This is a genomic window from Lelliottia nimipressuralis, from assembly GCF_004115925.1.
Lineage (GTDB): Bacteria > Pseudomonadota > Gammaproteobacteria > Enterobacterales > Enterobacteriaceae > Enterobacter > Enterobacter nimipressuralis.
Map to the genome: position 1 here is coordinate 1 of NZ_SDDX01000004.1, position 57,671 is coordinate 57,671.

38 protein-coding genes and 2 pseudogenes (1 of these 40 running past the window's edge) are annotated in these 57,671 nt (G+C 56.8%); 27 read left to right on the forward strand and 13 right to left on the reverse strand.

The annotated features are described in order from the left end of the window. Positions 1 to 151: 151 nt before the first annotated feature. The 9 genes and pseudogenes from murB (at position 152) to ETG88_RS03930 (ending at position 13,851) form a co-directional block, all read left to right on the forward strand. The gene (murB, locus tag ETG88_RS03890; RefSeq protein WP_129034730.1) at positions 152 to 1,180 is read left to right on the forward strand and encodes a UDP-N-acetylmuramate dehydrogenase; all 1,029 of its coding nucleotides are present in this window, start codon (positions 152 to 154) and stop codon (positions 1,178 to 1,180) included. Continuing rightward, the gene (gene birA / locus ETG88_RS03895) at positions 1,177 to 2,139 is read left to right on the forward strand and encodes a bifunctional biotin--[acetyl-CoA-carboxylase] ligase/biotin operon repressor BirA (RefSeq protein ID WP_100778477.1); all 963 of its coding nucleotides are present in this window, start codon (positions 1,177 to 1,179) and stop codon (positions 2,137 to 2,139) included. The genes murB and birA overlap by 4 nt, the downstream gene beginning before the upstream one ends. 530 nt (positions 2,140 to 2,669) lie before the next feature. Beyond that, the gene (gene bcsO / locus ETG88_RS03900; protein WP_129034732.1) at positions 2,670 to 3,161 is read left to right on the forward strand and encodes a cellulose biosynthesis protein BcsO; all 492 of its coding nucleotides are present in this window, start codon (positions 2,670 to 2,672) and stop codon (positions 3,159 to 3,161) included. After that, complete coding sequence (gene bcsQ, locus ETG88_RS03905; protein WP_129034734.1) at positions 3,152 to 3,955, forward strand: cellulose biosynthesis protein BcsQ; 804 nt, start codon at positions 3,152 to 3,154, stop codon at positions 3,953 to 3,955. Before bcsO ends, bcsQ (ETG88_RS03905) begins: the two co-directional genes overlap by 10 nt. A gap of 18 nt (positions 3,956 to 3,973) precedes the next feature. Further along, positions 3,974 to 6,072, forward strand: a pseudogene (bcsA, locus tag ETG88_RS03910) (UDP-forming cellulose synthase catalytic subunit). Continuing rightward, a complete protein-coding gene (bcsB, locus tag ETG88_RS03915; RefSeq protein WP_129034736.1) occupies positions 6,069 to 8,351 on the forward strand; it encodes a cellulose biosynthesis cyclic di-GMP-binding regulatory protein BcsB in 2,283 nt (760 codons plus the stop codon). Before bcsA (ETG88_RS03910) ends, bcsB (ETG88_RS03915) begins: the two are co-directional and overlap by 4 nt. Then, positions 8,348 to 12,372, forward strand: a pseudogene (locus ETG88_RS03920) (cellulose biosynthesis protein BcsC). Before bcsB (ETG88_RS03915) ends, ETG88_RS03920 begins: the two are co-directional and overlap by 4 nt. Next, complete coding sequence (bcsD, locus tag ETG88_RS03925) at positions 12,372 to 12,851, forward strand: cellulose biosynthesis protein BcsD (RefSeq protein ID WP_129034738.1); 480 nt, start codon at positions 12,372 to 12,374, stop codon at positions 12,849 to 12,851. Before ETG88_RS03920 ends, bcsD begins: the two are co-directional and overlap by 1 nt. A 7-nt stretch (positions 12,852 to 12,858) precedes the next feature. Beyond that, the gene (locus ETG88_RS03930; RefSeq protein WP_129034810.1) at positions 12,859 to 13,851 is read left to right on the forward strand and encodes a family 8 glycosyl hydrolase; all 993 of its coding nucleotides are present in this window, start codon (positions 12,859 to 12,861) and stop codon (positions 13,849 to 13,851) included. A gap of 67 nt (positions 13,852 to 13,918) precedes the next feature. Here the strand turns inward: ETG88_RS03930 and bcsG are convergent, their stop codons facing one another. From bcsG to bcsE, 3 genes are read right to left on the reverse strand one after another with little or no spacing between them, the layout of a single operon-like run. Continuing rightward, positions 13,919 to 15,598: a cellulose biosynthesis protein BcsG gene (bcsG, locus tag ETG88_RS03935; RefSeq protein WP_100778485.1), complete on the reverse strand. Its 1,680-nt coding sequence runs from the start codon at positions 15,596 to 15,598 to the stop codon at positions 13,919 to 13,921. Beyond that, positions 15,591 to 15,785 (reverse strand): cellulose biosynthesis protein BcsF, encoded by a 195-nt coding sequence (gene bcsF / locus ETG88_RS03940; RefSeq protein ID WP_100778486.1) that lies wholly within the window; start codon positions 15,783 to 15,785, stop codon positions 15,591 to 15,593. Before bcsF ends, bcsG begins: the two co-directional genes overlap by 8 nt. Then, on the reverse strand, positions 15,782 to 17,344 hold the full coding sequence (bcsE, locus tag ETG88_RS03945; RefSeq protein WP_102105270.1) for a cellulose biosynthesis c-di-GMP-binding protein BcsE: 1,563 nt from the start codon (positions 17,342 to 17,344) through the stop codon (positions 15,782 to 15,784). Before bcsE ends, bcsF begins: the two co-directional genes overlap by 4 nt. A gap of 178 nt (positions 17,345 to 17,522) precedes the next feature. On the opposite strand from bcsE, the gene bcsR reads away from it, so the two are divergent. The 9 genes from bcsR (at position 17,523) to ETG88_RS03990 (ending at position 33,412) form a co-directional block, all read left to right on the forward strand. Continuing rightward, a complete protein-coding gene (bcsR, locus tag ETG88_RS03950) occupies positions 17,523 to 17,711 on the forward strand; it encodes a cellulose biosynthesis protein BcsR (RefSeq protein WP_100778488.1) in 189 nt (62 codons plus the stop codon). An 11-nt stretch (positions 17,712 to 17,722) separates the two neighbouring features. Continuing rightward, positions 17,723 to 18,475 (forward strand): cellulose biosynthesis protein BcsQ, encoded by a 753-nt coding sequence (gene bcsQ, locus ETG88_RS03955; protein WP_100778489.1) that lies wholly within the window; start codon positions 17,723 to 17,725, stop codon positions 18,473 to 18,475. Further along, positions 18,472 to 21,090, forward strand: a complete 2,619-nt coding sequence (gene bcsA / locus ETG88_RS03960; RefSeq protein ID WP_100778490.1) for a UDP-forming cellulose synthase catalytic subunit — start codon at positions 18,472 to 18,474, stop codon at positions 21,088 to 21,090. Before bcsQ (ETG88_RS03955) ends, bcsA (ETG88_RS03960) begins: the two co-directional genes overlap by 4 nt. Before the next feature lie 10 nt (positions 21,091 to 21,100). Continuing rightward, a complete protein-coding gene (gene bcsB / locus ETG88_RS03965; RefSeq protein ID WP_129034739.1) occupies positions 21,101 to 23,533 on the forward strand; it encodes a cellulose biosynthesis cyclic di-GMP-binding regulatory protein BcsB in 2,433 nt (810 codons plus the stop codon). A gap of 6 nt (positions 23,534 to 23,539) precedes the next feature. Next, positions 23,540 to 24,646: a cellulose synthase complex periplasmic endoglucanase BcsZ gene (gene bcsZ / locus ETG88_RS03970; RefSeq protein WP_129034811.1), complete on the forward strand. Its 1,107-nt coding sequence runs from the start codon at positions 23,540 to 23,542 to the stop codon at positions 24,644 to 24,646. After that, complete coding sequence (gene bcsC / locus ETG88_RS03975; RefSeq protein WP_129034740.1) at positions 24,628 to 28,125, forward strand: cellulose synthase complex outer membrane protein BcsC; 3,498 nt, start codon at positions 24,628 to 24,630, stop codon at positions 28,123 to 28,125. The genes bcsZ and bcsC overlap by 19 nt, the downstream gene beginning before the upstream one ends. A 119-nt stretch (positions 28,126 to 28,244) precedes the next feature. Further along, entirely contained in the window at positions 28,245 to 30,251 is a 2,007-nt protein-coding gene (gene hmsP / locus ETG88_RS03980) for a biofilm formation regulator HmsP (RefSeq protein ID WP_206732573.1), read from the forward strand. A gap of 159 nt (positions 30,252 to 30,410) precedes the next feature. After that, positions 30,411 to 31,697 carry a C4-dicarboxylate transporter DctC gene (gene dctA / locus ETG88_RS03985; RefSeq protein WP_100778496.1) on the forward strand — a complete coding sequence of 429 codons (1,287 nt, stop codon included), beginning with the start codon at positions 30,411 to 30,413 and terminating at the stop codon, positions 31,695 to 31,697. Positions 31,698 to 31,921: 224 nt separating this feature from the next. Further along, the gene (locus tag ETG88_RS03990) at positions 31,922 to 33,412 is read left to right on the forward strand and encodes a M16 family metallopeptidase (protein WP_129034742.1); all 1,491 of its coding nucleotides are present in this window, start codon (positions 31,922 to 31,924) and stop codon (positions 33,410 to 33,412) included. 74 nt (positions 33,413 to 33,486) lie between these two features. Here ETG88_RS03990 and kdgK read toward each other — a convergent pair whose 3' ends face one another. After that, the gene (kdgK, locus tag ETG88_RS03995) at positions 33,487 to 34,416 is read right to left on the reverse strand and encodes a 2-dehydro-3-deoxygluconokinase (RefSeq protein WP_123429833.1); all 930 of its coding nucleotides are present in this window, start codon (positions 34,414 to 34,416) and stop codon (positions 33,487 to 33,489) included. A gap of 231 nt (positions 34,417 to 34,647) precedes the next feature. Here kdgK and pdeH point away from each other — a divergent pair, with 231 nt between their 5' ends. Continuing rightward, positions 34,648 to 35,421 carry a cyclic-guanylate-specific phosphodiesterase gene (gene pdeH / locus ETG88_RS04000; RefSeq protein WP_100778499.1) on the forward strand — a complete coding sequence of 258 codons (774 nt, stop codon included), beginning with the start codon at positions 34,648 to 34,650 and terminating at the stop codon, positions 35,419 to 35,421. 122 nt (positions 35,422 to 35,543) lie between these two features. Beyond that, positions 35,544 to 37,604 carry an AsmA family protein gene (locus ETG88_RS04005; protein WP_129034744.1) on the forward strand — a complete coding sequence of 687 codons (2,061 nt, stop codon included), beginning with the start codon at positions 35,544 to 35,546 and terminating at the stop codon, positions 37,602 to 37,604. An 86-nt stretch (positions 37,605 to 37,690) separates the two neighbouring features. On the opposite strand, the gene ETG88_RS04010 is transcribed toward ETG88_RS04005, so the two are convergent. From ETG88_RS04010 to ETG88_RS04020, 3 genes are all read right to left on the reverse strand, one after another. Beyond that, positions 37,691 to 39,013, reverse strand: coding sequence for an MFS transporter (locus tag ETG88_RS04010; protein WP_100778501.1), 1,323 nt, complete (start codon positions 39,011 to 39,013; stop codon positions 37,691 to 37,693). A gap of 274 nt (positions 39,014 to 39,287) precedes the next feature. Continuing rightward, a complete protein-coding gene (gene yhjD, locus ETG88_RS04015; RefSeq protein WP_129034745.1) occupies positions 39,288 to 40,313 on the reverse strand; it encodes an inner membrane protein YhjD in 1,026 nt (341 codons plus the stop codon). A 52-nt stretch (positions 40,314 to 40,365) separates the two neighbouring features. Continuing rightward, on the reverse strand, positions 40,366 to 41,265 hold the full coding sequence (locus ETG88_RS04020; protein WP_100778502.1) for a LysR family transcriptional regulator: 900 nt from the start codon (positions 41,263 to 41,265) through the stop codon (positions 40,366 to 40,368). 119 nt (positions 41,266 to 41,384) lie between these two features. Here ETG88_RS04020 and ETG88_RS04025 point away from each other — a divergent pair, with 119 nt between their 5' ends. Further along, complete coding sequence (locus tag ETG88_RS04025) at positions 41,385 to 42,143, forward strand: SDR family NAD(P)-dependent oxidoreductase (protein ID WP_102105277.1); 759 nt, start codon at positions 41,385 to 41,387, stop codon at positions 42,141 to 42,143. Positions 42,144 to 42,147: 4 nt separating this feature from the next. Here the strand turns inward: ETG88_RS04025 and ETG88_RS04030 are convergent, their stop codons facing one another. After that, positions 42,148 to 42,687 (reverse strand): GNAT family N-acetyltransferase, encoded by a 540-nt coding sequence (locus ETG88_RS04030; protein WP_129034746.1) that lies wholly within the window; start codon positions 42,685 to 42,687, stop codon positions 42,148 to 42,150. A gap of 148 nt (positions 42,688 to 42,835) precedes the next feature. Between ETG88_RS04030 and ETG88_RS04035 the strand changes: the two genes are divergently transcribed. Continuing rightward, positions 42,836 to 44,431 (forward strand): STY4199 family HEPN domain-containing protein, encoded by a 1,596-nt coding sequence (locus ETG88_RS04035; RefSeq protein WP_100778505.1) that lies wholly within the window; start codon positions 42,836 to 42,838, stop codon positions 44,429 to 44,431. Positions 44,432 to 44,470: 39 nt separating this feature from the next. Here ETG88_RS04035 and ETG88_RS04040 read toward each other — a convergent pair whose 3' ends face one another. From ETG88_RS04040 to ETG88_RS04050, 3 genes are all read right to left on the reverse strand, one after another. Further along, entirely contained in the window at positions 44,471 to 46,120 is a 1,650-nt protein-coding gene (locus ETG88_RS04040) for an alpha,alpha-trehalase (RefSeq protein ID WP_100778506.1), read from the reverse strand. Between the two features lie 278 nt (positions 46,121 to 46,398). Further along, on the reverse strand, positions 46,399 to 47,751 hold the full coding sequence (gene gorA / locus ETG88_RS04045) for a glutathione-disulfide reductase (RefSeq protein WP_129034747.1): 1,353 nt from the start codon (positions 47,749 to 47,751) through the stop codon (positions 46,399 to 46,401). A gap of 71 nt (positions 47,752 to 47,822) precedes the next feature. Next, positions 47,823 to 48,665 (reverse strand): 23S rRNA (adenine(2030)-N(6))-methyltransferase RlmJ, encoded by an 843-nt coding sequence (locus tag ETG88_RS04050; protein ID WP_100778508.1) that lies wholly within the window; start codon positions 48,663 to 48,665, stop codon positions 47,823 to 47,825. A gap of 184 nt (positions 48,666 to 48,849) precedes the next feature. On the opposite strand from ETG88_RS04050, the gene prlC reads away from it, so the two are divergent. Both prlC and rsmJ read left to right on the forward strand, forming a co-directional pair. Continuing rightward, on the forward strand, positions 48,850 to 50,892 hold the full coding sequence (prlC, locus tag ETG88_RS04055) for an oligopeptidase A (RefSeq protein ID WP_100778509.1): 2,043 nt from the start codon (positions 48,850 to 48,852) through the stop codon (positions 50,890 to 50,892). An 8-nt stretch (positions 50,893 to 50,900) separates the two neighbouring features. Next, entirely contained in the window at positions 50,901 to 51,653 is a 753-nt protein-coding gene (gene rsmJ / locus ETG88_RS04060; protein WP_102105281.1) for a 16S rRNA (guanine(1516)-N(2))-methyltransferase RsmJ, read from the forward strand. An 86-nt stretch (positions 51,654 to 51,739) separates the two neighbouring features. Here the strand turns inward: rsmJ and uspA are convergent, their stop codons facing one another. Further along, positions 51,740 to 52,177: a universal stress protein UspA gene (gene uspA, locus ETG88_RS04065; protein ID WP_003861223.1), complete on the reverse strand. Its 438-nt coding sequence runs from the start codon at positions 52,175 to 52,177 to the stop codon at positions 51,740 to 51,742. A gap of 282 nt (positions 52,178 to 52,459) precedes the next feature. Between uspA and uspB the strand changes: the two genes are divergently transcribed. Continuing rightward, positions 52,460 to 52,795, forward strand: coding sequence for a universal stress protein UspB (gene uspB, locus ETG88_RS04070; RefSeq protein ID WP_095283811.1), 336 nt, complete (start codon positions 52,460 to 52,462; stop codon positions 52,793 to 52,795). 54 nt (positions 52,796 to 52,849) lie between these two features. Here uspB and pitA read toward each other — a convergent pair whose 3' ends face one another. Further along, the gene (gene pitA / locus ETG88_RS04075) at positions 52,850 to 54,349 is read right to left on the reverse strand and encodes an inorganic phosphate transporter PitA (RefSeq protein WP_100778511.1); all 1,500 of its coding nucleotides are present in this window, start codon (positions 54,347 to 54,349) and stop codon (positions 52,850 to 52,852) included. A 230-nt stretch (positions 54,350 to 54,579) separates the two neighbouring features. On the opposite strand from pitA, the gene ETG88_RS04080 reads away from it, so the two are divergent. Together ETG88_RS04080 and ETG88_RS04085 are read left to right on the forward strand one after the other, a co-directional pair. Then, entirely contained in the window at positions 54,580 to 55,770 is a 1,191-nt protein-coding gene (locus ETG88_RS04080; RefSeq protein ID WP_100778512.1) for a BaiN/RdsA family NAD(P)/FAD-dependent oxidoreductase, read from the forward strand. A 142-nt stretch (positions 55,771 to 55,912) separates the two neighbouring features. After that, positions 55,913 to 57,671, forward strand: partial view of a DUF3772 domain-containing protein gene (locus ETG88_RS04085; protein ID WP_129034748.1) — the 5' portion only. Its footprint extends 665 nt past the window's final position; the window shows 1,759 of its 2,424 coding nt (coding positions 1–1,759); its start codon is at positions 55,913 to 55,915; its stop codon lies beyond the right edge, outside the window.

Genomic DNA, 57,671 nt, shown 5'->3' on the forward strand with positions numbered 1-57,671 from the left:
CAGGCATCAAACAAGTGAAGAGGCCATCCGCAAGGATGGCCTTTTTGCGTTTTTGTCGTACATATTATCCCCTTTACTACGCTTCAAACTAATCCCCCATCCCCCCACATATACGGTAAACTATCCCTGATTTTGCATCAGGATAGCATCTATGAACCACTCCCTTAAGCCCTGGAATACCTTTGGCATTCAACGTAATGCTAACAATATCGTGCGTGCAGAGAACGCTCAGCAACTGCTCGGTGCGTGGAAAACCGCCACTGAAAATCACCAACCTGTCCTGATTCTTGGTGAGGGAAGTAACGTTCTCTTTCTTGATGATTTTGCCGGTACGGTTATTGTTAACCGCATTTCAGGCATCGATGTCACCGAGACAGACGACAGCTGGCATTTGCACGTTGGGGCAGGTGAAAACTGGCACAATCTGGTGCAATTCACCCTGGAACAAGGAATGGCTGGCCTGGAAAATCTGGCGCTCATTCCCGGCTGTGCAGGATCATCCCCCATTCAAAATATCGGTGCCTACGGCATCGAGTTAAAACACGTTTGTGAGTATGTCGATTGCATTGAGCTGGCGACGGGCAAAGCCAGCCGGTTGACCACTGAACAGTGCCGTTTTGGCTACCGCGACAGCATCTTCAAGCATGAGTATCAGGATCGTTATGTCATTGTTTCTGTAGGGCTACGCCTGGCAAAACAATGGCAACCGGTACTAACGTACGGTGATTTGACGCGCCTTGACCCGCAGACCGTAACGCCTCGCGAAGTGTTCGACGCCGTCTGCCACATGCGCATGACAAAACTGCCCGATCCAAAGGTGAATGGAAACGCCGGCAGCTTCTTCAAAAACCCGGTGATCAGCAGCGAAACAGCGCAAACGCTGCTCGCACAATGGCCAACCGCGCCACATTATCCGCAGGCTGATGGCAGTGTAAAACTGGCTGCAGGCTGGCTTATCGATCAATGTCAGTTAAAAGGTGCAGTTGAAGGGGGGGCAGCGGTGCATCGCCAGCAAGCCCTGGTGTTAATCAATGAAAATAATGCGACCAGTGAAGATGTTGTGCGTCTGGCGCACCACGTTCGCCAGTGCGTAGGCGATAAATTCAACGTCTGGCTTGAGCCGGAAGTTCGTTTTATCGGTCGTACAGGTGAGGTGAACGCCGTGGAGACAATTGCGTGAAAGATAACACCGTACCCTTAACGTTGATTAGCATCCTGTCTGATGGGGAATTTCACTCTGGTGAGCAGCTGGGTGAACATCTCGGGATGAGTCGTGCCGCCATTAACAAACATATTCAGACCCTTCGCGACTGGGGTGTGGACGTTTTCACTGTTCCGGGAAAAGGGTACAGCCTGCCCGAACCTATCCAGTTACTGGATGAATCAGTGATTTGCCGCCAGCTTGATCAGGGTAAAGTGACGGTCTTGCCGGTTATCGATTCCACCAATCAATATCTTCTCGACCGTATCAGCACCCTCAACTCCGGCGACTGCTGCGTCGCGGAATACCAGCAGGCCGGTCGCGGTCGCCGTGGCCGCAAATGGTTCTCACCCTTTGGTGCCAACCTTTACCTGTCGATGTTCTGGCGCCTTGAGCAAGGCCCGGCGGCGGCAATTGGCTTAAGTCTGGTGATCGGCATTGTGATGGCCGAAGTGTTACATGACCTCGGCGCTGATAAAGTCCGCGTAAAATGGCCGAACGATCTCTATCTGAACGATCGTAAACTTGCAGGCATCTTAGTGGAACTGACAGGTAAAACCGGCGATGCCGCGCAAATCGTAATCGGCGCAGGTCTCAATATGGTCATGCGACAAGTCCAGGCAGATATCGTTAACCAGGGCTGGATTACGCTGCAGGAAGCGGGCATCACGATGGACCGCAACACGCTCGCCGTTCGTCTGATTAAAGAGCTGCGTGAGGCGTTGACGCTCTTTGAGCAGGATGGACTTGCACCTTTCCTCTCCCGCTGGGAGAAACTGGATAACTTTATTCATCGTCCCGTAAAACTGATCATTGGCGATAAAGAAATCTTCGGGATTTCACGCGGTATTAACGCCCAGGGCGCACTCATGCTGGAGCAGGATGGCATTCTGAAGCCGTGGGTGGGCGGAGAAATCTCCCTCAGAAGCGCGGAATAATCAAAGGGAGCCACTGGCTCCCTTTTTTAATCTCCATTTAACGCGCCCTACCTAAACGGGTAGGTTTTAAAGATCAGTAATGAGAAGAAGGAGTTACTGATTTTCTCAAAATAATAACGACATAAAAGTATTTCTAAATATTTCACAGGGTAACCTTTTATTAAAATGACATTCATCCAGGTTGGTTTTTAATTCTTAGTATTTTCAAGTTAGCAATTTATCACGCTGCTTTTATTGTTATTATCCCTCTTAAATCGCCACAGTTTTGGTTAGTTTAAACCAAAAACACTTCGATATTTTTATGTGTTAAAAACAGTTAGCATGTGTCGAGTCGATGCTTAAGCTTATGCCGTAAATAAGCAAATCGGTAATAAACCCATAATTTAAACATGCCAAAAATAAGCGTTCGGTTTAAACCGAAACGTGAATGTACGCCTGCGCCTGAATAAAACACGTCTGTTGATCGTGAATGGCCACTGAAGTCAAAACGTGGTGTGTACATTATTTATTTGTAAATCATGAGTATAACTATGAATCATTATGATGATTTGCAGCGATTTAAGGATAAAACGCGCAATCAAGCGCTCGATTTCAAAGACTTTTCAGGACAAAACCAGGTGAGCGATCAAGGGAGTTGGGCCATTCTCAACCAGCTTCAGCCACAGGCTGAAAACGATACTTTCGCGCACGGGGGGCATGTGTCTCTAGCCGCGCCGCAGCCTGTCAGTGCAGAAACCTTCACCCTGGCTGAGGCAACGCCATTACCCGATGTTGCTGCTGTCGATATCATTCCATCCAACGCCTCGTCGATTTTTCAGGGCGTTACTGAGCAACTTGCTACTCAAGCAGAAAGCCTCCCGATGCCCACACCTGCTCCGGTTCGCGTCGCGGCACCCGTCCATGCCCCGACAGAGGTGAATTTTTCACGTCTGTTTGCGCCTGCCGCAAGTGCGCCAAAACCCGCGGCTGAAAAGAATCAGCCACTCAGTTCCCTGCTGGAAAGGATCGCCACATGCCGTTAGTTTGCGTTTGCTCGCCGAAGGGAGGCGTGGGGAAAACGACCATGACCGCAAACCTGGCTTATGCGCTGGCGCGCTCGGGCAGCAAAGTATTAGCGCTGGATTTTGATGTGCAAAACGCGCTGCGTCTGCACTTCGGCGTGCCGCTTGCCGACAGCCGGGGTTACGTTGCCAAAGCCGCGGAATCCTCCGACTGGAGCCAGTTTGTCCTCACGGCGGGCGGAAATCTGTTCGTGCTGCCGTACGGCGATGCCAGCGAAGATCAGCGCATGGCGTTTGAAGAGCGACTCAAGAACGATGAGCACTTCCTCACGCGCGGACTGAGTACGCTGCTCAACTATCCGGGCCTGATTATTGTTGCTGACTTTCCTCCTGGCCCGTCACCGGCGCTAAAAGCGATGTCGCGCCTTGCCGATCTGCATCTGATCACGCTGCTGGCAGACACCGCTTCACTCTCACTGCTGCCGCAAATTGATAATCAGCGCCTGACGGGCGGGGTGCTCAACCACAAAGCCGGACACTATTTCGTCCTCAACCAAAGTGACAACCGCCGTCAGATCAGCCGCGATGTCACCACTTTCGTGGAGAATAAACTCGGCGACAAGCTGCTGGGTGTGGTTCACCGCGATGAAAGCGTCGGAGAAGCCAACGCCTCTCAACAGTCCATATTCGACTTTAGCCCGGCGTCAGCCGCCGCCTTCGACATTGAGCTTATTGCCAAAAAAGTCGCAGGCATTCTTGGCGTAAAAGTGGGCGACGGCACTGTCCATACCCTTCCGCGTAAGTCAGGGTTTTAAATCCACCCAGGACGACCTATGAAAAAGTTTCTTTATATTTTGCTGACGTTAGCAATGCTTCCCGTCGCGCTGCTGATCGTCATCACGCCAATGGACAGCCAGAAACAATATATCTTTGGCTTTATTAGCATTGGCCTGCTGTTTTTAATGGGCTTCAGCAAAAGACGCAGTATCTCCGTGATTATGGTGGTGATGTCATTATTGATGTCGACCCGCTATATGTATTTCCGCCTGACGCAAACCCTGCATTTTAATTCCGAGATTGAGACCATTCTCGGGATGGGGCTTTTTCTGGCAGAGGTCTACGTCTGGGTCCTGCTCCTGTTGAATTATCTGCAAACCATCTGGCCGCTCAAGCGCGAGATCGTGCCGCTGCCGGATGACATGTCGCTCTGGCCGACGGTCGACGTCTATATCCCCACCTATAACGAATCACTGGATGTAGTGCGCGATACGGTCCTTGCCGCGCAGTGTATCGACTACCCGCGCGACAAAATGAAGATCTACCTGCTCGATGACGGCAAGCGTCGCGAGTTCGCCGTCTTTGCGGCAGATGTCGGCGTGGGATACATCACGCGTAACGACAATTCCCATGCGAAAGCGGGCAACCTCAACCATGCGATGAAACTCACCCAGGGCGAGTTGATCACCGTTTTTGACTGCGACCACGTCGCCACGCGCATTTTCCTGCAGGCCACCGTGGGCGGGTTCCTGAAAGATCCGAAGCTGGCGCTGGTGCAGACGCCGCACTACTTCTACTCACCCGATCCGTTCGAGCGTAACCTCTCCGTCGGGCGCAATATCCCGAACGAAGGAACGCTGTTCTACGGCCCGATTCAGCAGGGCAACGACAACTGGAACGCTACTTTCTTCTGCGGTTCGTGTGCCGTGATTCGTCGCAGCGCGCTGGAGGAGATCGGCGGCTTCGCGGTAGAAACGGTCACGGAAGATGCCCACACCGCGCTGAAAATGCAGCGTCTCGGCTGGAAATCCGCGTTTCTCGATATTCCACTGGCAGCAGGCCTCGCAACCGAACGTCTGGTGCTACACGTCATTCAGCGTACGCGCTGGGCGCGCGGTATGACGCAGATTTTCCGTCTGGACAACCCGCTCTTTGGCCGTGGGCTGACTATCCAGCAGCGTCTGTGCTACCTCAGCGCCATGCTTTACTACCAGTTTGCCCTGCCGCGCATCGCCTTCCTGACCGCGCCGCTGGCCTATCTGCTGTTTAACCTCAACATCATCCACTCCTCGGCGGGGCTGGTCTTTGCCTACGCGCTGCCGCATCTGTTCCTGGCGATTTACCTAAACTCGCGCATGAACGGTCGCTATCGCTACAGCTTCTGGGGCGAAATCTATGACCTGGTGCTGGCGTTCCATCTGGTACTGCCCACCGTGGTCACCATGGTTTTCCCGAAGCGCGGCAAGTTCAACGTAACGGACAAAGGGGCACTGCTTAACGTCGGTTATTTCGATTTCCGCGTCGTTCGCCCGCACCTGGTGATTGCGATCCTGCTGGGCATTGGCGTCATCGCCGGTATCATCCGCGCCTGCGCTCACGACTACTACGGCGTTGATCCGAGCGTGATCGCCCTGAACGTTGGCTGGGGACTCTACAGTCTGATCTTCCTGCTGGCGGCGATTGCCGTCGCCCGAGAAACGCGCCAGACGCGCAAAACCATCCGCATCGAGGTCAAAATCCCGGTGCTGATCCACTACGCCAGCGGGATTTCCTCCCGTAGCCAGACCGCCGACCTGTCGATGGGCGGCTGTCGCGTTGAGCTGCCGGACGATCGCCATCTGACAGATGACATCGAAGAGGTCGAGCTGCTGCTGCAATCAGGCGCAATCAGCATTCCGGTCAACGTTGTCGCGACGGACGAGCACTTTATCCGCCTGATGTTCGAAAATATTCCTCTGGCGCGCGCCGTGAGCTGGTGCGCGTGGTGCTCGCGCGTGCAGATGCGTGGATCCAGCCACCGAAACCGCAGGACAACCCATTCCGTTCGCTGTTCACCATTGTGCGCTGCGTGTTTGATCTCTTCTGGCTGACGTGGAAAACGCGTCGGGAAAACCGGCGTGCGCAAGCGCAGGTGCAGGAGGACGGCAACGCATGAAACAGCTGACAAAACTCACCTTGCTTGCGGCATCACTATTTGCGTTGCCGCTCCACAGTGAAGAGACCACCGTCGCCTCGCTGCTACCGGTCGAAATGCCTGCGCCCACGGCGGCCGCGCTGCCGACTTTTGTCCCTTCGACGGTGAACAGCATCACTGTGGCACAGATGGGCCAGCAGCAGGGGCTGGTCTTGAGCGGCGGCCAGCTTCAGGGGGGAATGAACTTCACCCTGCCGGTCGATCAGGTGATCACGAATGCCCAGCTCTCGCTGAACCTGAAAGTCTCGCCAGCGATGGCGACACGCAACGCCACCCTGCAGCTGATGCTCAACGGACAGCCGCTGGGTACCGTGCCTCTGGGCGCGGCGGACAGCGATATCTCTCGCTTCCAGCTGGATATTCCGGCGGCGCTGCTGGTCTCCAGCAATAACCTGAGCCTGCAGATCAACGACGGCGACGCGATGCAGTGCCAGCGCGATCTGTCGGATAAATATCGCGTCACCATCCTGCCGGATTCCCGCTTCGAGCTGGAAGGGCAGCAGCTGGATATCGGCTCGGACCTGAGCCATTTCCCGCGCCCGTTCTTCGACAGTATGCAGATGACGCCTGCGGCCATCGCTTTTGCCTTCGCTCCCACGCTCAGCAGCGACGCACTCAGCGCAGCGGCGCTTATCTCCTCCTGGCTGGGCATTCAGGCTGATTATCGCGGCGTCTCTTTCGCGGCGTTGCACGACACCCTGCCGGAGAAAAACGGCATTCTGATTGGCCATCCGGGTGACAAAATCGGCGGCCTGACGCTGCCGCAATCCACCGAGCCGATGCTGCAGGTGATCGATAACCCGGCGAACCCGGTGTACAAACTGCTGCTGGTCGTCGGGAACGACGACGCGGCGCTGCGCACGGCGGCATGGCGACTGACGCGCGGCAACTTTGCCCTGCAAACCGCCAGCATTTCGATCCCCGCGCAGACGATCCCGACGAGCAAGCCTTACGATGCGCCGCGCTGGATCCCAACGGATCGTCCGGTGAAGCTCTCGGAGCTGATCCGCAAGGATCAAAGCCTGACCGTCACCGGGATCTGGCATGCGCCGCTGCGGGTGGCCTTCCGCGCCGCGCCGGACTTGTTCCTCTGGGACGGGGAAACCATTCCGCTGCACATCGGCTACCGTTTCCCGACGGAGAGCTGGATTGACGAAAACCGGTCCTGGCTCAGCATGACTCTTAACGACACCTTCCTGCACAATCTGCCGGTGAACAAACAGGGCGCGCTGGAAACCTTATGGCACAAAGTGGGCGGCGATGCGCGGCAGGAGAAGTTTGATATGCCGCTTGAGCCGTACATGATTTACGGCGACAACCAGCTCTCGCTCTATTTCAACATCACGGCGAAAGAGAACGCGCCGTGCAGCGTGCTGCTGAACAACAACATCAAGAGCCGCATCGATGAAGACTCGTGGATCGATCTCAGCCACACGCGTCACTTCTCGCTCCTGCCGAATCTCTCTTACTTTGTCGGCGCGTCGTTCCCGTTCACGCGTCTGGCGGACTACTCCCAGACGGTGCTGCTGCTGCCTGAACAGCCAACGGAGACGCAAATCGCCACGCTGCTGGATATGGCGGCGCGTTCCGGTAACGCCACCGGCACCGCGCTGTACAACAACCGCGTGGTGCTCGGCGTGCCCACGGCAGGCGGAAATCTTGAGCTTCTGCGCACGCGTGATGTGCTGGCGGTCAGCGGTATGGCGCAGCACGACTTTAACCAGGCCCTGCTGAACGCATCGCCGTTTACCTCCCACGACAACACGCTGGGCGTGCGTGCGCCGTCGACCTGGCAAAAACTGCAGCGCTGGCTGGCGGGTGACTGGACCTCCGACGGCGTCGAAGCAGACCGCTATTTCTCCTCCAACGAAGCGTGGCGCGGATTTGTCAGCTTCCGCTCGCCGTGGAGCAGCGACCGCCTGGTAGTGATGGCGCTGGGCAGCAACGACGACCAGCTCTCGCGCCTGCATGACGATTTAACCTCCGCGCGCATCAACGCCGGAATTCGTGGCGACGCGGCAATCATCACCAACGAAAACGGTGTGCGCAGTTTCCGCGTCGGCTCGCAGTTCCCGAGCGGTGAAATGCCTGCCCACATGATGATTGTCTGGTATGCCAATCAGCACTCGGCGCTGCTGGCGATCCTGGGTCTGATCATGAGTTCGCTGACCGGTCTGGGCTTGTACGCCTGGCTGAAAAAGCGTGCGCGTAAGCGCCTGAATCCGGAGAGCGGAAAGTGAAAAAAAACAGTCTACAATCGGTCCTCTGTCTTTCCGGTGTGCTGGCCTTTGGCGGCACCGCGCAGGCGGCGCAAAACGAAGCGGCGCTGAAGGCGCTGTTTGACCAGGCCAACTACTGGCACGAAAAATCCCACGACGATCTGGCGAGCGAGTCGCTGAAAAAGGTGTTGATGGTCGATGCCAACAACACCCAGGCGCTCTACCTGATGGCCCTGTGGGCGCAGCAAAACGGTGATTTGCAGGCGGCGGCGCAGTGGCGCGCGCGGCTGGCAAACGTCTCGCCAAATGATGGCGGTCTGCAGGCGCTGGATAATGCCAAACAGATGACTCAGGTTCCGCAGGGCACGCTGACGCTGGCTCGCCAGCAGGCGCGCAGCGGAAACATTCCGGCGGCGCTGGCGACCTGGAAAACGCTGTTCAACGGCGACACACCGCCCGCGAGCCTCGCGCCGGAGTATTACCAGACGATGGGCAGCGACAAATCCCTCTATCCAGAGGCTCTGTCTGAGCTGCAGCGTTTTGCGGCACAAAATCCGCAGGACAACGCCGCACGCGTGGCGCTGGGCAAAATGCTCACCTGGCAGGAGAGCACGCGCCGCGACGGGATCATTCAGCTGCAGCAGATGGCGAGCGGTAGCAAAGACGCGGATGCAGGCCTGCGTCAGGCCCTGCTGTGGTTAGGGCCAAAAGCAGGTGACGAGCAGTTCTACGACACCTGGCTGCAACGCCATCCGCAGGACAGCGAAGTGCAGGCCTACTACCGCAAAAACGTGGGCGGTGCGGCGAAAGGCGAAGGCTTCACCGCGCTCAACAGCGGCAACACCGATGCCGCCAGACGTCAGTTTGAGCAGGTGCTGCAAACCAACCCGCAGGACGCCGACGCGCTCGCCGGGATGGGCTACATCGCGCAGCGCAGCGGCGACTATCAGGCTGCCGCGCAGTATCTCGGACGCGCAGCCAGCCAGGGCGGCGACGCCTCCAGCGAACGCCAGCAGCAGGCCGACGACGCTGCCTTTTACGGTCAGCTCGCTCAGGCGCAGCAGGCGCTGAAAGAGGGCAACGTCAGCCAGGCGCTGGCGCTTTCGGCTCCGCTGGTGCAGCAGAGCGGTGAGCGCGGCACGGCGGCTCGCCTGTTCCGCGCCGATGTGTTGCGCCACAACAAAGATTATCCGCAGGCCGAACAGACCCTGCGCGAGCTGTTGAACCAGCAGCCAAACAACGGCGCCGCGCGGGAAAATCTCTATTACGTCCTGAAAGAGCAGAACAAAACCGCCGAAGCCCAGGCGATGCTGCGCACGCTGCCCGCCAGTTTGCAGGCGAAACTTCAGCCGCGCGTGATTACCGGTTTACCGGGCGATCCGATTCGTCGTCAGGCGCAGCAGGCGGCGGCAAGCGGGAACACTCAGCAGGCGATCGCGGTTCTGCGCGAGGGGATTGCCCGTCTGCCGGACGATCCGTGGCTCCGCCTCGATCTGGCACGTTTGCTGCAAAAATCCGGTGCCGACGGCGAAGCCGCTTCGGTGATGCAGCCCGCATTTCGTCAGGGAGCGGGGGCCAGTTCGCTGTATGCGGCGGCGCTGTTCGCCAGCGAAAACGGAGCGTGGCAGCAGTCGCAAACCATTCTGTCGCGCATCTCGCCCGCCAGCCAAACGCCGCAAATGCGCGAGCTGGCTCAGCGCGTGAACTACAACCTGCAAATGGCGACGGCAGAGCGTTACCTGGCGCAGGGTAATTCCGTCGCGGCGGCCAATACCCTGAAAACCCTCTCAACGCGCCCACCGGAAAACCCGGCCGATGCGGGGAAACTGGCGCGAATGCTGGCGCAAAGTGGCGATCTGACGGGCGCGGTGGCGGTGGTGCGCAGCAATATGCGTGAGGGTGTGCAGGGTAACGCGGGCGATTACGCCGATCAGGTGTCAGTGCTCAATCAGGCCGGGCTGAGCGGCGAAGCCCAGAGCTTCCTCGCGAATCCTGAACTGCTGGCGCGCAGCACGCCGACTCAGCTGGCGGGCGTGCGTAACGGGTATGTGATCAACGAAGCCGACCAGCTGCGCGAGCAGGGCAATTATGCGGCAGCGTATGACAAACTGATCCGCGCCCTGCAAAGCGATCCGCAAAATACCGACCTGATGTTTGCGATGGCGCGTCTGTATCAGACCGGCAAAATGAACAAAGAGGCGGGTGTGGTCTACGACTACCTGATGACGCGGGATACGCCTCATCAGGATGCCCGCGCGGCGCCATCGACGTGGCGCTGGCTGAAGACAACGTGGTGAAAGCGAAGCAGCTCGCCAACGGGCTGCAAAATAACAGCTCGCCGGAGCGCCTGGTGTTACTGGCGCGTCTGGAAGAAGCCCAGGGCAACCATCAGCAGGCGATGACTTATCTGCGCAGCGCACGCGGCAAACTGCTGGGTCTGCAATCCACCAACAGTGCGGCGACGCCGACGATGGGCGGCTTGCTGCTGGCGGATAACCCGTTCGTGAGCACCAGCCGCACTGCTCAGGCGGTCGGCGCTACGGCCTCCAGTGATAACGGGCTGCCGTGGCAACTGGCGCAAACGGCACGCGAGCCAGGCTCGACGCTGCCGGGCACCACGCGTCCCGATCTGCCGCAAGAGTCGGCCCAGAGCCGCACCTTGCGTCAAGTTGATGAGATGATGCAGCAGATGAACGAGCAGACCGGTATGTGGCTGCAGGGCGGGGTGGACGTGCGCGGACGCGATGGCGAATCAGGCACCAGCAAGCTGACGGAAGCCAAAGCACCGCTCACCTGGTCCAGCTCGCCGTTTGGTGAGTCTCGCTTCGAATTCACCGCGACGCCCATTACGCTCAGCGCGGGCAGTGCCAGCGGTGACGCGTGGCGCCGCTTCGGCTCTAATCCGCTGGCAAACGCTGCGTCGAACATGGTGGCAACGGCGACCAACGAGCAGAAAGCCATTGCAGCGATGAACGCCACGGAGCGCGCAACTTATCTTGCCGCGCACCCGGGGGCTGCATCGCTGGTGGGCTTAGGCGATCTGGACAGCAACGACTTTAACCTGACGAGTTCCGACGGCCAGCTGAATCTGGCGAAGCTCGGAGCCTACGACGGCGGCAAGGTCGGGGAATACCTTGAAGCCTCGAACCTGAAGGCCAACGTCAATCAGCCAGGGGATGTCTCTACGGATGCGCAAAAAGCGAATGGCGTGGAGCTGAACATGGCGCTGAGCGGGAAGGATTATCGTCTTGATGTCGGCAGCACGCCGCTGGGACAGGATCTGAGTACGCTGGTGGGCGGCGTGAAATGGTCGCCAAAACTGACCAATTACCTGTCGCTGATCATGACCGGAGAGCGCCGCGCGGTAACAGACAGCCTGTTATCTTACGTGGGGCTTGAAGACAAATATTCCGGCAAACGCTGGGGGCGCGTCACTAAAAACGGCGGCAGCCTGCAGCTGAGTTATGACGACGGCGATGCCGGTTTCTACGCGGGCGGTGGTGGTTACAGCTATCTCGGTGAAAACGTGGCGAGCAACACCAGCATCAATGCGAACGCCGGGGTCTATCTGCGTCCTTATCACGACGACTTCCGCGAAGTGAAAACCGGGCTAAGCATGAGCTGGATGGATTTCTCAAAAAATCTCAGCCAGTTTACCTTCGGCCAGGGCGGATACTTCAGCCCGCAGAACTACGTTAGCGTCTCGCTGCCGATCGACTACGCGCAAAAAATCGATAACTGGAAGCTGAAACTGGGCGGCTCGGTGGGCTACCAGTCTTACAGCCAGGACAGCAGCGACTACTTCCCGACTAACGACAGCTGGCAGCAACTGCTGGAAGGGGCCGTCGAGAGCGGCTTTGCGAAAGAAGCGACCTACAAAGGCACCTCTGAAAACGGCATTGGCTACACCGTCCGCGCCGGGGTCGATTACAACGTCAACAAAGACATGACCATCGGCGGCAAGGTCGGTTATGACACCTTTGGCAGCTATAACGAAAGTACGGCGGGACTCTATTTCCGCTACATGCTGGGAGATAAATAATGACAACGACGCTGGAAAACCCTGCGATCCTGAGCTGGTTTCGCGCGCAGCAAACGCCGGAAGGCTGGTTTGACCTACTGGCGCTGATCGTTGACGGCATGGTGCGTAACGTCGGTGAGCTAGAGAGCCAGCCGTTCCTGCATCAGATGGGGGTGGCGCTGGCCGAACAGTTCCCGTTGCCGCCGTCAGAAACGGTGGGCGAACTGGAAGCCAACATCAACGCCCAACTGGCGCGTTTTGGCTGGGGCTGCGTGGAGATCAACACCACCGACACCGACCTCACCCTGCGCCATCTGGCGCTGCCCGTAAGCCGCCGTGAGGACCAGCAAAGCCGCTGGTGTCACGCCTTCTGTGCAATACTGGAAGGGCTGTATGTCCGCTGGATGCAGGGGCAGGGCGGGAAAGCGCATGTGACGGTGAGTCGCGAGCGTCTTAATTCCCTTTCGGACGTGCAGTTCCGTTACCACAACCCACAGTGAGTAAATGATGAGAAAGCCTGCATGCGCCGCACTGGCGGTCATGATGAGTCTCTGTTTTTCGCCGTTTTCTCAGGCCGGTCAGGCCTGGGAGAGCTATAAAGCGCGCTTTTTAATGCCGGATGGCCGCATTGTCGATACCGGAAACGGCAACGTTTCCCATACGGAAGGGCAAGGTTTCGCCATGCTGATGGCGGTGGCAAGCGACGACAAAGCGGCATTTGATAAGCTTTGGCAGTGGACCGACAGAACTCTAAAAAATAAAGAGAACGGCCTGTTTTACTGGCGCTACAACCCCGTCGAGCCGGACCCGATCACCGACAAAAACGACGCCACCGATGGCGATACGATGATCGCCTGGGCGTTGTTAAAAGCCGACGCCCGCTGGCATGACAAAAGCTACAGCACCGCCTCGGATGCCATTACCAAAGCGCTGGTGGCTCACACGGTGATTCGCTACGCAGGCCAGCGCGTGATGTTGCCGGGCGCGCAGGGGTTTAACCTCAACAGCGAAGTGGTCCTCAATCCGTCGTACTTTATCTTCCCCGCCTGGCAGGCGTTCGCTGACCGCAGCCATTTGCAGGTGTGGCGCGAGCTGATCAAAGACGGGCAAACGCTGCTCGGGAAAATGGGAAGCGGTAAGGCCAATCTGCCGACCGACTGGGTTTCTCTGGCCGCAGACGGCACGCTGACGCCCGCGAAAGCGTGGCCACCGCGCATGAGCTACGATGCGATCCGCATTCCGCTGTATGTGCACTGGTTTAATCCACAAAGCCCGCAGCTCACGCCGTGGCGCAGCTGGTTCGGTCAGTTCAATCGGGAGCAAACCCCGGCCTGGGTCAATGTCACGACCAACGACTATGCGCCGTACATGATGGAAGGTGGCCTGCTGGCGGTAAGGGATTTAACGATGGGGCAGGCGATGAGTGAGCCGGAGATTACGGCGAAGGATGACTATTACTCGGCGAGCCTGAAGATGCTGGTGTGGGTGGCGGGACAGTAGAACGGATCTCCCCACCCCGGCGGCTCTCCTGTGTGGAGAGTCGTCAGGGTGGGGGAGTCACTGAACCTTACTGCGGGTATGGCACCCAATCACCACCGTTCAACCGTACATACGGCTTGTTCTGGTACTGAATCACCACCGCATTCGCGTTCTCAGACACTTCCGCCGTCTGCGGCAGACCGCTGGTGAGCTGATTCCAGTTCACGCTGTCTTCCACAAACAACTTCCCGTCTACCGCACGCGCAACCAGCTCGGAAATTGCCAGATAGCTGCTCGGCTGGGTGATTTCGATTGGCGCACCCTGATGCGGTGCTTTCATGCCGAAGAACTTAATCCCGGCGGGCACGTTGGTGATGGACGGGCTTGGGATATCGCGCAAGCCGGAGACCTGCATTCTGTCGCCTTTCAGCGCGCCACCGTGCTCTGGCACCACAACCACCATCACCCGACGGCCTGATTTTTCCAGTTCGGTGAAGAACGCATCCAGCTCATCGAAGAACTTCTGCGCACGAACTTTGTAATCCGCCGTTTTGCTCACGCCTGGATAGTGGTTACCGTCGTGCAGCGGCAGGGTGTTGTAGAAGGTCGCGCTACGGGTGTTTTCCTCTTTCCCGACCGTTTGCAGCCAGCGTTGCAGCGTGGCGGTGTCGTCATACACCGGTGAACCGTCAAAGCCCAGCAGCGGCACCGGCAGACCGGTTTGGTCCATCAGCGGCGCATGCATCCCGCCGTTCTCGCGCACCTCTTTCAGGAAGCCGCCAAAGATACCGTTATGGCCGAGCATCAGGTGCTGGGTAAAGCCCAGTTTTTCGAGGTTATCGAACAGGTAGCACTGATTGCCCGCAGGCTGATACAGATTTTTATGCGACGGCTGACCGCAGCTGGCGCGCAGCAGGCGAATCGCCGCCGGGCCGCTGTACGAGGTGGCCGAGTTAAAATCTTTGAACTGAATATCGAAATGCGACCACAGCGGGTGCGACGACAGACCTGCAGCCTCCACATCGGCCCAGGAGAGGGAACAGATGTTGATCACCAGTAGTTCAAACGGCTGCGCATCGGCAGGCAGTGACGCCGGGAATTTCGTCTGACGCTTGGCTTCCGCGTTATAGAAGCTGGACAGCCAGGCGTTCAGGTTGGTGGAGGTCGGTGGCGCGGTTTGCGCCGGGATATCCCCGATCACGGCTGTATCGCCAGCGGTAGCAACTGTCGGCGCGGCGCTGCCGCCCGTGGTAGTCACGGTTTCTGTCGGCTGACCGGCTGGCCACAGGGAGAAGCTCGGGCCTGCCAGCGTCAGGACGTTCAGCCAGATCATAATTGCCACCACGAACACCGTGATGCGGATCCACTGGGAGAGGAACAGCCATGCAATCAGCATCACAAAAATGGCGCCAATCATCTGCCAGTTGATAAAGCGTTCGGTCAGATCGAGAAGATAATCGCTGCTAAAGCCCGCCACCTGCGAGCCCTGACTCATGATGCTATCCGGGCCTGGAAGCCAGGTATCATGCCAGAACAGCCCGAAACCAATCGGTATCGCTACCCAGTGGCGCAGGCGGTGCAGCTTCAGGTTCGGAATGGGCATCAGCAAAAATGCCATAAACACCAGGTTAAGCAGCGGATGGAAATTCAAATAGCCCGCCCAGAGCAGGCCGAATTTCACCAGAAAATAGAAGTTCCAGCCGGACAGGCCGCGCCAGTATTGCCAAAGCGGCGAAGGTGCCGAAGCAGTATAGGTAGAATTAGTCATGTTTTCGGTTTGCCTTGACGTGTGAAGCCCGTTTCAGTGTTCCAGCTGGTTTTACATAGCGAGGTTTTGCAAACAGCAGTCTTACCGTATCGCGGGTACGGCGTAACGAATGGCGCGCATAGTAGCCAAGTGGGAAGAAGATGATCGCGCACAGGATCACGAGCTGAATAATGTCAGTGTTGTTCATGATGATGCTCTCTCCTCTGCATCACTCAGCAAACGCAGCGGCTCAGGGACGCGACGCCAAACGTGTCCGTCGTGGGTGGCGTTCAGCACCGGTTTGCTGTCGCTCGCGACCAGCAGCGGTTTACCCCATTGTTCCGGCTGCAGCTGTTTCATCTGCACAATTTCGGCGCTGATCAAATTGTCCTCAAACCAGACCATGCGGTTGGAGAAGATATCTCCGGTCGGCAGCGGGAAAATGTGGTTTAGGGCGGTATCCAGGTCGTTGATGCGACAGAAGGATAAAAACAGCACCAGGCGATTATCGCCGATGGTCATGATATCCCCGGTACGGTTCGGGCGGCACAACGTCAGCGCCTGCTCGATACGGATACCCGGAACCGGACGCAGCGCGACCATCACCCCTTTACCGTCTGCCGGCAGCAGCGTGTTGCTCATCATGTTGCTCACCGCGTCGCAGAACGTATCCCATTTCTGGTAGCCGCGCAGCTTCATCGGCTGGGTCATGGAGAGCAGCGTTGAGATCTCTTCCGGGACGTGGCGATTAAACTGCTGGCCCTGAAGGCTTTCAATGAGCGTCAGGCAGCGAGAAAGCGGGGCGTTCCACGGGATCACCATGTTCGCGCCGCAGCCGAGCAGCAGGCGCTCGTCGGTGGCGCGCAGGCTGGTGTTATTCTCACGGACCACGATTTTCAGTGCGCTGCCGCGCTGGCGGCGCAGGGTGTGGATCTGTCGGGCTATCGACTCAATCTGATTATTCTGCGTCAGTGAAAAGACAATCGTCGCGGCCTGCGTGGTGCGGGCTTCATTAAACAGCGATTCGTTGGTTTCGAACAAAGACCAATATTCAGAGAGGGCAGGGGCGCCTTCTAATACAGCGATGTGGCTCAGAATGCGTTTTTCATCGTTACGTGGCTGAACGACGGTTTCTTCCTGCTGGGCGACATGCCACTCGCCAGCAATATGCTTCAGCGTCAGCTGTTGTCGGGCGCTCACCCCTTTTTCATTGCACCAGAACGCAATATCGTAAAGATGGCTGTCGGCCTGATGGCGCGTACTGGCCAAACCAAACAGGGAACGATATTCACTCATTAAAAATGAGAACTGCTTATCATTATTACTACCAGGACTGATCACCAGCAGCGTGCAATTTTGATCGCGCACCCATTTATTGATTTTTTCCAGCCAGACTCGCAATTTTTCTGTGGGTATATTTTGCCAGGTATTGTTCGCGCATTTAAGCACCAGTAAATAATGATGAGGATCGATGCTGCATTGAATGTCGCGGGGCAAAAAGTATAGACCATCTTCCTGGTTTGGCATGGAAAACAGACGCACTTTATCTGGCCCCTGTTCATTACTCAGGCTAATGATATCTTTGGGATCCTCACCCATGGTCACCACAGCGACGTGGGCACTTTTCTCTTGCGCTGCAATTGTTTGATTCACAAGACTAATAGCGTCTTCATTGCGGTCCGTACTGATCCACCAGACTCCGCCGGCTGGCATGTGGCGCAATTCATCCCATAATGACTGGATACCAACTGAAAATATGGGGTTCACGGTGTCCCTCTTCGCGACTAATTTACCTGTATCTCAGTTTACTAGCGAAAGCTCAGAAATAAACCTAACATTGAAATTAAAGACCATCAGATTTAGCATATGAATGAATTTTCGCAGGCAGGAAGCCGTGCAACTACCTCTGTTGTTCGTTGAGAATTAATAAAGGAATGAAACTAAAATGCATAATAACGAACCAACAACGCCGGTTGATTCTGGCCTTGGGTACACATTCCAAAATGATTTTTTGGCGTTAAGCCAGGCTTTCTCATTGCCTGAAATAGACTACACCGATATTTCACAGCGAGAACAGCTGGCTGCGGCGATTAAACGCTGGCCATTATTAGCTGAATTTGCCCGTCAACAATAAGGGAGCCATTGATGGCCATACTTGGATTACAGGGCATTCGTGGCGGTGTTGGCACGACGTCAATAACAGCAGCGCTGGGATGGTCATTACAGATATTAGGCGAATCGGTACTGGTTATTGATGCCTGTCCCGATAATTTGCTGCGGATGTCTTTTAACGTTGACTTTGACACTTCTGATGGCTGGGCGCGGGCGTTGCTCGACGGTCGCGACTGGCGAGACACCGCACAACGTTACACCTCGCAGCTCGATATCCTGCCGTTCGGCCAGCTGACCGCAAGCGAAAAAGAGTCCATTTACACCCGCTATGGCACGCTGGGCTATTTTGCCGATGCATTGCAGCTGTTACAGGAAAAAAGCCACTACCAGTGGATTTTGCTCGATCTCCCAAGCGGCTTCTCACCGCTCACCCGCCAGTTAATCGAACACTGCGATCACACGCTGACGATTGTGAACGCGGATGCCAACTGCCATGTTCGCCTGCATCAGCAGGTGCTCCCGAACGGAGCGCATATTCTGATCAACGATTTACGTCTGAACAGTCAAATTCAGGACGATCTCTACCAGGTCTGGCTGCAAAGCCAGCGTCGTCTGCTGCCGATGGTCATTCATCGCGACGAAGCCATCGCCGAGTGCATGGCATCCAAACAGCCGCTCGGCGAATACCGCAGCGATTCTCTGGCGGCGGAAGAGATCCTCACTCTGGCGAACTGGTGCCTGTTGCACTATACCGGACGCCCGGAGCCTGCCGGGAGAGGCCTATGAGCCGGCTGTCCAATGCGCTCCTCATCCCGCCCGTTAGCGCGCGCTTAAGCGAGCGTTACCGGAATTATCGCCGTCACGGTGCGTCTGCGTTTAGCGCTGCGCTGGGCTGCTTCTGGGTGATTTTGGCCTGGATGTTCATCCCACTCGAACATCCGCGCTGGCAGCGGATTCGCGCGCGCCATCGCGAGCTTTATCCGCATCTCGATCCTGACCGCCCGCGCCCTCTCGATCCGGCGCGCTACGCGATTCAGGCGTTATGGCTTATCGTCAGTCAGGCGAAACGCGAAAAAACTGAACCGCGCTGGCGCACGTACAGTCGCTTTAAGAACGTGCGCGGGCGTTACCATCAGTGGCTGGAAACACTGCCTGAGCGCTTCAGCGACCAGACCAGCCATCTCGATTCGCATAAAGAGCTGGGGCATCTGCATCCCGGCTTGCGGCGTTTTATTCTCGGGGTGATCGTCGTTTTCTCGCTCATTCTGGCGCTGCTCTGTATCACTCAGCCGTTTAACCCGCTGGCGCAGTTTATCTTCCTGATTCTGCTGTGGGGCGTGGCCCTGCTGGTGCGGCGTATTCCAGGGCGTTTCTCGGCGCTGATGCTGATTGTGCTCTCCCTGACCGTCTCCTGCCGCTACATCTGGTGGCGCTATACCTCGACGCTGAACTGGGATGACCCGGTGAGCCTGACCTGCGGTTTGGTCCTGCTGTTTGCGGAAACCTACGCGTGGGTGGTGCTGGTGCTGGGGTATTTCCAGGTGGTCTGGCCGCTGAATCGCCAGCCGGTTCCGCTGCCGAAAGACACCGCCCAGTGGCCGACGGTGGATATTTTCGTTCCGACCTATAACGAAGATCTGAACGTGGTGAAAAACACCATTTACGCCTCTCTCGGTATCGACTGGCCGAAAGACAAGCTCACTATCTGGATTCTGGACGACGGCGGGCGCGAAGAGTTTCGCCAGTTCGCCGACAGCGTGGGGGTGAAATACATCGCCCGTACTACCCACGAGCACGCCAAAGCCGGCAACATCAACAACGCGCTGAAGTACGCCACGGGCGAATTCGTGTCGATTTTTGACTGCGACCACGTCCCGACGCGCTCGTTCTTGCAGATGACCATGGGCTGGTTCCTGAAAGAGAAACAGCTGGCGATGATGCAGACGCCGCACCACTTTTTCTCGCCGGACCCGTTCGAGCGCAACCTCGGGCGTTTTCGTAAAACGCCTAACGAAGGCACGCTGTTCTACGGGCTGGTGCAGGACGGGAACGACATGTGGGATGCCACCTTCTTCTGCGGCTCTTGTGCGGTGATTCGCCGTAAACCGCTGGATGAAATTGGCGGTATCGCCGTCGAAACCGTCACCGAAGATGCGCACACCTCTCTGCGCTTGCACCGTCGCGGCTACACCTCGGCGTACATGCGTATTCCGCAGGCGGCGGGGCTGGCGACGGAATCGTTATCCGCCCACATTGGCCAGCGTATTCGCTGGGCGCGCGGAATGGTGCAGATTTTCCGCCTCGATAACCCGCTGACGGGTAAAGGGCTGAAGCTCGCGCAGCGTCTCTGCTACGTCAACGCCATGTTCCACTTCCTGTCCGGTATCCCGCGGCTGATCTTCCTGACGGCACCGCTGGCCTTCCTGCTGCTGCACGCGTACATCATTTTTGCCCCGGCGCTGATGATTGCCCTGTTCGTTCTGCCGCACATGATCCACGCCAGCCTGACCAACTCGAAAATTCAGGGGAAATATCGCCATTCGTTCTGGAGTGAAATCTACGAAACGGTGCTGGCCTGGTACATCGCACCGCCCACGCTGGTGGCGCTGATTAACCCGCATAAAGGCAAATTCAACGTCACCGCGAAAGGCGGGCTGGTGGAAGAGGAGTACGTCGACTGGGTGATCTCCCGCCCTTATATTTTCCTCGTCCTGCTGAATATCTTCGGCGTGATGGTGGGGATCTGGCGCTACTTCTATGGCCCGGAAAACGAAGTGCTGACGGTCTTCGTCAGCCTCGCATGGGTCTTCTACAATCTGATCATTCTCGGCGGCGCGGTGGCGGTATCGGTGGAGAGCAAACAGGTTCGTCGCTCCCATCGCGTCGAAATCTCCATGCCTGCGGCGATTGCCCGTGAAGATGGCCATCTCTTCTCCTGTACCGTCCACGACTTCTCCGACGGGGGGTTAGGCATCAAGATTAACGGCCAGGCGAAAGTGCTCGAAGGGCAGAAGGTGAAATTGCTGCTCAAGCGCGGCCAGCAGGAGTACGTATTTCCGACGCAGGTTGTGCGTGTGTTGGGCAATGAAGTTGGGCTGCAGCTGATGCCGCTCACCAAGAAGCAACATATTGATTTTGTTCAGTGTACCTTTGCCCGCGCGGATACGTGGGCACTCTGGCAGGATAGCTTCCCGGAAGATAAGCCGCTGGAAAGTCTGCTGGATATTCTGAAGTTGGGGTTCCGTGGTTATCGCCACCTTGCAGAATTCGCTCCGCCGTCAGTGAAAATAATTTTCCGTTCACTTACCTCGCTGGTTTCCTGGGTGGTGTCGTTTATCCCTCGTCGCCCTGAGCGGGATGAGGCGAAACAACAACCGGACCCGGTTATGGCTCAACAATGATGATAACGCGATGAAAAGAAAACTTTCCTGGATATGTGCTGTGGCGGTTGGGATGAGTTCGCTGCCCGCAATGATGGCTCAGGCGGCGCCTGAAAATTCGACGCAAACTCCTGCGCCGACGGTGCCTGTCGTGGCGCAAGCGACGGATCCGGTGGTTACAGCAGCACCTGGGCAAACCGAAAACGTGGTGCCTAATCAGCCAACGGAGGGGAATACCCTGCCGGGAACGCCGACGGGCGCGCAGGCGGTTGGTCAGGTGATGCCGGGCGTGAACGGTGCGAATGCGCCTATGGTTGCGGATAACGTTCCGTCGCGTGACGTGAAGCTGACGTTTGCGCAGATTGCGCCGCCTCCGGGCAGCATGATCCTGCGCGGGATCAACCCGAACGGTGGCGTTGAATTTGGCATACGCAGCGATGAAGTGGTCTCCAGCGCGCTGCTGAATCTGGAATACACCCCATCGCCGTCCCTGCTGCCGGTTCAGTCCCAGCTGAAAGTCTATCTCAATGATGAGCTGATGGGCGTACTGCCGGTCACCAAAGAACAGCTGGGCAAGAAAACCCTGGCGCAGGTGCCGATCAACCCGCTGTTTATCACCGACTTTAACCGCGTGCGCCTCGAGTTTGTCGGCCACTATCGCGACGTCTGCGAAAACCCGGCCAGCAGTACCCTGTGGATGGACGTCGGTCGTAACTCCTCCCTGAACATGACTTACCAGACGCTGGCGGTCAAAAATGACCTTTCCGCGTTCCCGATTCCATTCTTTGATCCACGCGATAACCGCGAGCTGAACCTGCCGGTGGTGTTTGCCGGTTCACCGGATGTAGCGCAACAGCAGGCGGCGACCATCGTCACCTCGTGGTTTGGCTCCCGCTCTGGCTGGCGCGGGCAGAGCTTCCCGGTACTGTTCGACAAGCTGCCGGAAAGAAACGCTATCGTGTTTGCCACCAACGACAAACGCCCGGCGTTCCTCCGCGATCACCCTGAGGTGAAAGGCCCGACCGTCGAAATGATGAATCATCCGGATAAGCCGTATGTGAAGTTGTTAGTGGTATTCGGTCGCGATGATAAAGATCTGGTCCAGGCGGCGAAAGGCATTGCCCAGGGGAACGTGCTGTTCCGTGGCAATAGCGTCGCCATTGGCGACGTGAAACCGCTGCTGGCGCGTAAACCTTACGATGCGCCAAACTGGATCCGCACCGATCGCGCGGTGACCTTCGGCGAACTGAAAACCTATGAAGAGCAGCTCCAGTCTACCGGGCTTGAGCCATCTGCGATTAACGTCTCCCTGAACCTGCCGCCGGATCTCTATCTCCTGCGCAGTAACGGGATCGATATCAATCTGAACTATCGCTATACCGCGCCGCCAACCAAAGACAGCTCGCGCATGGATATCAGCCTGAACAACCAGTTCCTGCAATCCTTCCCGCTGACCAGCAGCCAGGACACCAACAAGCTGTTGCTGCGTCTGCCGGTCCTTCAGGGTCTGCTGGACGGCAAAACAGACGTCTCCATTCCGGCGCTGAAACTCGGGGCGGTGAACCAGTTACGCTTTGATTTCCAGTACATGAACCCAATGCCTGGCGGCTCGGTGGATAACTGCATCACCTTCCAGCCGGTCGCGAATCATGTGGTGATCGGCGACGACTCCACCATCGACTTCTCGAAGTATTATCACTTTATCGCGCTGCCGGATCTGCGCGCGTTTGCTAACGCCAGCTTCCCGTTCAGCCGTATGGCCGACCTCTCTGAAACCATCGTTGTGATGCCAAAAACACCTAACGAAGGCCAGGTGGCGACGCTGCTCGATGCGATGGCGTCCGTCGGCGCACAAACCGGTTTACCGGCGCTGAACGTCACGTTGACGGATGATGGCAGCCAGATTCAGGGTAAAGACGCCGATATCATGCTCATTGGCACCATTCCGGATAAGCTGAAAGACGATAAACGTATCGACCTGCTGGTCCATGCGACCGAGTCTTGGGTGAACACACCGCTGCGCCAGACCTCCTTCCCGAGCATCATGCCGGATATGGCCGACCGCGAAGCGAGCGTTCAGACCAACATCAGCTCCCAGGGACCGATGGCGGCGATTGTCGGCTTCCAGTCTCCTTACAACGATCAGCGCAGCGTTATCGCCCTGCTGGCAGACAGCCCGCGCGGGTATGAGCTGCTGAATGGCGCGATGAATGACAGTGGTAAGCGCGCCGCGATGTTTGGTTCGGTCGCGGTGATCCGTGAGTCCGGCGTGAATAGCCTGCGCGTGGGTGACGTCTACTACGTCGGTCATCTGCCGTGGTTCGAGCGCATGTGGTATGCCCTGGCAAACCATCCGGTGCTGCTGGCAGTCTTCGCGGCGATAAGCGTCGTGCTGCTCGCGTGGGTGATGTGGCGTCTGCTGCGTATTATCAGCCGTCGTCGTCTGCATTCGGATCGTGAGTAACCGGTGATGAAAGGGTTTCGCTGGTGCGTAATGGCTATGGTGGTAATGGCGGCGTCGAACGTTCGCGCCGCCTGTACCTGGCCTGCATGGGAGCAGTTTAAAAAGGACTATATCAGCGAAGGCGGGCGCGTCATTGATCCCAGTGACGCGCGCAAAATCAGTACGTCGGAAGGGCAAAGCTACGCGCTGTTTTTTGCCCTCGCGGCGAACGATCGCCAGACCTTTGATCGCCTGCTCGGCTGGACGCGCGACAACCTCGCGCAGGGCGATTTGAGCCAGCATCTCCCCGCCTGGCTGTGGGGAATGAAAGAGAAAGACGCCTGGGCGGTGATCGACAGCAATTCAGCGTCGGATGCCGATATCTGGATTGCCTGGTCGCTGCTGGAGGCGGGGCGTCTGTGGAAAGCGCCAGAGTACACCGCCACCGGGAAAGCGCTGCTCAAGCGCATCGCCAGTGAAGAGGTGGTAAAAGTGCCGGGCCTGGGGCTGATGCTGCTGCCTGGCAAAGTCGGCTTTGCTGAAGAGAAATCCTGGCGCTTTAACCCAAGCTATCTCCCGCCGCAGCTGGCGAACTATTTCACCCGCTTTGGCGCACCCTGGACTACGCTTCGTGAAACCAATTTGCGCCTGCTGCTGGAAACCGCGCCAAAAGGGTTCTCACCCGACTGGGTGCAATATCAAAAAAATAAGGGCTGGCAACTGAAGCCAGAAAAAACGTTTATCGGCAGTTACGATGCGATTCGCGTCTATCTCTGGGCGGGCATGTTGCACGACCGGGACCCGCAGAAAGCACGACTGCTGGCGCGTTTTAAACCCATGGCGACGCTAACAACAAAAAAAGGCGTTCCCCCTGAGAAAGTCGATGTCGCCAGCGGTAAAACCATGGGGAATGGCCCGATTGGTTTCTCCGCCTCACTGCTGCCGTTTTTACAAAACCGCGATGCACAAGCGGTACAACGTCAGCGTGTCGCCGACCATTTTCCCGGTAACGACGCCTATTACAGCTACGTACTGACCCTGTTTGGACAAGGATGGGATCAGCACCGTTTTCGTTTCACCGCAAAGGGTGAATTACACCCTGACTGGGGCCAGGAATGCGCAAGTTCTCATTAAGTTTACTCAGTTTATCCCTTGGATTGACGCTGATGCCGCTGGCGCAGGCCGCCAATTCTCCGCAGCAGCAACAGCTGCTGGAACAGGTGCGCCTGGGCGAATCGACCAACCGCGAGGATTTGGTTCGCCAGTCGTTGTATCGTCTTGAACTGATCGACCCCAACAATCCGGATGTGGTCGCCGCGCGTTTCCGCTATTTGCTGCGTCAGGGTGATAACGCCGGGGCGCAAAAAGAGTTAGACCGTCTCAAAGGACTTGCGCCCAGCTCCAGCGCCTATAAATCGTCGCGCAACGCGATGCTGCTCTCGACCCCAGAAGGGCGTCAGGATCTGCAGCAGGCGCGCCTGCTGGCCACAACGGGCCATACCCAGGAAGCCATTGCCGCCTACGATAAAATCTTCGCTGGCGATCCGCCAAACGACGTTCTGGCGGCGGAATACTGGAACGTGGTGGCTAAAAATCCTGCCCGTAGCAACGAGGCTATTAATCAGCTTAAAAAAATTAACCTCAGCAGCCCTGGCAATACCGAGCTGCAGAACTCGTTATCCCAGCTGTTATTCAAAAACGGCCGTCGCGATGAGGGCTTTGCCGTCCTCAGGCAGATGGCGAGATCGAACGCCGGGCGCGATGCGGCCTCTGATATCTGGTATCAGCAGATCAAAGACCTGCCGGTCAGCGCCGGCAGCGTAAAAGCGCTCCAGGATTATCTGCAGGTGTTCAGCGCGGGCGATAACGTTACTGCCGCCCGCTCGCAGCTGGAAGCCCAGCAAAAACAGCTGGCCGATCCGGCGTTCCGCGCCAAAGCCGAAGGGCTGGCCGCCGTGGAGGCAGGACAGGGCAATAAAGCAGTATCAGACCTACAGCAGGCGGTAAATGCCAATCACACCGACAGCGAAGCCGTAGGCGCGCTGGGCCAGGCCTACTCCCAGCGCGGCGATCGTGCCCGCGCCGTTGCACAGTTTGAAAAAGCCATTGCCCTCGATCCACAGAGTGATAACCGTGGGAAATGGGACAGCCTGCTGAAAGTGAACCGTTACTGGCTGCTGATCCAGCAGGGCGATGCCGCGCTGAAAGCCAACAATGTCGCGCAGGCAGAACGTTACTACCAGCAGGCGCGCACTGTCGATAACACCGACAGCTACGCGGTGCTCGGGCTGGGTGATGCCGCCGTCGCGCGCAAAGACAACGCCGCCGCCGAGCGTTTCTACCGCCAGGCCCTGCGGATGGACAGCGGCAACAGCAACGCGGTGCGCGGGCTGGCGAATATCTACCGTGCGGAATCGCCGGAAAAAGCCGACCAGTTTATCCGCTCGCTCTCTGCCAGCCAGCGTCGCAGTATCGACGATATCGAACGCAGCCTGACCAACGACAGATTATCCCAGCAGGCAGAACAGCTGGAGAACGAGGGTAAATTTGCACAGGCAGCGGAAATTCAGCGCCGCCGTCTGGCGCTCTCGCCGGGCGATGTGTGGATTACCTATCGCCTGTCGCGCGATCTCTACAGTGCCGGACAGCGCAGCCAGGCGGATACGCTTATGCGCCAGCTGGCCAGCCAAAAACCGGCCGATCCGGAGCAGGTGTATGCCTACGGGTTATATCTTTCGGGTAACAATCAGGATCGCGCGGCCCTTGCGCACCTGAACACTCTGCCGCGCGCGCAGTGGAGCGGCAACATTCAGGAACTGGCTAACCGCCTGCAAAGCGATCAGGTGCTGGAAACCGCCAATCGCCTGCGTGAAAGCGGCCAGGAGCGGGAAGCCGAAACGCTGCTGCGCCAGCAGCCTGCCTCCTCACGTATCGATTTAACGCTGGCCGACTGGGCGCAGCAGCGCGGGGATAACACGTCGGCCATTGCGGCCTACAGCACTGTCCTGCAGCGCGAACCGCAAAATGTTGACGCCCTGCTCGGCCTGACGGAAGTCTATATCGCGCAAGGCAATAAAGACGGCGCCCGCGCTGAGCTTGCCAAACTGCCTGCCGGGCAGAACGGTGAGGCGCCGTCGATCAACACGCAGCGTCGCATCGCGCGGGTGCAGGCCGATCTCGGTGATACGACCGCCGCACAGCAGACCTACAGCAAAATCCTTCCGCAGGCCAAATCGCAGCCGCCGTCGATGGAAAGCGCGCTGGTGCTGCGCGATGCGGCTAACTTCCAGGCTCAAAGCGGCCAACCGCAGCAGGCGCTGGAAACCTACAAAGATGCAATGGTGGCCTCCGGTGTCACCCCGTCGCGCCCTGAAGATAACGACAGCTTCACCCGTCTGACGCGCAATGACGAAAAAGACGACTGGCTGAAACGCGGCGTGCGCAGCGATGCGGCGGATCTCTATAAGCAGCAGGATGTGAATGTCACGCTGCAGCACGACTACTGGGGTTCCAGCGGTACGGGCGGGTATTCCGACCTGAAAGCGCACACCACCATGCTGCACGTGGATGCGCCGCTGTCGGACGGACGGATGTTCTTCCGAAGCGACATGGTGAACATGGACGCGGGTTCCTTCGATACCAACGGTGGCACCTACGACCCGAAATGGGGTACCTGTGCGGCGACGCCGTGTAGCGGCAACACCAGCCAGAAACAAAACGGCGCCAGCGTGGCCGTTGGCTGGCAGAACAAAACCTGGGAGATGGACATCGGCACCACGCCGATGGGCTTTGACGTCGTCGATGTGGTCGGCGGCCTGAGTTACAGCAACGATCTCGGCCCGATCGGTTACACCCTGAATGCCCATCGTCGCCCGATCTCCAGCTCACTGCTGGCCTTCGCCGGACAAAAAGACCCGAACACGGGAACCACCTGGGGCGGCGTGCGCGCAACCGGTGGTGGCGTCAGCGTCAGTTACGACAAAGGCGAAGCGAACGGCGTCTGGTCAAGCCTGAATATGGACTCTTTGCAGGGCAAAAACGTCGAGGATAACTGGCGTATTCGCTGGATGACCGGCTATTACTATAAGCTTATCAACGACAACAACGAGCGTCTGACGGTGGGCGTGTCGAATATGCTCTGGCATTACGACAAAGATTTGAGTGCCTATTCTCTGGGACAGGGCGGCTACTACAGCCCGCAGGAGTATGTCTCCTTCGCGCTGCCGGTCACCTGGCGTAAACGCACCGAAAACTGGTCATGGGAGCTGGGCGGGTCGGTCTCCTGGTCGCATTCCAAAACCAAAGACGGGATGCGTTACCCGATTCAGGGATTGATTCCAGATAATCACTACGATATCGATGACAACCTGATGTATTCCGACAAAAAAGAGCCGGAAAATGGCAGCAGCTCGTCCGGTACCGGTTATACCGCGCGGGCGATTATCGAACGTCGCGTGACCTCAAACTGGTTTGTCGGTTTGGGCGTTGATATTCAGGAGGCGAAAGATTACACCCCGAGTCATGCGTTAATTTACGTGCGCTACTCGGCTGAGGGCTGGCAGGGCGATATGGACCTGCCTCCGCAACCGCTGATCCCTTACGCGGACTGGTAACCGGATTTATCTTTAATCCACCTCTTAGGCTCTCTTAAAATCGTCGCGATCGGGTATACTCTGCCGGGAATAGGGTAACACTTTGTTACCCTATGCTTCGGGTTTTGTGGAGAGTCAATTTGCGTGTCAGCCGTTCTTTAACTATCAAACAAATGGCGATGGTCTCAGCCGTCACTATGGTGTTTGTATTCGTCTTTTGCGTCATTTTGCTGTTTCATTCCGTACAGCAGAATCGCTACAACACGGCTTCGCAACTGGAAAGTATTGCCCGCTCGGTCCGTGAACCGCTTTCCGCCGCCATTCTCAAAGGGGATATCCCCGAAGCAGAAACCATCATCAAGCGCATTCAGCCTGCGGGGATCGTCAGCCGCGCGGATGTGGTATTGCCCAATCAATTCCAGGCGTTGCGGATGAGCTTTATTCCCGAACGTCCGGTGCCGATGATGATCATGCGGCTGTTTGAGCTGCCGGTGCAGATTTCGCTCCCGCTCTATTCTCTCGAACGCCCTGCGAACCCGCAGCCGCTGGCCTATCTGGTGTTGCAGGCAGATGCCTATCGCATGCATAAGTTTGTCATGAGCTGGATCTCCACGTTAGTGACCACTTACTTACTTTTGACGCTGATCCTGACCGTGGCGCTCACCTGGTGCATTAACCGGCTGATCGTCCATCCGCTGCGTAAAATTGCCCGAGAGCTAGACAATCTCGCCCCGCAGGACCAGGTCGGGCACCAGCTGGCCCTGCCGCGCCTGCACCACGACGATGAAATTGGCATGCTGGTGCGGAGCTACAACATCAATCAGCAGCGCCTGATGCGTCAGCATGATGAAATCAACAGCAACGCGACCCGCTTCCCGGTCTCGGATTTGCCGAATAAGGCATTCCTGATGGCCCTGCTGGAGCAAACCGTCGCGCGCCAGCAGACCACCGCGCTGATGGCAGTGGCCTGTGAAACCCTGCAGGACACGGCGGGCGTGCTGAAAGAGAGCCAGCGTGAAATGCTGCTCTTAACGCTGGTGGAGAAGATCAAATCGGTGCTGGCGCCGCGCATGGTACTGACGCAGGTCAGCGGCTACGACTTTGTGATTCTGGCCCACGGTGTGAAAGAGCCGTGGCACGCCATCACATTAGGTCAGCAAGTGCTCACTGTCATTAATGAGCGGCTGCCCATCCAGGGTATCCAGCTGCGCCCAAGCGCCAGCATTGGCCTGGCGATGTATTATGGCGATCTGACGGCAGAACAACTCTATCGCCGCGCCTTCTCGGCGGCCTTTACCGCCCGTCGTAAGGGCAAAAATCAGATCCAGTTCTTCGAGCCAGAGCAGATGGAAAAGGCGCAGCAGCGCCTGACGGAAGAGAGCGATATCCTCACGGCGCTCGATAACCACCACTTTGCGATCTGGCTCCAGCCGCAGGTGAATCTGGCCACGGGCGACGTCACCAGCGCGGAAGCGTTGCTGCGCGTCATGCAGCCAGATGGCTCATGGGAGCTGCCCGAGGGGCTTATTGAGCGCATCGAATCCTGCGGCCTGATGGTGACGGTCGGCTACTGGGTGCTGGAGGAGTCATGCCGCCAGCTTTCAGCCTGGCAGGAGCGCGGGATCAACATGCCGCTGTCGGTGAATCTGTCGGCGCTACAACTGATGCATCCGACGATGGTTTCCGAGATGCTGGAGCTGATCAACCGCTACCGCATCAAGCCGGACACCCTGATTCTGGAGGTGACGGAGAGCCGTCGCATCGACGATCCAAACGAAGCGGTGGCGATTCTGAAACCGCTGCGCAACGCCGGTATCCGCATTGCGCTGGATGATTTCGGCATGGGTTACGCCGGTCTGCGTCAGCTCCAGCACATGAAAACGCTGCCGGTGGATGTCTTGAAGATCGATAAAACCTTCGTCGACGGCCTGCCGGACGACAGCAGCATGGTGGAAGCCATTATCCAGATGGCGCGCAGCCTGAATCTGCACGTCATTGCCGAAGGGGTCGAAACCGAAGCCCAGCGCGACTGGCTGGCGCAGGCGGGTGTCGAAAGTGGACAAGGTTTCCTGTTTGCCCGAGCCGTTCCGGCGGAAGAGTTCGAAAAACGCTACTTTACGGGCGACAATTCTTACGTAAATGTCTAACTTTGTTGCTGGCTTGTTCGAGTCAGCACACAGTTTTTAACATTCATGTTTCATATTTGATCTAAGTTCATTTCTGTCATGTTTTACGGGTGTTATTTTAAAGCCGCAGGAAAGTTGTACCCATAAGAATCCTGTGGTTTTTCTTTCCAAGGACACCCTATGAAAACCTCTCTCTTTAAAAGCCTTTACTTTCAGGTCCTGACAGCGATTGCCATCGGTATTCTGCTTGGCCATTTCTACCCTGAACTGGGCGCTCAAATGAAACCGCTTGGCGACGCGTTCGTTAAGCTCATTAAAATGATCATCGCGCCCGTTATCTTCTGTACCGTGGTGACCGGTATCGCTGGCATGGAAAGCATGAAGGCGGTAGGCCGGACCGGTGCGGTGGCGCTGCTGTACTTTGAAGTTGTCAGTACGATTGCGCTGATTATCGGCCTGATTATTGTCAACGTCGTGCAGCCGGGCGCGGGGATGAACGTCGATCCTTCGACGCTGGATGCGAAAGCGGTCGCCGTTTACGCCGAGCAGGCCAAAGACCAGGGCATCGTCGCCTTCCTGCTGGATGTCATTCCCGGCAGCGTGATTGGCGCCTTCGCCAGCGGGAATATCCTGCAGGTGCTGCTGTTCGCCGTGCTGTTTGGTTTTGCCCTGCACCGCCTGGGCAGCAAAGGGCAGCTGATTTTCAACGTAATCGAAAGCTTCTCGCAGGTGATTTTCGGCATCATCAATATGATCATGCGCCTGGCACCCATCGGGGCGTTCGGGGCGATGGCCTTTACCATCGGTAAATATGGCGTCGGCACCCTGGTGCAGCTCGGCCAGCTGATCATCTGCTTCTATATCACCTGTATTCTGTTTGTGGTCGTGGTGCTGGGCAGTATTGCGCGCGCGACGGGCTTCAGTATTTTCAAATTTATCCGCTACATCCGCGAAGAGCTGCTGATTGTGCTGGGGACGTCGTCCTCCGAATCCGCACTGCCGCGTATGCTCGATAAGATGGAAAAACTGGGCTGCCGTAAATCGGTGGTGGGGCTGGTCATTCCGACGGGGTACTCGTTTAACCTTGATGGAACGTCGATATACCTGACCATGGCGGCGGTGTTTATCGCCCAGGCGACCAACAGCCACATGGATATCTTCCATCAGATCACCTTGCTGGTGGTGCTACTGCTCTCCTCGAAAGGGGCGGCGGGCGTGACGGGCAGCGGGTTTATCGTGCTGGCGGCGACCATCTCGGCAGTAGGGCATCTTCCGGTGGCGGGCCTGGCGCTCATTCTCGGCATCGACCGCTTTATGTCCGAAGCCCGCGCCCTGACTAACCTGGTGGGTAACGGTGTTGCCACGGTGGTGGTGGCGAAATGGGTGAAAGAGCTGGACCATAAAAAACTCGACGATACGCTGAATAATCGCGTGCCAGAGAGTAAATCCCACGGTTTATCCTCATAAATTCAGCACTTATGCCCGCTCACCCTTGTCGGGGAGCGGGCTCCTGCGCATAATAACTGCTCATACCTGTCATACTTCGACAAGATTTTTTTCGGGTATATTTCACTTCTCGCCGTGACGTTTCGCAGAACACGCGGTCTAATCGAAGTGTTTGAACGTTATCTTCAGAGTGCTCAATGTAGTGAGACACTCTTTTTAACCAGGAATGTTGATCAGGGGTTTACATGCAGGGCACAAAAATTCGACTCTTAACCGGCGGTTTGCTGATGATGGCAGCAGCCAGTTATGTGCAGGCAGATACGCTCCAGCCCGACCCAGCCTGGCAGCAGGGCACACTGACGAATGGTTTTCAGTGGCAGGTTTTAGCCACTCCGCAACGTCCCAGTGACCGCATCGAAATTCGTCTTTCCGTCAATACCGGTTCATTAACCGAGAGCACGCAGCAGAGCGGGCTTAGCCATTTTATTCCTCGACTGGCGCTGACCCAAAGCGGCAGTTTGCAAGCAGTGCAGGTGCGTTCACTGTGGCAGCAGGGCATCGACCCGAAACGTCCACTTCCACCTGCAGTTATCTCCTACGACTACACCATGTTTAACCTCAGCCTGCCTAACAACCGTAACGACCTTCTGAAAGAGGCCCTGACGTGGCTGGGCGATACCGCCGGTAAAGTGGCGATCACCCCCGATACGGTTAACTATGCCCTGAGCAACAGCGACATGGTGGCGACCTGGCCTGCGGATACCAAAGACGGCTGGTGGCGTTACCGCCTGAAAGGCTCATCGCTGCTGGGACACGATCCGGCAGAGCCGGTCAAACAGCCGGTGGATATCGAGCAGGTCAAATCGTTCTATCAAAAATGGTACACCCCGGATGCGATGACCCTGATTGTGGTCGGCAACGTCGACAGCCGCGCGGTGATCGAACAGATTGGCAAAACCTTTGGCGATCTGAAGGGTAAACGCGAAGTGCCTGCGCCGGTTTCAACGCTGGCCCCGCTGCGTGCCGAGCCGGTGAGCATCATGACCGACTCCGTGCGTCAGGACCGTCTGTCGCTGATGTGGGACACCCCATGGCAGCCGATTCGTGAATCCGCCGCGCTGCTGCGCTACTGGCGTGCCGATCTCGCCCGTGAAGCGCTGTTCTGGCATGTTCAGCAGACGCTCAGCAAAAACAATGCGAAGGATATCGGGATTGGCTTCGACTGCCGCGTGCTGTTCCAGCGCGGACAGTGTGCGATTAACGTGGAGTCGCCAAACGACAAACTGAACACGAATCTCAGCGTTGTCGCCAAAGAGCTGGCCAAAGTGCGTAAAGACGGCCTGGGCGAAGAAGAGTTCAACGCGCTGGTGGCCCAGAAGAATCTGGAGCTGCAAAAACTGTTTGCAACCTACGCCCGCACTGACACGGATATCCTGATCAGCCAGCGCATTCGCTCCCTGCAAAATCAGGTGGTGGATATCGCGCCGGAGCAGTATCAGAAACTGCGCCAGGACTTCCTGAACAGCCTGACCGTCGAGATGATTAATCAGGATCTGCGTCAGCAGTTGTCGCAAGATATGGCGCTTGTTCTGCTGCAGCCGAAAGGCGAGCCGGAATACAACATGAAAGAGCTACAGGCCACCTGGGATGAGATCATGTCGCACGAAGAGCGTACCGCTCAGCCTGCGGCCGATGATTTGCATCAGGATGCGACGGATATTCCGCAAGCGCAGTAATGGCCAAAAGATAATAAAACGGCAACCGATGGTTGCCGTTTTTTTTGTTTGTCAGCCGGGTGTCGTGCACGAACTCAGTCAGGCATCGCCTCGCGCGGGATAATCGCCCCGCGATACTGAATCACTGTACTCGCCGTCAGATGTCCGCGTTTTGCGGCCTCCGAAGGCGTACCGCCCGTCAGGCGCACGGCCAGATATCCGGCGCTGAACGAATCCCCCGCCGCCGTGGTATCCACCACTTTTTCTTTCGCCAGTTTCACCGCAGGGACGTCCACCACGGCAGCACCTGCCACAGAGACCAGGCAGGAATCGGCGCCACGCTTAATCACCACTTCCGACACACCGGCTTGATGCGTACGGGCGATCACGTCGTCGACCGGTTTTTCGCCCCACAGGGCATCTTCGTCATCGAGGGTTAAGAACGCGATATCGGTGCAGTTCAGCATCTGCTGATAAACCTGCTGCGTCTCTTCGCGGCTCGCCCACAGGCGCGGACGGTAGTTGTTATCGAAAATCACTTTCCCGCCGTTCGCGCGGCATTCGTGGAGCAGGGAGAGCAGTTTTTCGCGGCTGGATGGGCTTAATATCGCCAGGCTGATTCCGCTCAGGTAGAGATAATCATAGGTCGCCAGCTCTTCGCAGATGGCCGCAGATTCGTCGCTCTCCAGCCAGAATTTGGCTGCGGCTTCGTTGCGCCAGTAGTAGAACGTGCGCTCGCCGGTGCTGTCGGTCTCGATGTAGTACAGCCCCGGAAGACGATTTTCCATACGCTGAATCAGCGACGTCTGGACGTTTTCACTCTGCCAGGCTTCCAGCATCTGCTGGCTGAAGCTGTCGGTACCGAGTGCGGTCACATAGTTGACTGTCAGCGCGTCAGGGGCGACCTGACGGGCAATATAGACCGAAGTATTCAACGTATCGCCACCAAAACCGCGGCTAACGTCCGCACCTTTTTGTGACAGCTCAATCATGCATTCGCCAATCACGGCAATTTTTTTAGACATAGTCGTGAACCTGAACCGATAAATTAATGTAAGTGTGCGCTGTGGGGATTTTATGGTCAACTATATTAAAACGTCGTTCCAAATTTTTTTTTGAGCCAGCGCGCGTTCCGGGCAGATTCTGTCATCTTAATTTCATTTTCCCCGCCAGCTGAACATAAAGTTCTCACATCCCGGGCCGATAACCTTTTGACGAGTCCAGACACGTCATCTCTTTTCAACAGGACATCTGAAATGAAGTCAGAGCAGGTTATCCAGCGGCTATGCACCACTCCGGAAGCAAGTATTGAAAGCTTGCAGGAGCATCGCTATTGGCTGCAATGTGAGCGTGCTTATACTTATCAGCCGATTTACCGCATTGACGGCAGACTCATGGCAATTGAAATCTTAACTGTCGTGACCCACCCGTCGAATCCCACGCAGCGCATCGCTCCGGATCGCTATTTCGCCGAGGTGAGCGTACGTCAGCGTCTGGATGTGCTGGAAGAGCAGCTCGAAATGCTGGGGACGAAACGGGACTTTTTCGCCCGCCACGACATTCTGGCGTCGGTGAACGTCGACGGCCCGACGCTGATCGCGCTGCGCCAGAACCCGCAGCTGCAGAAACTGGTCGCCTCGCTGCCATGGATGCGCTTTGAGCTGGTCGAGCACGTGCGCCTGCCGCAGGACTCCTCCTTTGCCTCGATGTGCGAATTTGGCCCCCTGTGGCTGGATGATTTCGGCACGGGCATGGCGAACTTCTCTGCGTTAAGCGAAGTACGCTACGACTACATCAAAGTGGCCCGCGACCTGTTCATCATGCTGCGCCAGACCCAGGAAGGCCGCAATTTATTCACGCTGCTATTGCAGCTGATGAATCGCTATTGCCAGGGCGTGATTGTTGAAGGCGTTGAAACGCTCGAAGAGTGGCGGGATGTGCAGAACTCCCCCGCAGCGGCCGCACAGGGGTATTTCCTCTCTCGTCCGGTACCGATGGATACGCTCGATAACGTCATTATCACGTTGTAACCTCTGCTGTTTCCCAGAATAGCGCGTGGCGAACACGCGCTATTCCCGGAAGCAGCGTCCCCCTTTTTTCCCATGCCTGAGCTATATTCATGAAAGGCAAGGTAATAAAAAAGGGGATAACGATGTCCAAAACCACCAGGATCGTCACCTGGGTAGCAGGGATCTTCTTGTTGTTGATTGTGGTCGCCATCATCATCATCGCGACGTTCGACTGGAACCGCCTCAAACCGACCATCAACCAGAAAGTCTCCACTGAACTGAACCGGCCTTTCGCCATTCGCGGCGATCTCGGTGTGGTCTGGGAGCGGCAGAAAGACGAAACGGGCTGGCGCAGCTGGGTGCCCTGGCCGCACGTTCATGCCAACGATATTATTCTCGGCAACCCGCCCGATATTCCGGAAGTCACCATGGTCCACCTGCCGCGCGTGGAAGCGACGCTGGCACCGTTAGCGCTGCTGACGAAAACCGTCTATCTCCCGTGGATCAAACTGCAACAGCCCGACGCGAGGCTGATTCGCCTGTCAGAGAAGAACAACAACTGGACCTTTAATCTGGCCAGCAGCGGTGAGAAAGATCCCAATGCGCCGCCGTCGGCCTGGTCTTTCCGGCTGGATAATATTCTGTTCGATCGCGGGCGGATCGCCATCGATGACAAAGTCAGCAAAGCGGATATTGAGATCCTGGTCGATCCGCTGGGCAAACCGCTGCCGTTCAGCGAAGTCACCGGCACCAAAGGCAAAGACGAGAAAACCCGCGTGGGCGATTACGTCTTTGGCCTGAAAGCGAAAGGGCGCTACAACGAGCAACCTCTCAGCGGGACCGGCAAAATTGGCGGCGTACTGGCGCTGCGCAGTGAAGGTACACCGTTCCCGGTGCAGGCGGATTTTCGATCGGGTAACACCCGTGTGGCGTTTGTCGGCACGGTACATGACCCGATGAAAATGGGCGGCGTCGATTTGCAGCTCAAATTCTCCGGTGATTCGCTCGGCGAGCTGTACGACTTAACCGGCGTCCTGCTCCCGGATACGCCACCGTTTGAGACGGACGGGCGGCTGGTCGCCAAAATCGATACGGAAAAATCGTCGGTCTTTGATTACCGCAATTTTAATGGCCGTATCGGTGACAGCGACATTCACGGCTCGCTCGCTTATACCACTGGCAAACCGCGCCCGAAACTGGAAGGTGACGTGGAATCGCGCCAGCTGCGCCTCGCCGATCTCGGGCCGTTGATTGGCGTCGATTCGGGTAAAGGCGCTCAGCAATCCAAACGCTCTGAGCAGAAGAAAGGTGAGAAAGACATTCAGCCGTCGGACAAAGTGCTGCCGTATGACCGCTTTGAAACCGACAAATGGGACGTGATGGACGCCGATGTGCGCTTCAAGGGGCGCAAAATCGAGCACGGCAGCACGCTGCCGATAAGCGACCTCTCGACCCATATCATCCTGAAAAACGCCGATCTGCGCCTGCAGCCGCTGAAATTCGGGCTGGCGGGCGGGACCATCTCCTCCAACATTCACCTCGAAGGCGATAAAAAGCCGATGCAGGGGCGGGCCGATATTCAGGCGCGCAGGCTGAAGCTGAAACAGCTGATGCCGAACGTGGAGCTGATGCAGAAAACCCTCGGTGAAATGAACGGTGATGCTGATATTCGTGGGGTGGGGAACTCCATCGCGGCGCTGCTCGGCAGCAGCAACGGGAATCTCAAACTGCTGATGAATGACGGTCTGGTGAGCCGCAACCTGATGGAGATCCTCGGGCTGAACGTCGGCAACTTTATCATCGGGCAGATTTTTGGTGATGATGAAGTGCGGGTGAACTGCGCGGCGGCCAATCTGGATCTGGTCAACGGCGTGGCGCGTCCGCAGATTTTTGCCTTCGATACGGAAAATGCGGTGATCAACGTAACCGGGACGGCAAGCATGGCCTCGGAGCAGCTGGATTTAACCATCGATCCGGAGAGTAAAGGCTTCCGTATTATTACCCTGCGTTCACCGCTTTATGTGCGCGGTTCGTTCAAAAATCCGCAGGCGGGTGTCAAAGCCGGGCCGTTGATTGCGCGCGGCGCTGTCGCGGCAGCGCTGGCAACGCTTGTCACGCCAGCGGCGGCTCTGCTGGCCCTGATTTCGCCGTCTGAAGGTGACACCAATCAGTGTCGGACGATTTTGTCGCAGATGAAAAAGTAACGAGGCGTGTGATGCTCTCAACCAGCCCTCTCCCGAATGAGAGGGTTAACAGAAAAAAAACGGCAACCCGAGGTTGCCGTTTTTAGTTATAAAGACTGATGCCGCGTTTCGTGCGTCAACAGCAGCGCAATCAGCGTTAACCCTGCCATCGCCGCCAGATACACGCCCACGTAGAACAGCCCATAGTTCGCCTGCAGCCAGGTGGCGATATACGGCGCGACAGAGGCACCCAGAATCGATGACACGTTATAGGAGAACGACGCGCCGGTGTAACGCACTTCGGTCGGGAACAGCTCCGGCAGCAGCGCACCCATCGGGCCAAAGGTCAGCCCCATCAGGCTCAAACCAATCAGTAAGTAAGCCATCACCAGCGCAGGGCTACCTGAACCCAGCAGCGGTGGGAAGACGAACAGTGCGAAGAGAATAATCAGCGACGTAATCACGATCATGCTTGAGCGACGGCCAAATTTATCCGCCAGCAGCCCGGCGATCGGCACCATCACGCCGAAACCGATCACCGCCATCATCAGCATCCACAGCACTTCATTGCGCGGCAGACCAAGGCCCACGGGGGCTGCTGCGGTACTGAAGGTCATGGAGTAGACCGTCATAATATAAAACAGCGTATAGGTCGCCAGCATGATGAAGGTGCCGAGTACCGTTACGCGAAGGTGTTTGGTCAGCAGCGTGCCCAGCGGGATTTTCACCTGCTTTTTCGCCGCCGCGACTTTGGCGAACACCGGCGTCTCATGCAGGGAAACGCGCACATACAGGCCGATCAGCACCAGCACTGCCGAGAAGATAAACGGAATACGCCAGCCCCAGCTCATGAACTGCTCGTCGGTCAGCAGCCAGGAGAGCAGCAGGAAGGTGCCGTTCGCGAAGAAGAAGCCAATCGGCGCGCCCAATTGCGGGAAAGAGCCGTACAGCGCGCGTTTACGCGGTGGCGCATTTTCTGTCGCCAGCAGCGCCGCGCCGCCCCACTCACCGCCAAGCCCCAGGCCCTGACCAAAACGCGCCAGCGCCAGCAGCATCGGCGCCAGAATACCGATCGTTTCGTAGGTCGGCAGCAGGCCAATCGCTACGGTAGAAATCCCCATCGTCAGCAGCGACGCTACCAGCGTCACTTTACGCCCGACGCGGTCGCCAAAGTGTCCGAAGACCGCCGAACCAATCGGACGTGCGATAAAGGCGATAGCAAACGTAGCCAGCGATTGCAGCGTTGCAGCCGTCGGATCACCCTGCGGGAAGAAAATATGCGGAAAAACGATGACCGCGGCGGTTGCGTAAATATAGAAATCGAAGAATTCGATAGCGGTGCCAATCAGGGAGGCAACGACGACTTTATTACGCGAGTTTACCGGCGTGCTTTCCGGTTCTGAATCGAGAGTTGTGGCTGTGGCTTGCATAAAATTTTCTTATTGTTTGGTCTGACGAAAGGCCATATTACGCATAGCAAAAGCGACATTTCAATCTGTAACAAGGGCGCGACGCGGTGAGAAAAGCAGCAAAAAGCGGATAATATTCAGGCTGACGAAATAGCTTCCATGAAATGCTTCACAAAATTCAAATATCAGTTGATAAAACTGGTTTTTGGTTAAATAAAAGTTACAGGCTGGATTTATATGCTGAAATGGTGAATCGGGCTGAAACTTTGCATTCTTATTCAGCCCGATACGCCATTTAGCGGTGGGTTTTGCCCGGCATTCGCGGGTCGTCTTTGTATTCGGCAGTGGCAATCCACGCGGCGCAGAACAGCGTCAGACGGGCGAAGAAGTAGAAGAACGCCATCAGACCGAGAACCGAGCCAAACGCCGCGCCAGACGGGGATTTCACCAGCGACGGCAGGGTGTACGTCATCACGATTTTAATCACTTCAAAGCCAATCGCGGCGATAAAGGTCCCACGGATCAGCGCTTTCTTGCGCGGACGGTGGCGCGGTAATCGCCAGAAGATCCAGAAGAACAGCAGATAGTTGGCAAAAATGGAGATTGCCAGACCAATCAGCCGCCAGGCGGGTTTCAGCCAGTCGATATAGTCCAGATAGAGCGCTGAAATGATCATCTGCTGCGCGGAACCGGCGACAGAGGTGATCGACAGCGTCACAACCAGGGCGACCAGCAGGCCAATCAGCGACACGAAATCGCGGAAATACTTAATCCAGATTTTTTCCTGATCCTGCGGCTTGCGCTCCCAGACGTCGCGCGACTGGGCGCGAATCGCCTCGCGCAGGTTCCCCATCCAGTTGATACCGGAATAGAGGGCAATCAGCAGCCCGACAATCCCCACGGTGGTACGCTGCTGCACCGCGGTGTTGATGGTGCTTTTCAGGGTGCCGGCCAGCGTCGGGTCGCTCACATTAACCAGAATCTTGTTGAAGATGTCCTGCAAGAGCGTCGGGTGCGAGGCGAGGACAAAACCCGCCGCCGCAAATGACACCATCATAATCGGGATCATCGACAGGAAGGAGAAGTAGGTAATGGCCGCACCAAACTGGTTGCCCATGCGGTCGTTGAAGCGCTCTGCGGCGCGGATCAGGTGCGCAACCATCGGACGGCGCTGAATCTTTTGCGCGGTTCCGGTGACGGTCTCCAGCGCTTTGGTGGCTTTAGCGGCTGAGGGGCTTTTTTGCGGCTCAGATTCCATCTTTGTGATGGGTTCGTATTCCAGTTCTTGAGTGGGTCGTTGCGGGTTGTTTTCCGGCGTCACGCGCATTTTCCTTTTTTCGTTTGGCGGGAATTTATTGAATTATAGCTCGCGACTAATCAACGTAAGCTTTCATTATCGTCGTCAGCCATTCCATGAACAGATGAACCCGCCGCGAGAGATTGCGACGATGCGGGTAAATCAGCGAAACCGGCATCGGTTCGGCGCGGTATTGCGGCAGGATCTCGACCATTTTTTTGGCCTTTAGCGCCTCGCGCACGCCGACGCGCGGCACCTGAATAATCCCCAGTCCGGCAAGACACGCCGCGTGGTAGGTCTCGGTACTGTTAACCGTTAAAATGCCGCCGGTCTTCACCCACTGGGTGGCATCGCCGTTATAAAACTCGAAACCCTGCGGGCGGGTACCCAGATTCAGCGCGTAATGAATCACCGCGTGGGAAGCCAGATCGTCCAGCGTCTCCGGATAGCCAAAACGCGCCAGATAGTCCGGGCTGGCGCAGTTAATGATCGACAGTTTACCCAGCGAGCGGGCGATTAAGCCCGAATCCTTCAGCGTGCCGACGCGTACCACGCAGTCAAATCCTTCGCGGATGACATCGACCATCCGATCGCTGCTGCTCAATTCCAGCTCAATGCCGGGGTACTGCTGCAAAAAAGCGGGCAGTTTTGGGATGACTAAATTTCGCGCAACGCCAACGGGCATATCGACGCGCAATCGTCCGCTGATGCTGGTGGGATCATGCTGGAAAAGACCGTCCAGTTCGTCGAGGTTTGCCAGCAGATCTTTTGCCCGTTCGTAATAGACCATGCCGTCCTGCGTAAGGCTGACGCGGCGCGTCGTGCGGTGCAAAAGCTGAGTACCGAGCAGGTTTTCCAGCGCCTGAATCTGGCGCGATACGCTACCTTTAGGAAGACCCAGCGTGTCCGCGGCGCGAGAAAAACTCTCCAGTTCCGCCACGCGGATGAAGAGCTGCATTGCGTGAATTTTATCCATAGGCTGCGCTCATTATTGTTATTAATGAAACAGTGAAGCGTTTTTGACCCTCTTTATTGATTTTCTATCACCTAATAAGCTCTTTCTCAATCGCCATATCAAACGAAACGAGGTTTCTCATGAGTGAACGTATTGCATTAGTGACAGGTGGCAGCCGTGGGCTGGGGAAAAACGCGGCGCTGAAGCTGGCTGCGAAGGGAACCGGAATCATCCTGACTTACCAGAGCAGCCAGAAAGAGGCGCAGGATGTTGTGCGCGAAATTGAATTAAAAGGGGTGAAAGCGGTGGCATTGCAGCTGAACGTCGGGGATACCTCGACCTTCGAACGCTTTGTCGCTGAAGTCCGCTCCCAGCTTAAGCATGTGTGGCAGCGCGACACCTTCGATTATTTATTAAACAACGCCGGAACCGGTTTATATGCCCCGTTTGCAGAGACCACCGAAGCGCAGTTTGATGACGCCCTGAACGTCCATTTCAAAGGCCCGTTCTTCCTGACCCAGCGCCTGTTGCCGTTGATTAAAGACGGCGGGCGTATCCTGAACGTCTCCAGCGGCCTGGCGCGCTTTGCGCAGCCTGGCTCCAGTACCTATGCGGCAATGAAAGGGGCGATGGAAGTGCTGACGCGCTATCAGGCCAAAGAGTTAGGCGCGCGTAAAATCACGGCCAATATTATCGCGCCGGGTGCGATTGAAACCGATTTTGGCGGCGGGCGAGTGCGCGATAATGTCCAGATCAATCAGATGGTGGCGTCGAACACCGCCCTTGGACGCGTCGGGCTGCCGGATGACATCGGTGATGCTATCGCCGCGTTGCTGAGCGATGAGCTGGGCTGGATGAACGCGCAGCGCATCGAAGTCTCAGGCGGGATGTTCCTGTAAATCGTTAACGGCCCTGTGCGGGATACTCATGTTTTAACAGACTGAATATCCAGTCGTTTTGCCAGCGCTCAGCAAGCCAGTAGTTTTCACGTAGCTCGCCTTCCAGCACAAAGCCCGCTTTTTCCAGCAGGGCGCGGGAGGCGAGGTTGCCCACCGTCACCGTGGCGGTGAGACGGCGAATTCCCCCCTCATTAAACGCGTAATCACACACGGCGCGCAGCGACTCATATCCGTAGCCTTTCCCCTGTGCGTGTGGGTCGAAAATAAATCCCACTTCGGCACAATCATTATCTCTGTGAATATATCCGGTGGCACCCAGCGGCGTTTGGCTGACGGTGTCGCGCACGATAAGGCACATCCAGTGTGCGCTGCCTGGTTCCCACGGCTGGAGGCGTGGCTCAAAAGCCTCACGGATCACCGCAATAGGGCGCTTTTCGGCGATAAATCGCATCACATCGGGGTTTTGTTGCAGTGACAGGTAAAACGGCCAGTCCTGCTCCTCAACGGGCGAGCATGTCAGACGCGAAGTGGTGAGTACCGGCATTCGAATTCTCCCATAACTATTTTCAATGATTATAGAGCTGTCACTTTATTTCTCCATAATCTCAGTTATGGTTTAACAGCACATAAATAAAAGAAAAAATTGCCTTTAAGGCCAGCTTATTCTGCTTTGTAGTACGTTAAGGAAAATGATGACATCGGGTACTTCACACCACATCCGTGAACAATTTGAACAGTGTATTGGCATTATTCGCCACGCCTCCGTGGAGATTTTGCTGCTGCTGGATGTTCACGTCTCTGAAGGGAAAGATCCACGCTGGTTCCTTGAACAGCTCGATAATGCCCGCCTGGGTCTGGGCGGATGGGGACCGGTAGCAAAACGGCTGAATCTGAACGACGCCGAAATGTCGGAATTCACGCTCCAGTTACGCCTCTTGCAGCAGCGCGTTCCGCAATATGAAAGCGGCCAGGACGTCAGCCAAAACCAGCTGATTGCCGCCATGCGTTTCGTCACTGCGCTGGAACATCTGCGGTTGCAGCAGCCGCTGCTGGGCTACAACACCGACCTGGCGCCAGGCAATGAATCTCTGCAACTGCAGGCCCATAAGCAGGTGCGCGCCCTTGAGCTGATGATTAAATCCTTGATCATGCAGGCGTGGCCCGATCCGGTGCGGCTCAATAACCATCTGAAAACCCTCTTCAATGCCGACCGGGTCCGGCGCTGGCTGAAGAACAGCGAACGCAACGATGTGTTGAGCGGCATGCTGTTCAGCGAAATGGCGCAGATGCTGGTGGATAAGAAAGAATTTAGCCGCTACTACTCGTCGCTGTTTAATGACCGCACGAATCTGACGTTGCTCGTAGAGCCGCGTAAAACCCTGCAGACTTTCCTCGATGATATCCGCCAGATCCGCAACATGCTGACCGTGCAGCAGGCGCTCAGCTCGGCGCAACTTCTGCTGCTCGATAATTACTATGCCCAGATAGCGGGGCCGATTCAGCGGGCGTTTGAAGAGGGACGCACGCGCATCAACCCGACAGGGCTGATGGCGGTCGATGCCAGCGAACTGCACAGCTTCTGGGAAAATGCGCAGAAAATGGACCGGCAGACCGGCGGCGATTTGTTTGAAATTCGCGACAGCATTGAAAAACCGACACAACGCACGCCGCGCACGCCTGAACAGCGCGATCAGCTGATCTCCAGCGCGCTGTGGGGCGCCGTGGGGGTGATGGTGCTCGCGATTATTGCAGGCGGAGTGTGGCTGGTGACCAGCGGCACGCCTTCGTCAGCGGCGGCGAATGTCAGCCCCGAGCCGCAGCAGGTGGCGAAAGAGATGCGCGAAGCCCCGTCCTCACGGGAAAAACTGACCCGTATGGGCGTGACCTGGGATGAGAACAATTTCCGTTCGGCCATCGATCGCAACGACACGCGTGCGGCGCTGCTGTTCCTGCAGGGCGGGATGGACTGGAAGCTGGCCTGGACCGAGCAGGCGATGTCCGCCGGGTACGATGACGTGCTGGAGGTGTTGCTGCGCTATCGCCTGCAAATGGTAGAGCAGAAACCATGCCGTCGGTTTATTGCCACGCTTAGCCATGCGATGTCGAACGGGGAGGCGATGACCTCCATGCGCAAGCAATATCTTCAGGCGTTCTGTACGGTGCCCGCCGTCGTGCAGCGCCAGAAATATGAAGCCGACCAGGCTAAGCGACGTGCTCAGGCGCAGCCGGATGCCAGCAGCAAAAAATGGCAGTCTATTCAGACCGCCATTTATGATGTGATTCGTTAAACCGGCTCCTGCGGCCCTCTCCCTTTCGGGGGAGGGAAATCACGGTTCGCCGTACAACCCAATCAACCGTCTCACCACGCCGTTGGTCCAGCCAAAACCATCCTGCAACGGATATTCGCCCCCGCCCCCTTCGCGCGGGGTGCTGCTGGCGATGTGATACTTCTCGATCAGCTTGTGGTGCGTTTTGTAGAAGTGATTCACCGTTTGCAGCCAGCTCCAGGCGATCTCATCGCCGAGCGAATCATTGCCGTACTGCTTAAATCCCTGGATCGCCATCCACTGTAGCGGCGCCCAGCCGTTCGGTTTATCCCACTGCTCGCCCGTTTCGTGTTCGGTGGCGAGTATCCCGCCAGGGGTCAGCAGGCGCGCTTTCACCGTATCAGCCAGCCGGTCAGCCTGTTCGTGGGTAGACATCCCAACGTACAACGGCACAATGCTGGCGGCCGAGAACAGCCCCATCTCTTCCCGACGCCAGTCGTAATCGCGATAACAGCCGTTTTCGTCATCCCACAGGAAGCGGTTCACGGCCGCGCGGCGGTCATTCGCTTTTTGGCGGAAGGCGGTTTCGGTCTCTTTGTCGCCTTTTGCGGCGGAGATGTTGGCGATGGCGCTTTCCAGCTTAAACAGGAACGCATTCAGATCGATCGGGATAAACTGCGTGGTGCGAATGCTGGCGAGACGCCCTGCATCGCGCAGCCAGCGGGAGGAGTAGTCCCAGCCCGACGCCGCGCCTGCGCGCAGATCCCGATAGACTTCGTTTGGTGGTCGCCCTGAATGTTTAGCCGTTTCCACGTCTTCTATCCAGGACTCGTCACGCGGCGTGTCGCGGTCGTCCCAGTAGCGGTTGAGCAGCGAGCCGTCCGGCATGCGCACCACGTGGCGGTAGGCCTGATTCAGCACCAGCGATTCCGCGCCATCCATCCAGAAGGCGTACTCCATCAGCAGGTGGTCCAGATAACGTTTCGCCCCGCGCACGCCGTCCTCTTCGAACAGCTCAACCATCAGGGCAAAGACCGGCGGCTGCGAACGGCTGAGATAATAGGTGCGATTCCCGTTAGGAATATGGCCGTAACGTTCAATCATCCACGCAAAGTTATCAGCCATACACTTGAGCAGGTCGTTGCGCCCGCTCTCCGCCAGCCCGAGCATGGTGAAATAGGAGTCCCAGTAGTAGGTCTCGCTAAAACGCCCGCCGGGGACGATGTACGCCTGTGGCAGCGCCAGCAGGGATGACCACGGAATATGGTCCTGCGGCTCGCGCGTCAACACTGGCCACAGATTATCAATGTGCTCTTTCAGCGAAAGACTCGGGTCTGAGACATACTCAGTGGTCAGCGACTCGGGCATCCAGAAGTGGTTTTCGACAAAGCGCTTCAGGTCGAAATCCCGGTGGCGTCGCACCTTACGGTAGCGAATAAGGATATCGAGCGGATCCATTTTCGGCGCGCAGTCGGGGAAGGTTTTGCTATCAGCAAACAGACGCGTCGACTGAACGTGTTCAAAGAGTTCTAGATAGCGATCGGCAGGCGTGAGCGCGTCAGACGCGGGCAGCCCTTCGATCATTTCGGGTTCCGGTTCCGCCTCGATCATCTCATCCAGTTTCAACTCGCAGGGATCGGTTTCGTAGCGAATCTCTTCCGCAATCTCGAACTCGACGATATCTGCAGCGTGTAATTTCTGGTTGAACATGGTGGTTAGGACCTCCGGTTTGCGTCGTCACACATACGGGTGTTTCCCGGGCATCTTCTAAGCTTAGACACTCGCTTCGGTGTGTGAAGGACGAAGTGTGCGGTGGATCACGTTTTGCTTTATCGCCTGGTTTGAGTAAATCAGGGATATCTGTTTGATTTTTAGGTTTTTAATCGCACTGATAATCGCGAGAGGCGCCAGAGAAATTCAGAGCATTCGTTTTGCAACGATTTATGAATGATCAAACAAAATGCCCCTCGGGAGAGGGGCATTGGGGATTAACGCATGGTGACAAACTCTTCCGCCGCGGTCGGGTGAATCGCCACGGTATTGTCGAAGTCTTTCTTAGTAGCACCCATTTTCAGCGCCACCGCGAAGCCCTGCAGGATTTCATCCATGCCGAAGCCGATGCCGTGGATACCGACGATTTTCTCTTCCGGGCCGACGCACACCAGTTTCATGCGGCACGGCTGGCGGTGAGAGGTGACTGCGGTGTACATCGCCGTAAAGGACGATTTATACACTTTCACCTGGTCGTCGCCGTGCAGCTCGCGCGCCTGCGGCTCGGTTAAACCGACGGTGCCGATTGGCGGGTGGCTGAAGACCACGGTCGGGATATTGCTGTAATCCAGATGCTCGTCCGGCTTGTTGTTGAACAGACGCTCGGACAGGCGACGGCCAGCGGCAACGGCAACCGGCGTCAGCTCGACCGCACCGGTGTTATCACCGACCGCATAAATTCCTGGAACACTGGTGTTCTGGAACTTATCGACAACGATGTAGCCTTTGTCGTTGGTTTTCACGCCGGTCACGGCAAGGTTGAAATTGTCGTTCGCCGGTTCACGGCCAATCGCCCAGATCAGGCAGTCGACGGTCTGGCTGCGGCCATCTTCCAGCTCCAGCGTCAGGCTGCCGTCGGCGTTTTTCACCACCGCTTTTGGCACGGCGTTGGTGTGCAGTTTTGGCCCTTCGGCGTTCATCACCTCAACCAGCGTCTCTACGATCAGCGGATCAAAGCTGCGCAGCGGCGCGTGTTTACGCACGAACAGGTGCGCTTCGGCGCCCAGGCCGTTAATCACGCCTGCCAGCTCAACGGCGATGTAACCCGCACCCACTACTGCAACGCGTTTTGGCAGCGCAGGCAGTTCAAAGAAACCGTCGGAGTCGATACCGTACTCCACGCCCGGAATGTCCGGGTGGCTCGGACGGCCGCCGGTGGCGATCAGAATATGATCGGCAGTGATCGTCTCGCCGTTCACTTCGATCGTTTTCGCATCGACGAAGCGCGCAAAGCCACGGATCACATCGACGTTGTTTTTGCCCAGCACGTTGTCATACGAAGTATGGATGCGGTCAATGTAGGCGGTACGGCTGGCAATCAGCTTGTCCCAGTCGAAGTGATTGAGGGTGGTGTCGAAACCGTAATCCGGGCCGTACATATGGATGGCCTCGCGGATTTGCGCGGCGTGCCACATCACTTTTTTCGGTACACAACCGACGTTCACGCAGGTGCCGCCCAGCTCTTTGGCTTCAATCAGCGCACATTTTTGGCCGTACATGGCTGCACGGTTAATAGAGGCGATACCGCCACTGCCGCCGCCAATGGCGATGTAGTCATAATGCTTGCTCATGGGTCATATCCTTAATTTCTGATTGCCGCGATTGTATACCTGAAATCAATAGGTTCCACCGATGACTGCGATTACTCAGGCACGATCCAGCTGACGGTCGCGTGGCCATGACCACTCGGCACCAGCGTTTTGTGCAGCCACGGCAGCACGTTGTTCATTTGCGCTTCGAGCTTCCACGGCGGGTTGATCACGATCATCCCGGACGCGGTCATGCCGCGCTGATCGCTGTCCGGACGCACCGCCAGTTCGATCTGCATGATTTTGCGGATACCGGTCGCTTCCAGCTCTTTGATCATACGTTTGATTTGCGCGCGCAGGACCACCGGATACCACAGGGCATAGGTGCCGGTCGCGAAGCGTTTGTAGCCTTCGTTGATGCCGGTCACAACGGCCTGATAGTCGGTTTTAATTTCATACGGCGGGTCGATGAGCACCAAACCGCGACGGGAGACCGGCGGCAGTTTGGATTTCAGCTGCTGGTAGCCGTCGGCTTTTTCCACGCGTGCGCGGTCATCCTTCTGGAACTCGGAACGCAGCAGCGGGAAATCGCTCGGGTGCAGCTCAGTCAGCTGGAGGCTGTCCTGCTCGCGCAGCAGCTGGCGCGCAATCAGCGGCGAGCCAGGGTAGTAGCGCAGCTGGCCGCTGCGGTTGAAATGGTTCACCACGCTGATGTACGGCTCCAGCTCAGCCGGAAGATCGTCCTGCTGCCAGATGCGGGCGATACCTTCCAGATATTCCCCGGTGCGCTCCGCGTGCTGGCTGCTGAGCTGGTAGCGGCCCGCGCCCGCGTGGGTGTCCAGATAGAGAAACGGCTTATCTTTCTCTTTCAGAGATTCAATAATCAGACTCTGAACGGTGTGCTTGAGGACATCGGCGTGGTTGCCCGCGTGGAAGCTGTGGCGATAACTGAGCATGGGTAAAGGTGTTCCAGGTAATAAACGATTTGCCACAGTTTACAGCAGAACGCTGCAGATTACCCGTAGGCCCGGTAAGTGCAGCGCCTGGCATTGAAATTCACTACACTTATCCCCATTACAGAAACAATATGCCCAGCGCCGGATGCGCGCTTCATTCACCTCATTCAACAGGACAGCGCTTATGACCAATCCATTACTCACGCCTTTTTCGTTGCCGCCCTTTTCTAAAATCCTCCCTGAACACGTTGTCCCGGCTGTAACTCAGTCGCTGGATAATTGTCGCGAGGCGGTAGAGCGAGTGGTCGCGCAGGGCGCGCCGTACACCTGGGATAACCTGTGCCAGCGCCTGGCGGAAGTGGATGACGTACTGGGTCGCATTTTCTCGCCGGTGAGCCATCTTAATTCGGTGAAAAACAGCCCGGAACTGCGCGAAGCCTATGAACAAACCCTGCCGCTGCTCTCTGAGTACAGCACCTGGGTCGGCCAGCACGAAGGGTTGTATAACGCCTATCGCGATCTGCGCGACGGCGAAAACTACGCAAAACTGGATACTGCCCAGAAGAAAGCGGTCGATAACGCGCTGCGTGATTTTGAGCTGTCAGGCATTGGCCTGCCGAAAGAGAAACAGCAGCGCTACGGCGAAATCGCTGCGCGTCTGTCTGAGCTGGGCAACCAGTACAGCAATAACGTACTCGACGCCACCATGGGCTGGTCAAAACTGATCACCGACGAAGCCGAGCTGGCAGGTATGCCGGAAAGCGCGCTGGCCGCCGCCAAAGCGCAGGCCGAAGCGAAAGAGCAGGAAGGCTATCTGCTGACGCTGGATATCCCGAGCTATCTGCCGGTGATGACGTACTGCGACAACCAGGCGCTGCGTGAAGAACTCTACCGCGCGTACAGCACCCGCGCCTCTGACCAGGGGCCGAACGCCGGTAAATGGGATAACAGCCCGGTAATGGCCGAAATCCTCGCCCTGCGCCACGAGCTGGCGCAACTGCTGGGCTTCGACAGCTACGCCGAAAAATCCCTCGCCACCAAAATGGCGGAAAACCCACAGCAGGTGCTTGATTTCTTAACCGATCTGGCAAAACGCGCGCGTCCACAGGGTGAAAAAGAGCTGGCCCAGCTGCGTGCATTTGCTAAAGCGGAGTGCGGTGTTGATGAGCTGCAGCCGTGGGATATCGCCTACTACAGCGAAAAACAGAAACAGCACCTCTACAGCATCAGCGACGAGCAGCTGCGCCCGTACTTCCCGGAAAGCAAAGCCGTGAACGGCCTGTTCGAAGTGGTGAAACGCATTTACGGCATTACCGCAAAAGAGCGTCACGACGTGGAAGTGTGGCACCCGGAAGTGCGTTTCTTCGAGCTGTACGATGAGAAAAACGAACTGCGCGGCAGTTTCTATCTGGATCTGTATGCGCGAGAAAACAAACGTGGCGGCGCGTGGATGGACGACTGCGTCGGCCAGATGCGTAAAGCGGACGGCTCGCTGCAAAAACCGGTCGCCTACCTGACCTGTAACTTTAACCGTCCGGTAAACGGCAAACCGGCGCTGTTCACGCATGATGAAGTGATCACCCTGTTCCATGAATTCGGTCACGGCCTGCACCATATGCTGACCCGTATCGAAGCAGCGGGCGTTTCTGGCATCAGCGGTGTGCCGTGGGATGCCGTCGAGCTGCCGAGCCAGTTCATGGAAAACTGGTGCTGGGAGCCGGACGCACTGGCGTTTATCTCCGGTCACTACGAAACCGGCGAACCGCTGCCGAAAGCGTTGCTGGATAAAATGCTGGCGGCGAAAAACTACCAGGCGGCGATGTTTATCCTGCGTCAGCTGGAGTTCGGTCTGTTCGATTTCCGTCTGCACGCCGAGTTCAGCCCGGAGCAGGGCGCGAAAATCCTCGAAACCCTGGGCGAAATCAAGAAGCAGGTGGCGCTCATTCCGGGTCCATCGTGGGGCCGTTTCCCGCATGCCTTCAGCCATATCTTCGCGGGCGGTTATGCGGCGGGTTACTACAGCTACCTGTGGGCCGACGTTCTGGCAGCCGATGCGTTCTCTCGCTTCGAAGAAGAGGGGATTTTCAACCGCGATACCGGTCAATCGTTCCTGGATAACATCCTGACGCGCGGCGGTTCCGAAGAGCCGATGGAGCTGTTCAAACGCTTCCGTGGCCGCGAGCCGCAGCTGGATGCGATGCTGGAACATTACGGAATCAAAGGCTAATTGCGTTCGTGAAAATTTGTTTGATAGATGAAACAGGCGCCGGAGACGGCGCCTTATCTGTTCTGGCCGCCCGCTGGGGGCTTGAGCACGATGCCGATAACCTGATGGCGCTGGTGATGACGCCGGAACATCTGGAACTGCGTAAATGCGATGAGCCAAAGCTTGGCGGGATCTTTGTCGATTTTGTTGGCGGTGCGATGGCGCATCGCCGCAAGTTTGGCGGCGGTCGCGGTGAAGCGGTGGCGAAGGCGGTCGGCGTGAAGGGCAGTTATCTGCCGGACGTGGTGGACGCGACGGCAGGGCTGGGGCGCGATGCCTTTGTGCTGGCGTCTGTAGGCTGCCGTGTGCGGATGCTTGAGCGTAATCCGGTGGTCGCTGCACTCCTTGACGATGGTCTGGCGCGTGGCTATGCCGACCCGGAGATAGGCCCGTGGTTGCAGGAACGCCTGCAACTGATCCACGCCTCCAGCCTGACGGCGCTAACAGACATCACGCCGCGCCCGCAGGTGGTCTATCTCGATCCGATGTTCCCGCACAAGCAGAAGAGTGCGCTGGTAAAGAAAGAGATGCGCGTGTTTCAGTCGCTGGTGGGACCGGATCTGGATGCGGATGGGTTGCTTGAACCCGCACGCCTGCTGGCGACCAAACGGGTGGTGGTGAAGCGCCCGGACTATGCGCCGCCGCTGGCGGATGTGGCAACCACCAACGCGGTGGTCACGAAAGGGCATCGGTTTGATATTTATTCAGGCACGCCAGAATAACAAAGCCCGGTGACGCTTGCGCTCACCGGGCCTACACATCTGATCATCGGCCGGGCAAACGCTAGCGCCGCCCGGCAATGTCAAACTTACTCGTCTTCTTCATCTCGCAGCGGAACAATCAGCATATCCACGTGGACGGTGTTGATCAGCTGGCGCGCGGAGGACATCAGTTTGCTCCAGAAATCCTGGTGATGGCCGCATACGACCAGGTCCATATCGTATTTCTTAATCGCATCGACCAGCACCTGACCCAGATCGCCGCTGCCGCTGAGGGTTTCGGTGATCGGATAGCCTGCGTTGGTGGAGAGCTCAGACAGCGCGTGGTGAGTCTCTTCGGAGATGCGTTTTTGCATATCGCCAAGATTGACGTCGATAAGACCGGTGTAGAGATCGGAGTAATTCACATCAACGTGAATCAAAGAAACTTTCGCGTTGTATGGGCGTGCCATGGATACCGCTTTATCAACCAGCACTTTGCTCTCCGGGGAGAGGTCTACCGCGATGAGAATGTGTTTGTAAGCCATAGTGTTACTCCTTCCTTAAGTTATCGATGACTATCAGGTAAGCCGTCGCCTTTATGTCTTCATTACGGCCCAGTTCAACAAATTTTTCAAGCTTTGGTGTTGATAACGATTAACCTTGTGGCAAAAAAATTAACGGATCTCCTACACTATTTAATGAGCCGTTCGGATATTAAAACGTGAACCCGATCGACTTTCGTCATTCTTTCACTGATCTGTCTGTCAGGGCATTGGGGTGCGGTTGTCCAGAGGCCTTGCTTCGTGGGCGGGCGCCGGGGAGGAAGTATGATTAGCACCGTCGCATTGTTTTGGGCGTTATGTGTGGTTTGCATAGTGAATATGGCGCGTTATTTCTCATCGTTACGCGCGCTGTTAGTGGTACTTCGTGGTTGCGATCCGTTGCTTTATCAGTATGTGGATGGTGGAGGCTTCTTCACGTCGCATGGACAGCCCAGCAAACAGATGCGTCTGGTGTGGTACATCTACGCCCAGCGCTATCGCGATCATCATGACGACGAATTTATCCGTCGCTGTGAGCGCTTGCGTCGTCAGTTCATTTTAACCAGCGCCCTGTGCGGGCTGGTGGTGGTGAGTATGGTGGCGCTGGTCATCTGGCATTAAGCCAAAAAAAAGCGGGTCAGTTTCCTGACCCGCTTTTTCATTGCTTATCCTGCATTAAATCAGTTTCAGCGAGATCCAGTACAGACCGCCTGAAAGCAGAATGGACGCCGGGAGGGTGAACACCCAGGCCATAAGGATGTTGGTCACGGTTTTACGCTGCAAACCGCCGCCATCAACAATCATCGTACCGGCAACCGAAGAAGACAGAACGTGGGTCGTTGAAACCGGCATACCGGTGTAGCTCGCCAGACCGATAGAAACAGCCGCTGTCATCTGCGCGGACATACCCTGCGCATACGTCATGCCCTTCTTACCAATCTTCTCGCCGATGGTGGTCGCCACACGACGCCAGCCAATCATGGTGCCGATACCCAGTGCCAGCGCGACCGCCATGATGATCCAGATAGGCGCGTACTCAATGGTATTGAGCATATCGCTTTTCAGTTTCTTCAGCAGACGCTGGTCATCAGCGTTCACTTCCGGCAGCTTCGCCACTTTATCGGTCACATCAGAGATGCACAGCATAATGCGACGCATCTGACCACGTTGTTCTACGGTCAGTTTGTCATAGCTTTCGATATCGCCCAGCATCCCTTTCGCACGTTCCAGCGCGTTAATCGCGTTGGCCGGGTGGCAGTGGAACTCGCCCGGTGCGGTTGCAGCGCCTGGCTCTGGAGAAGGAATGAGCTGATCAACGCCGGTGGCTTTCTTCAGCAGATCAGGGTGCTGCTGGAAGTAAACTTCGACGTTGTTGACGGCGTCACGAGTACGGGTGATTTCGTATCCGGTGGCATTCATGTTAACCACGAAACCTGCCGGAGCCACGCCAATCAGAACCAGCATGACCAGGCCGATGCCTTTCTGACCGTCGTTTGCGCCGTGAGAGAAGGCGACGCCGATAGCGGAAATAATCAGTGCAATACGGGTCCAGAACGGTGGCTTCTTCTTGCCATCTTTCTTTTCACGCTCTGCGGGTGTCAGGTGAATACGGGCGCGTTTTTTGGTACCGCTCCAGTAACGACGCAGGATGAAAATCAATCCACCTGCCACGACCAGACCCACAATAGGGGAGATAATCAGGGAACCGAAGATCCCGACAACTTTAGGAATGTTCAGCGCATCAACCACAGACGTACCGGTCATGAGGGCATTGGTTAAACCGATACCGATAATCGCGCCAATCAGCGTATGAGAACTGGATGCAGGCAGGCCGAAATACCAGGTACCGAGGTTCCAGATAATGGCGGCAAGCAGCATTGAAAACACCATGGCGAGACCATGGCCTGAACTCACGTTCAGTAACAGGTCCGTTGGTAGCATGTGCACAATGGCATAGGCTACGCTGAGACCTCCGAGGAGAACACCAAAGAAGTTAAATACAGCCGCCATAACAACCGCTACTTGCGATCGCATTGCGCGAGTGTAGATAACCGTTGCGACTGCGTTCGCAGTGTCGTGGAAGCCATTGATAGCTTCGTAAAACAGTACAAATGCCAGAGCAAGCAATAGTAAAAGCCCGGTATGTAAATCCAGACCAGCAAACAAATGTAGCATAGGACGTTACGCCATTTTGGAGGACATGAACGCGGCGCATTATCCAGGACAAATGCGCAACGGGCAAAGTGAAATATAGCTTTTTTTTGATATACCTTCTGCTTTGTTTGCGTCTGGTAAAGAAATATATTTTATATTTCAATTAAATGACTGACATATCGGTTTTTTGCGCTGGTGCGACCACATAGGAAACTTTACAATTCGAGCCTGTTAAACAAGAGGATTTCGACGTGGAAAGGTTTGATGCCGTAATTATTGGCGCCGGTGCGGCGGGAATGTTCTGTGCGGCCATGGCCGGACAGGCGGGTCGTCGTGTGCTGTTGCTGGATAATGGCAAGAAACCCGGCCGCAAGATCCTGATGTCTGGCGGGGGTCGTTGCAACTTTACTAATTTATATGTCGAACCCGCCGCATATTTGAGTCAAAACCGTCATTTTTGCAAATCTGCTCTGGCGCGCTATACCCAGTGGGACTTTATCGATCTGGTCGGTAAACACGGCATTGCGTGGCACGAAAAGACGCTCGGTCAGCTGTTCTGCGATGACTCCGCGCAGCAGATTGTCGATATGCTGGTGGCTGAATGCGAGAAGGGCGGTGTGACCACGCGCCTGCGTACCGAGGTGCTGAGCGTCTCGCGTGACGACAGCGGCTACACGCTTGAACTGAACGGTGACACGGTCAGCGCGGAGAAACTGGTGATCGCCAGCGGTGGTCTGTCGATGCCGGGGCTGGGCGCAACGCCGTTCGGCTATAAAATCGCCGAACAGTTTGGCCTGAAAGTTCTGCCGACCCGCGCCGGTCTGGTGCCGTTCACCCTGCACAAACCGCTGCTGGAGCAGCTTCAGACGCTTTCCGGCGTGTCGGTGGCATCGACCATTACCGCCGAAGACGGCACCCTTTTCCGCGAAAACCTGCTGTTCACGCACCGGGGCCTGTCAGGCCCTGCCGTGCTGCAAATCTCCAGCTACTGGCAGCCGGGGGAATTTGTGACGGTGAATTTAGTCCCGGACTGCGATCTGGCGGCGTTCCTCGATGAACAACGTGCCGCGCATCCGAATCAAAGCCTGAAAAACACGCTGGCGATGCAGCTGCCGAAGCGTCTGATTGAGTGCCTGCAACTGCTGGGGCAGATCCCGGACGTCACTCTTAAGCAGCTCAACGTGCGCGATCAGCAGGCGCTGGTCGAGACGCTGACCCACTGGCGCGTTCAGCCAAACGGCACCGAAGGCTATCGCACGGCGGAAGTGACGCTTGGCGGCGTGGACACGGATGAACTCTCGTCCCGTACGATGGAGGCCCGTAACGTCCCTGGGCTCTATTTTATTGGTGAAGTGATGGATGTGACGGGCTGGCTGGGCGGATATAACTTCCAGTGGGCCTGGGCGAGCGCCTGGGCCTGTGCGCAGGCACTGGCGGAATAAGCGGCATCGAAAAAGCCCGAAGCCATTCGGGCTGATATCGTGAGAATACGGACTTTCCCGCTACTCTTCCTGCAATTAGCAGGTATCCTTAGGGATCTGTTGTTGGTCGTTCATTTTTCGATTTCGCGGATCTCACCACACTATGCAAAAAATGTTAAGAATGCCGCTGCTACTGGCATTGTTGTCGTGTCTGATATTGACGCCCTTGTTCTCTCATGCAGACGACGCGCCAACGCAAACCGAGGCGGAGCAGCCTGTAAAGGTCAACGTCAGCACGGCGCTGCCTGCGCTGCAAAAGCGCCTGGATACCCTCAAGCAGCAGGTCTCTGCGGTTAAAACCGACAAAAAATTCACCGCCCTGAATGACGATGCCCTAAAGCTTGCCGAAGACGCGAACAAACTGGCGGTTATCCTTGCACCGCAGCTGACGCAGATTCAGGCGCAGCTCGACGTACTCGGCCCGGCGCCCGCTCCGGGCACCGTTACCGAAACGGCGCAGGTGGTTGGCCAGCGTAAGCAGCTTAATAACAGTAAAACGCTGCTAACGACCCAGATTGAACAGATCAAAGCCATCGCCGTTAACGCCCAGAATCTCTCCAGCCAAATCTACGGGCTGCGCCGTGATGCGCTGAAAACGCAGATTGCCCTGAATACCGGCAGCATTTTGGGGGAGAAATTCTGGTCGCCCTTGATTTCCCCTAATGAGAAAGACACGCAGCGGTTTGACGAATTCGGCTCACAGATCGGCGATGCCTGGGGTCAGGCCTGGAGCGAAGACTGGTACATCGGTTCTGGCTTCTATCTGCTGTTAGCGCTGGTCATCGGCCTGTTCGGGCGCAAGGCGCTGGACAAACCGATGAACTGGATCTTGCCGCGCTGGCTGCCGCAGGGACGTTTTCGCCGCAGCTTCCTGGCCTGTTTCACGACGCTGAGCACCACGGTGACGCTCGGCATCAGCATGCAGCTGCTGTGCTATATCTTCACACGTTTGCCAGACACGTCCCGTCTGGTGCTGGATTTTGCCGATCAGTTAGTTGAGCTGACCTATTTCTCGGCGGTGATTGCCGGGCTGGGTATCGCGCTGCTGTCGAACAGCCATCCGTCGTGGCGTCTGCCGGGCATCGCTGACTCGCTGGCGAAAACGCTCGCCTCGTTCCCGATCCTGCTGGCGGCGTTTATCTTTATCTTCGGCATTATCGAGCAGCTCAACGGGCTGGTCGGGTCGAGCATTGATGCAACGCTGTTCGGCAACGGCTTGTCAGCACTGCTGGTGGCGCTCAACTGCCTGATCGCCCCCATCCGCGTGAACCGTATGCGCCGTAAAATGCGTGCCGAAGGCGAGCAAACCGAGGCGCGCTCGACGATGGCGGGGCTGATCCACCTGGTGATCAGTCTGACGGCGTTTGTCATTCTGATTGCCCTGCTGATTGGCTACATCCCGCTGGCGCGATTTGTTACCTTCGAACTGCTGTGGATTGGCCTGGTGGTCAGCTGCCTGTACCTGCTGATTCATTTCGTGGTGGATTTGTGCGAGGCCGTGTTCTCGCCCACGACCCACAGCGGCAAGATTTTACAAAGCACCCTCAGCCTCAATGAGCGCCATCTGTCGCTGGCCTCCACGCTGTTTTCTGCGCTGGGTAAAACCACGCTGCTGCTGATGGCCGTCGTGGCGCTGCTGAACGGCACTTTTGGCACCACCACGCCGCTAGAATTAGTGAGCAAAATCGCGGATATCTGGGGCGGTAAGGGCCTCGAGAGCATGAATATTATCCCGGCGCACGCGGTGAATGCCGTGGTGTGCCTGGTGGTCGGGTGGTACATCCTGCGCTCCTCGCGCCGCTGGCTGGATCACGATTTCCTGCCGAAAACCACGATGGACAGAGGGCTTCGCGCCTCGCTGG

Coding starts and splice junctions, on each gene's coding strand:
- murB (WP_129034730.1), top strand. CDS start 152: ATGAACCACTCCCTTAAGCCCTGGAATACCTTTGGCATTCAACGTAAT.
- bcsO (WP_129034732.1), top strand. CDS start 2,670: ATGAATCATTATGATGATTTGCAGCGATTTAAGGATAAAACGCGCAAT.
- bcsQ (WP_129034734.1), top strand. CDS start 3,152: ATGCCGTTAGTTTGCGTTTGCTCGCCGAAGGGAGGCGTGGGGAAAACG.
- bcsB (WP_129034736.1), top strand. CDS start 6,069: ATGAAACAGCTGACAAAACTCACCTTGCTTGCGGCATCACTATTTGCG.
- bcsD (WP_129034738.1), top strand. CDS start 12,372: ATGACAACGACGCTGGAAAACCCTGCGATCCTGAGCTGGTTTCGCGCG.
- ETG88_RS03930 (WP_129034810.1), top strand. CDS start 12,859: ATGAGAAAGCCTGCATGCGCCGCACTGGCGGTCATGATGAGTCTCTGT.
- bcsG (WP_100778485.1), bottom strand. CDS start 15,598: ATGACTAATTCTACCTATACTGCTTCGGCACCTTCGCCGCTTTGGCAA.
- bcsF (WP_100778486.1), bottom strand. CDS start 15,785: ATGAACAACACTGACATTATTCAGCTCGTGATCCTGTGCGCGATCATC.
- bcsR (WP_100778488.1), top strand. CDS start 17,523: ATGCATAATAACGAACCAACAACGCCGGTTGATTCTGGCCTTGGGTAC.
- bcsQ (WP_100778489.1), top strand. CDS start 17,723: ATGGCCATACTTGGATTACAGGGCATTCGTGGCGGTGTTGGCACGACG.
- bcsA (WP_100778490.1), top strand. CDS start 18,472: ATGAGCCGGCTGTCCAATGCGCTCCTCATCCCGCCCGTTAGCGCGCGC.
- bcsB (WP_129034739.1), top strand. CDS start 21,101: ATGAAAAGAAAACTTTCCTGGATATGTGCTGTGGCGGTTGGGATGAGT.
- bcsZ (WP_129034811.1), top strand. CDS start 23,540: ATGAAAGGGTTTCGCTGGTGCGTAATGGCTATGGTGGTAATGGCGGCG.
- bcsC (WP_129034740.1), top strand. CDS start 24,628: ATGCGCAAGTTCTCATTAAGTTTACTCAGTTTATCCCTTGGATTGACG.
- dctA (WP_100778496.1), top strand. CDS start 30,411: ATGAAAACCTCTCTCTTTAAAAGCCTTTACTTTCAGGTCCTGACAGCG.
- ETG88_RS03990 (WP_129034742.1), top strand. CDS start 31,922: ATGCAGGGCACAAAAATTCGACTCTTAACCGGCGGTTTGCTGATGATG.
- kdgK (WP_123429833.1), bottom strand. CDS start 34,416: ATGTCTAAAAAAATTGCCGTGATTGGCGAATGCATGATTGAGCTGTCA.
- pdeH (WP_100778499.1), top strand. CDS start 34,648: ATGAAGTCAGAGCAGGTTATCCAGCGGCTATGCACCACTCCGGAAGCA.
- ETG88_RS04005 (WP_129034744.1), top strand. CDS start 35,544: ATGTCCAAAACCACCAGGATCGTCACCTGGGTAGCAGGGATCTTCTTG.
- ETG88_RS04010 (WP_100778501.1), bottom strand. CDS start 39,013: ATGCAAGCCACAGCCACAACTCTCGATTCAGAACCGGAAAGCACGCCG.
- ETG88_RS04020 (WP_100778502.1), bottom strand. CDS start 41,265: ATGGATAAAATTCACGCAATGCAGCTCTTCATCCGCGTGGCGGAACTG.
- ETG88_RS04025 (WP_102105277.1), top strand. CDS start 41,385: ATGAGTGAACGTATTGCATTAGTGACAGGTGGCAGCCGTGGGCTGGGG.
- ETG88_RS04030 (WP_129034746.1), bottom strand. CDS start 42,687: ATGCCGGTACTCACCACTTCGCGTCTGACATGCTCGCCCGTTGAGGAG.
- ETG88_RS04035 (WP_100778505.1), top strand. CDS start 42,836: ATGACATCGGGTACTTCACACCACATCCGTGAACAATTTGAACAGTGT.
- ETG88_RS04040 (WP_100778506.1), bottom strand. CDS start 46,120: ATGTTCAACCAGAAATTACACGCTGCAGATATCGTCGAGTTCGAGATT.
- gorA (WP_129034747.1), bottom strand. CDS start 47,751: ATGAGCAAGCATTATGACTACATCGCCATTGGCGGCGGCAGTGGCGGT.
- ETG88_RS04050 (WP_100778508.1), bottom strand. CDS start 48,665: ATGCTCAGTTATCGCCACAGCTTCCACGCGGGCAACCACGCCGATGTC.
- prlC (WP_100778509.1), top strand. CDS start 48,850: ATGACCAATCCATTACTCACGCCTTTTTCGTTGCCGCCCTTTTCTAAA.
- uspA (WP_003861223.1), bottom strand. CDS start 52,177: ATGGCTTACAAACACATTCTCATCGCGGTAGACCTCTCCCCGGAGAGC.
- uspB (WP_095283811.1), top strand. CDS start 52,460: ATGATTAGCACCGTCGCATTGTTTTGGGCGTTATGTGTGGTTTGCATA.
- pitA (WP_100778511.1), bottom strand. CDS start 54,349: ATGCTACATTTGTTTGCTGGTCTGGATTTACATACCGGGCTTTTACTA.